Origin of the sequence: Pseudomonas sp. 3MA1, from assembly GCF_029237275.1 — a bacterium.
GTDB classification, from domain to species: domain Bacteria; phylum Pseudomonadota; class Gammaproteobacteria; order Pseudomonadales; family Pseudomonadaceae; genus Aquipseudomonas; species Aquipseudomonas fluorescens_AP.
In genome coordinates this window covers 1-55,170 of the sequence record NZ_JAACFX010000004.1, presented here as the reverse complement: position 1 = coordinate 55,170, position 55,170 = coordinate 1, and the positions used below count along the sequence as shown (strand labels likewise).

Sequence of the window (55,170 nt, the reverse complement as noted above, 5' to 3'; positions counted from 1 at the left end):
CTTCGATCGCAGCGCCTACCCGGCGCCGCAGCGCGATTACGGACGCTACCGCAACTGGGCCTGGCTCAATGGGCGCCTGCCCAACGGCTCGGCCTGGGCCGATTCGGCGCAGATTGCCGAGGCGGTGAGCAACGCTCTGGATCAGCGGGGTTTGCGCCCCGTGCTGGACCAGCGCCCGGCGGACCTGTGGGTCAGTGCCGACCTGCACCTGGAGAAGCGCTTGCGCCAGGTCCAAGACGACTACGGTTATGGCGGCTACGGCGGTTATAACCGTTATGGCCCGGGCTACGGCATGTACGGCAGCGTGCCGGTGGTGCGCACCTACGAGGTCGAAGTGGTGGTGGTTCGGGTCAATCTGTATGACGGCGCCAGCGGCCAGCCGGTCTGGAGCGCCAGCGCCGAAACCAGCAGCCGCGGCAGCCTCAGCGAGCGGGCCGATGCCTTGCGTGAGGCGGTGCAAAAGGCAATGGCGGCCTATCCTCCCAGTTAGGACCGCCGGTGGTTGTTCTTGAATCGGAGAAACAGCATGTTCCATCGAATCGCGTTACTGGTATGCGCCGCCTTGCTCAGTGCCTGCGCCGCCAACCAGGTCAACCATGATTTCGACGCCAGCCGGGACTTTGGCGCCTACCGCAGCTGGAGCTGGAAAGAACCCGCCCTGCAATACCGCCCCGATGATCCACGGATCAAGAGCGACCTGACCGAGCAGCGCATCCGCCAGGCCGTGGCCGAGCAACTGGACCAGCGTGGCCTGCGCCCGGTACAGGGCGCAGCCCCGGCCGATCTCAAGGTCCAGGCGTACCTGATCGTCGAGGACCGTCAGCAACAGGTCACCACCAATTACGGCGGTGGTTGGGGTGGCCCGTGGAATGGCTACTGGGGCGGGCCGATGTACAACGAGACTCGCAACATCACCTACAAGGTGGCGACCATCCAGATCGACCTGCTGGACGGCAAGGACGGCAAGCTGGTGTGGCGCGGCAGCGACGAGCAACTGCTCAGCAACTCGCCGAGCCCGGTGGATCGCAACGCCGCGGTGCGTAATACGGTGATGCGCATCCTGCAGAACTACCCGCCGCACTAAGGCCTTCAGCCCCGCGCGGCACCGGCCGCGACAGTGACGGGCGGCGCGCCCTGGCGCCGCCAGTCAGGCGAGCTGGCACCTTGCCAGCGACGGCCCGGCCTTTGACTACACTGCTGTGCATCGATGGAGTGCGCGCTCGGCTGCGAGCCGGGAAAGGAGTGCCCCGATGTCTCCCCTGAAGCGTTTTACCGCTCCGCGCCGCCAGCGCGGAGCCATTGGTCTGATGGCCGCCGTGACCCTGGGGCTGGCGCTGTTGCTGATGGTCGTGGTGGTGGACAGCGGCCGACTGTACATGGAGCAGCGCAAGTTGCAGCGGGTCGCCGACAACGCCGCGCTGGAAGCCGTGAGCCGGGGCGGCAACTGCCAGGCCGGCCTCAGCGCCGCGGCCTATGCCGGGCAGAGCGCGACCCGCAATGGTTTTACCGTCGACGCCGGCAGCACCCTGACCACCGCGTGCGGCGCGTTGACCACCGGGGCCAACAGCCTGCGTACCTTCAATACCGACCCGACGCAATCGGCGGCGGTGCGGGTCGTGGCGACCCACACGGTGCCCATCAGCGTGGCGGCGGGAATCGGGGCACTGTTCAGCCCGGGGCCGATCAACCTCACCACTCAGTTAACTGCCACGGCGGTGGCCGCCGCGCCCACCCCACCGCGGGCGCAACTGAGCATCCGCAGCACCCTGGCCACCGTCAACAGCGCCAATTCACCGCTGCTCAATACCCTGGTGGGCGACATGCTGGGCGGCAGCCTCAACATCAGCGCCGTGGGCTGGAATGGCTTGCTCAACAGCGACATCAACCTGCTGCGCTACCTCGACCAACTGGCCATCGATCTGGGGGTTGCCGCGGGCAACTACAGCCAGTTGCTCAACACTCAGGCCAGCCTGACCCGGCTGATCCAGACCGCCGCCACCGTGGTCCAGGCCAATGGCGCCACGGCCGATGTGCTGGCGGCCCTGGGCGCCCTGCAAGTGGCGGTGAGCAGCCAGATCCCGCAGCTCACGCTGGGGGACATCCTCAAGCTGCAGAGCGGTGCGGCAAGCACCGCCCTGGATGCCAACCTGCAACTCTTTCAGTTGATGCAGGCGATGATCCAGCTGGCCAACAGCAAGAGCGCGGTGGCGGCGGTGGTGCCGGCCAACCTGTTGGGCCTGGCCAACGTCACCATCAGGGTCAAGGTCATCGAGCCGCCGCAGTTCTCGGCGGTCGGCGATCCGCGGCTGGCCATCCTCGATCCGCTGGGCGCCAACCGCATCTATGTCCGCACGGCCCAGGTGCGCACCCTGGTGTCGGTCAACCTGACCGGGTTGGCCGGGATCAGCGGCCTGGCCAACGCCCTGCTGGGTCTGGTGGGCTCGCTGACGCCGACCCTCAACAGCGTCCTGAGCCTGAACCTGGCGGCCACCATCAACTCCGTCGCTTGCCTGCTGGGCGCCGGCTGCCAGCAAGTCGATCCCGAGGTGCTGCCCACGGCGCGCATCGATATCAACCTGGAACTGGGGGGCGCCAAGGCCTACGTCACCAACTACAGCTGCCCGACGGACAACGCCGGCAGCAAAAGCCTCACGGTGCACAGCGAGTCGTCACTGGCCGATATCAAGATCGGCCAGATCGATCCCAGTACCGCCTTCTCCTCGTCGGCAGAACCGGTGGTCACGCCGGTGCCGATCGTCGACCTGGGCATCTGGACCTGCCACAAGATCCTCGGCATCGGCAGTTGCGGCCCGGCGCGGACGGCATTCGCCGCCGGCGGCATCGGGCTCAAGGTCGACAGTGCGCTGGGGCTCAGCCAGACCGGGCCCAATGTCGGGCGCGACCTGCTGTACGCCAGCAGCGCGCCGCCGTTTCCCACGCCGCCCAACGTCAATCAGGCGCCGAGCTACCAGAACGCGGCGCCGACCAACAACCTGGTCAACAGCCTGTCGGGCACTATTGCCGGGATCAGCCTGGAGGTTTACCAGCCGGTCAATGCCAATCTGCTGGGCTCGGTGGTGGCGGGGGCGGGGGGCCTGATCAATGGGGTGACCAGCCTGATCATGCCGCTGATCAGCAACCTCTTGAGCCCCTTGCTCGATCCGCTGCTGAACAGCCTGCTGGCGACCCTCGGCATCAACCTGATGGATGTGGAGGTCGGCGCCAACCTCACCTGCGGGCAGACCGGCCGGGCCTACCTGGTGATCTGATCCGCCGGGGCAATCGGCAGCTCGATGCAAAAGCGCGCGCCGTCCACTCCGTTGCTGACGCTCAGGCGCCCGCCCATGTTTTCCACTATGCCGTAGCTCACCGACAGCCCGAGCCCGGTGCCGATACCCGCAGGCTTGGTGGTGAAGAAGGGTTCGAAGATCCGCTCCAGCAGGCGTGGGTCGATGCCGCCGCCATTGTCCTCGACCCACAGGCGTACCCGCTGTTCGTCGCGCTGGCCATGCACGGCAATCCAGGGCTTGAAGGCTTGCCGCGGCGGTTGGCTCAGCAGCGCGTCCCGGGCATTGACCATGAGGTTGATCAGCACCTGCTCCAGCTGGTCGACGAAGCCCAGCACCTGCACCTCGAACCCCAGCTCACTGATGCGCAGTTCGATCCCTTTGCCGCGCATGCCTTCGGCCAGCAGGGACAGGGTGCCCTCGATGGCCAGGGCCGGATTGAAGGGTTGCTGCTCCACCTCCGAACGTCGGCCGAACACCCGCATGTGATCCACCACCCGGGCGGCTCGCTGCACCTGGGTGTCGAGACGATGCAGTTTGTCGGTGAGGTAGTCGACCTGGATCTCACCGCTGTTCAGGCGCTTGAGCACATTGACGATGGCCATGCGCATCACGTTCAGCGGTTGATTGATTTCGTGGGCCAGGCCGGTGGCCATTTCCCCCAGGGTGGCCATTTTCGCGCTCTGCATGAGCTGCTGCTGGGCACGTCGGACTTCGGTGTTGTCACGGCCCACGGCCTGGATCTCCAGCAACTGTCCCTGCTCATCGAAGACCCCGCGATCGGACCAGACCCACCAGGCGTGTTCACGCCCCGGCAACTGCAGGCAGATCTCGGCGGTGCTGACTGGAAACTCCGGGCTCAGCCGCTGGATCCGTCGCTCGAAACCTTCGCGCTGTTCGGCGGACAGCCATTGCCCAAGGTGGCTACCCGGCAGCTCCTCGGCGGGGCATTCCAGGTAAGTTGCCAGCGGCCGGTTGCCGAAGGTCAGGGTCAGGTCCGGGCGGTAGCGACAGATCATCGCCGGTGAGTCTTCCACCAGAATCCGGTAGCGCTCCTCGCTCTGGCGCATCTGCTCGGCGGCCAGGGTTGCCTCGGTGACGTCCAGCCACAGGCCGACGGCCTCCACCGGCAGGCCCAGGTCGTCGCGCAGCAGCTTGGCTTCATCCATGACCCAGTGGTAAGCCCCGTGGCGGTCGCGCAGGCGGTAGCGGGCGTGGACGCTGCCTTCGCGCAACAACTGGCGGCAGCGCTGGAAATACAGGTCGTGGTCCTCGGGGTGCACCCAGTCCGCCAGGCCGGCCGTGGTGCAGTCCTCCAGGCTCCAGCCCAGTAGCGGTTGCAGGCTGGCGCTGAAAAAGCTCGGTTGCAGGGCGCCTTCCAGGTAGCGCTGGACATAGATCACCGCCGGCGAGCTGGCAATCAGATTGTCCAGGCGCGCGTGGGCCGCAGCCGCCTGTTGCTGCTGGTTCTTGATATCGCTGATGTCCAGCATGAAGCCCAGGAACCGCTGTTGTTCCCCTCGTCCCAGGGACTGGCCCTGCAAGCGGTACCAGCGTGGCGGCAGGCTCGGGTCCGGCTCGGACAGGCGCGCGCAGACCAGCAGTGGCTTGCCCAGGGTCAGGGCGTGCAGGCGGCTGGCCAGTTCGCTGCGGTCGGCGGGGTGAATCAGTTCCAGCCAGTCCTGGACCGCCAGCCTGCTGCGCGCGTCGGGCAACTGCAGACTGGCGGCCAGCTGGCTGGCCAGTTGGATCTCGGCAGTCTCCGGACACAATTCCCACCAGCCGGCGCCCAACAGACCCTGCAGGGCTTCCAGGCGTTCCAGGTGCAGGTGATCGCGTTGTTCGCGCAGGCGGCCGAGCAAGGGCTCGGCCAGGGCGGCGGTGAGCATCAGCCAGTCGCGCTCCAGCAGGTGCGGTGCCTGCTGCTGCACGGCATAGCTGCCGCACAGCAACCAGGCGGCGACGCCGTGCGCGTCCCGATAGGGCACCAGGAAACCTTCGCGATGACCGAAGATCCCTTGCAGGCGCGGGTGCTCGTTCAGGCCCTGGATATGATTCAGGTGCAGCGGAGCATTGCCGCTCAAGCTGTCCAGGCCGCTGCCCAGAACCTGGCCGTCCTGCCACAGCCGGGGAGCGTCGTGGGCGCTGTAGCCACTGTGCAGCACCCAGGTTTGTTCCTCGTCGTCGAGCAAGGCCAGGCCCACGCAAGGGATGTGGCAGTAGCGGGCCAGGTCGGCGAGCTGGTCGTGCAGCACCTCCGCCAGCCGGCTCAGGGTGCACAGGCGGATCTGCTCGTTGATCAGCGTGGCGAAGATCTGGCATTGCTCGCGGCTCAGGGCCTGCTGGCGCTGTTGGATCAGGTCGCCGATGTCCAGCAGTTGCAGCAGCCACTGGCTGCCACAGCTCTGGACCCAGCCGCGCAGGTGCAGGGTCGTGCCGCCCAGCCCGCGCAGGTCCAGATCCAGCACCTGCGCGCTCCAGTCGGCGGGGTGCCCCTCCAGGGCCAGGGCGCAGCCGGGCAGGGCGTAGTCCAGCAGATGGTGGGGCTCGGGCGAGGGTGGCAACTGCGCCAGCGCATGGCGCAGCGGTCCGCTGCTGGTGAGGATCCGCCCCTTCGGGTCCAGCACCAGTTGCAAGCCGACTGCCTGGGCCGGCAATTGGGCCTGGGCTTCGTCGGCCGGTGCTGGCTGGCGGCCCAGCAGGCGCCCGAACAGCTTGTCGCTGGCGTTCAAAATTGCACGCTCGAAAGGGCGGACAGGGTCGTGGGCAAGTTGGGGATCGGGCCGACCACCGGCAACACCAGGCGGGGGAGCACCTGGGTGAGCTTCGAGGTGGGGTAGTCGATCCGCACGGTGAGCACGCCATTGGCGTACACCGAGCTGTAGTCGGTGGCGGCGAAGTTGAAGAGCGACGGAATCCACAGGGTCTGGGCCTGCACCACGCTGTTGGCCAGGTTCTGCACCGTGGTGGCGTAGTTGGCGCTGTTGGGATCGACCGCCACGGCCCGGCGTACGGCCTCGGCGGTGGCCTGGTTGAAGGACTGCATCATCAACAGCGGCAGGCTGTAGCTGACCAGGCCGTAAAACACCGCGAAGAAGATCACGAACACCGCCGCGAACTCGATCGCTGCAGCGCCCTTTTGCTTGCTGGGGTGCTTGCTGGGGAGGCCCGGTTTCATGAGTGCGTCTACCCTGACAGTCACTATGTCCATTGAGCATAGAATCAATCCGCTAAAAGGAATTTTTTAGCTCATGCATTTCTGGGTTTTGTGGATCTGGCTGGTGCTGTGCGCGGTGCAGGATCTGCGTCAACGGCATATTGCCAACACCTTGACGCTGGGCGCCGCGCTGCTGGCGAGCGGCTATCTGCTGTGGACCGGCAGTACCTGGCTGGGCGCTGCGGCTGCCCAGGGCGCCTGGGCCCTGTTGCTGGCCCTGCTGCTCACGCTACCCGGGTACGCCATGGGGCGGATGGGGGCGGGGGACGTCAAATTGATGGCCGCCCTGGGGCTGGCCTCCGATCCCGAACATCTGCTGGGGGCGTTCATTGGCGCCGGGTTCTGCAGCCTGCTGTGGCTGCTGATCGTCCCCAGGCTCCTTTCTGCGCCGAGACAGGGGCTTGCACCACAAGGCGAGGCGCAAGCCATGGGCCTGTCAAAAAAATACCCGTTCGCTCCCTTTGTCCTGGCTGGAATGGTCTTAACTGTGAGCGTGATCCACTAGTCGCCGAGCCGATTAATGCTATGTACATAGTCGGAAAGTAGGTCTAGGTTTTAAGTCGTGGCTGCCCGGAACCTGCGGGCGGGGCAGGAGTGGTCAATCGGCGATTGGCTCGCACGGAGTTGCACGTGAACAAGCTCACCTCCCAGATGAAAGTGCTCGTGGTTGATGATCAGCCGCTGATTGTCGAAGAACTTTGCGAGTTTCTTGAAAACAGCGGTTACCGTTGTGTCCCTTGCGAGTCCGCCCGCCAGGCGGTGGACTGCTTCAACAGGGACCCGGACATTGCCCTGGTGCTCTGCGATCTGCACATGCCCGATATGGACGGGATCCAACTGGTGCAGGAGCTGCAGCGTCTGGCCGGCAAGCAGCGGGTATTCGAAGCCATCCTGCTCACCGGGCAGTCCGACAAGCAGGACGTGATCAAGGCCATGCGTGCCGGCATTGCCGACTACTATCAGAAACCCATCGACCTGGATGAACTCCTCGAAGGCCTGCAACGTCAGGAAGTCGCCTTGCAGGAACGGCAGAAGAACCTGCACCTGGGGCACCTGAACCAGAAGCTGCAGTTTCTCTCCGAGTCCATCGATGACCTGTACCAGGATCTGGACAAGGTCCGGCGCACGCCAGCGGCCAGTCGCAGCGAGGAGTCCGCGGAGGACGGCAGCGGCGACGCCGACCCGTTCGAGGTGCCGGCGATCTTCAACCAGCTGTCGCCACGGCAGCTGGATGTGGCGCGACTGGTGGGCAAGGGGCAGACCAACTACCAGATCGCCTGTGAACTGGGCATCACCGAAAACACCGTCAAGCTCTACGTGTCCCAGGTCCTGCGCCTGACCCACATGCATAACCGCACGCAACTGGCCCTGGCCTTGTCGCCGAGCAACTCGGGACTGCGCCAGCGAGTCACCGCCCACTGATGCTGTCGGCATCCCGGCGGCGAGCCACTCGCCGCCGGCCGCGACACTCCTGTCCTGTTTTAGTAGGCAAAGGCCCGGGCAATGGCGGTGAAGCCGGGCCCGGCCAGCACGATCAACAGCGCGGGGAACAGAAACAGCATCATCACCACCGACATCTTCGCCGACATTTTCGAGATGTATTCCTGCAGGCGGGTCAGGCGCCGGTCGTCCAGCAATTGCTTGAGGGCCTGCAGGGATTTCATCGCGCCGCCGCCCTGCAGGATCAGTTGCTGGAGAATCACGCAGGTGTCGGTGAACTCGTCCACCGCCAGCAGGGTCGCGGTCTGATGCAGTTCCTGGCCCAGTTCCAGGCCTGAATCCACCCGCGCCAGGATCAGGCGCAATTCATGGGTCAGTTCCGGCAGCAGTTTCCCGGCTTCGTTGCTCAGGACCCGCAGCGCCTGCTCCACCGCCATGCCCGACTCGAACAGGATGCGCAGCAAGGGAATGAAGGTGGAGATCTCCAGGGCGATGTGTTTTTGCCGGCGTTGGGCGGCGTAGGCCAACACCCGCTTGGGCAGCAGGTAGCCGGCGCCGGCGGCGAGCAGGGGCGTCAGCCAGTGGCTCTGGGCTTGGGGAAACGCCACCTCCTCAATGAAGATCACCAGGCACACCGCCAGCACCGGGGTGCCGATCTGGCAGGCCGCGAACAGCGAACGCTGGGTGGAGCGACGCCAGCCCAGGCGGTTGAGCAGGGTCTGGGTTTCGCTGTCCATGTTCACCGCGCGTTGGCCGAAACGACTGTCGCCCAGCAGTCGCAGCCAACTGCCCAGGCGGTTGTCGCGGGTCATGTGGCCGTGCAGCCGCTGGGCAATCTGGCGCTCGCGCCGGCGTTGCGTCAGCAGGCTGTTGCTGAGCAGCAGCAAGGCCCCGAGAAACAACAGCGCAGCAGCCAGCAGAAGCATTTCAGATACTCCTCAACATGCGCCACAGGGCCAGGCAACCGAAGATCTGCAGGCACACCGCGGTGATCAGCATGGCCTGGCCGGAAGGGTCGTGCCACATGCCCAGCATGTAGCCCGGATTGGTGAGCATGAAGTAGCTCACCAGCAGCAGCGGCAGGCTGCCCAGGACCCAGGCGGTCATGCGGGTTTCCCCGGTCATTGCGCGCAACTGCCGGGCCCCTTGCTCGCGCTCGCGGATCAGCTTGATCAGGTTCTCCAGCAACTCGCTGGCGTTGCCGCCGTAACGGTGATTGACCTTCAGGCCCAGGGCGAACATGCGCAGCTCATCCTGTTGGTAGAACTCGGCAAAGTCACTGACCGCGTCCGGCAGGTTGACCCCCAACTGCACGTTGCGCTGGACGCGTCCCATGGCTTGCTTGAGCGGGTCGTTGCTGGCTTCGATGGCGCCCAGCACGGCATCGGCCAGGGTGCGTCCGGATTTCAGGCTGCGCACGCTGTGATCCAGCAGCGCGGGCAGTTGTTCGATCATGCGCTTGAGCCGGCGCTGATACAGCCAGGCAATGGACAGGCGCAACAACAGCGGCGGCACCAACACGCCAGCCAGCAGGCCAAGCCAGTCTCCCAACAGGTAACCCAGCAGTGTCAGTGCCGCCCACGCCGTCAGCCACAGGCCCAGGCGTTCATTGGGCTGGCCCAGGCCGGCGCGGGCGAAGGCCTGTTCCAGGCCGGTCCAGGCATGGCGCGGCGGGTTCAGCTCGGGTTGTCCCTGAGCCAGCCGGTTGAGCACCCGCTCGCGTTCGGTCTTGCGCACGCCGTGGTAGAACAGCCAACCGGAAAGCCCCAGTAGCAGCAGGCAGATCAAGGTAAGCAGCAGGCCGATCATGGGCCACCTCGGCGGTTCAGTTGATGCCCAGTCCGCTCTCGCGGCGCAGTTTGTCGCCCGCCGGGTTCAGCGCCTCGCGCTCAAAACCCAGGCCGTTGCGGCGGTTCAGGCGAAACAGCGTATTGGTGACGTAGATGTCGTCGCGGATGCCCACCACCTCCACCACTTCACTGACGCAGCGGCGGCCGTCGGGCAGGCGGGTCAGTTGGATCACCACATCCAGGGCCGCGCAGATCATCTGCCGCAGGGTGCGCTCGGCCACCTGGCGCCCGGTCAGGCCCACCAGGGTTTCCAGGCGCAGCAGGGCGTCCTGGGCGTTGTTGGCGTGCACCGTGCTCATGGAACCGTCGTGGCCGGTGTTCATGGCGGTCAGAACATCCAGCACTTCGACGCCGCGGATCTCGCCGAGGATGATCCGGTCCGGGCGCATCCGCAGGGCGTTGCGGATCAGGTCGCTGGCCTTGACCTCGCCGTGCCCTTCGGCATTGGGCGGACGGGTTTCCAGGCGCACCACGTGGGGATGCCCCAGTTGCAGCTCGGCCACGTCTTCGATGGTGACCAGGCGCTCATAGGGGTTGATCAACTGGCTGAGAATATTCAGCAGGGTGGTCTTGCCGGTGCCGGTGCCGCCGCTGATGAGAATGTTGCAGCGCTTGCCCACGGCGTCCTGGAGGAACTCGAAGATCGCCAGGTCGATGGTCTGCATGGCGATCAGGTCGCTGCTCTTGAGCATGTCCTTGCGAAACTTGCGAATCGACAGGCAGGGGCCGTCCAGGGCGATGGGCGGAATGATCGCGTTGACCCGGCTGCCGTCGGGCAGGCGCGCATCGACCATCGGCGAGGACTCGTCGAGGCGCCGGCCCAGGGGCGCCAGAATCCGTTGCATGACCCGCTCCACATGGTGCGCGTCGATAAAGCGCAAGTCGCTCTGGTGCAGCACGCCTTCGCGTTCGACGAACACCCGGTGCGGGCCGTTGACCAGAATCTCGGTGACGGCCTGATCGCGCAGCAAGACTTCCAGGGGGCCGAAGCCGGTGAGTTCATCGACGATTTCCTCGGCCAGGCGCTCCATTTCATAGCGGGAAATCGCCAGGTGCATGCGCGCGATGTACTCCGCCACCTTGTCGGTGACGAACTGCGAGAGGTTCTGCCGGGAGCTTTCCAGCAGGTTTTTCCCCGACTCTTCGATGGCATCGATGATGTAGCGATGCAGCACCAGTTTCAGGCCTTCGTGGTCGCTGTTGCCCGGCACCGTGCGGGTCGAGGCGCCGAAGAGTTTTTCTCCGCTCATTTGCCCCCCATGATTCGGTTGAGCCAGCCGCCCTTGGGTCGGGCCAGTCCTTCGGAGCGCTTGGCCAGGCGCTCGCCGAGGGTTTTCAGGCTTTGCGTCAGGGCTTCGCGGGGGGCCATTTCAAACAGGGTGACGCCCTGGTTCTTGGCATTCAGGCGCACCTCCGGGCTGTAGGCCAGCACCGCGATCACTTCCAGGCCGAAGGTTTTGCCCAGGGTTTCGGAGTCCGGCGCGACGGCTTTCAGGTAGCGGTCCACCAGCAGGCGTGCGTGATCGAGTTTCAGGCCCTTTTCGCGCCAGTGGTTGAGCACCGCCAGGTTGCGCCGGCAGTCGAGGACGTTCTGGTCGGTGCACCAGATCAGCTTGTCGCAATGGCTGACAAAGGTGCGCAGCGCCTCGCTGTCCGACTGCCCCACCAGGTTCACCACGATGTGCTGGAAGTGCTGGCGCAGGGCACTGAGCAACATGTACAGCTCGGCGGCGCTGGTGTGCTCCAGAGGCTCGTCGTGGGGGGCGTAGGCGAGAATCCGCAAGCCGGCCTCGGCACTGGTGAAGGCGCTGTCGATCAGGGTCGCATCCAGACGCCGCAGGTGACGCAGGGCGTCGCCGAAGTGGAAGGAACTCTCCAGCCCGAGCAAGGCCAGGCTGTCGCCACGGGGCAGGCCCAGGTCCAGCAGCAGGGTCTGCTGGCCGCTCTTTTGCACCACCAGGGCCATGTGCCCGGCCAGCAGTGCGCCGTCACCGTCGCCCTGGACCCCGTAGAGCACCGTCAGGCCCCCCAGCTGGGTGTTGGGTGTGACCGCCGGCAGGCGCTTGCTCAAGCGCCGGACCAGCCCGGCGACTTCGCTGGAGCGCGAGCCGTAGGCGACGAAATCCCGAGCCCCGGCGCGCATCGCGTTGAGTACCAGCTGATTGTCCATGCCATCGCCGAGGGCGACGATCGCCAGCATCGGCTTGGCTTCCAGGGCGCCTTCGATCAGCGCGGCCTGGGCCACCACGTGCTCGCGGTCGAGGCCGACGAACACCAGGTTGGCGAAGGTCACGTCCACCAGCGCCAGCAGTTCGTCGAGGCTGCCATCGGCGCCCACCACCTGGCCCAAGGGCGCGAGGGCGCCTTGCAGCCACTCCAGATCGGTGCTGTTGCGGGTGATGGCAAGAAAGGTCTGGTTCAGGCTTTGACTCATGGTGATAGCCCGCTGCGCATGTCGTGAACCCTCGCCTGATCAGGGCGTTTGTTGAGTGATCTGGTTGCCACGAATCACCTCCACCGCCGGGCGCGGCGCGCCGTTTTGCTGGGCGACCTGATTGCGTGGGGCATTGCCAAGCGCCAACTGGGTGAACTGAAACAGATTGCTGTTGGCCACATTGAGATGGCTGGCCGCGCTCTTGTCGCCAGCCCAGTACTGGGCCAGGCGCTGTTCCTCCCTGCTGCGAACCGCCAGGCGCAGCACACCGACCTGGGTCGCGAGCATCAGGCGGCTCAGGAGTTGTTCGGGCACGGCCAGGACCACGGTGCGGGCGGCGATCCGACGCTGGTCCTGCTTGAGCTTTTCTTCGTTGCTCAGCGCGGGGCTGGCGGGCTGTCCGTCGTTGGTCAGGCCCAACTGTTCACCGACCGCCAGCACCCGCATGGCGGGGACCGCGATCTGCGCCGATTGCTGCAGATTGGTGGTGTCCTGGCGCAGGAACAGCAGCACGTCGACGTAGTCCCCCGGGCTCAGTTGCCCGGCGGCGCCGATCACTTCATCCACGGCCACCGCCAGCGCGCGCTCGTCAGGGTGAATCATCCGCGCCAGGGCCCCGCCGCTGTCGAAGCTCTGGGCATTGAGCCAGGTCCCGGCACTCAGTTGCCGCCAGGGTATGCGCCCCACCGCCTGATCGATCGCACTGAGGCTGCCAGCCGGTGCGGTGCGCAGTTTTTCCAGCGCCAGATCGGCGGCGCTGAGGGGCACGAAAGGAGGCACATCGCGCACCAGCACCACCACTGGTTGGCGGGTCTGGTCTTCGGCGCTGGCGGTGGTTTTTTCAACAACGCTCGGGGCTGCCGGCGCAGGGGTGGTGGCGGGCGCGGGCGGGCGGCTGAGTACCAGCCCCCAGTAACCGAAAAACACCGCACCTAGCAGCAGAAGTCCAGCCAGACCCATGGTGACGCGGCTGTTCATAAAGGCTCTCCCTATCCTGCTGCATCACCAGTCGGCGCTTGCAAACGAGTCAACTTCGCAACTAGGCAGCTATGAACATGCAACTATTTCGCTATGTGAAGGTAGTAGAGCTAGGACGAAATGCCATTAACTCGCGGAAAAATTGCACACAACAGTAGGCGGCTCTCAGTTGGGGGTGAGCTTTCGGCGTCAAGCATTCAATTAATACTTAGTGATTAATCCGTTCTTACAGTTGCTGGTCGCTGCTTTGTTGACAATGCTCAAGTTGCACCGGGGAACTCTGTTCCGGTGTGCTTGCATCGGCGCCGTCTGGCGCACAGGAGAACTAGGATGATCCTTCAATATTTGTGGCTCAGGGCACGCCTGTTTTTTGACCGTACCGAGGGCGCTTCGGCGATCGAGTACGCGATTGTGGTGGCCATGGTTGCGGTTGTGGTGGTGGCGTTCGTGACCCCTCTGGGCAATCGGGTACTGGCCATCTTCAACAACGTTCTGGTGGCCCTGGGAGGCGCGACGGTCACTCGTCCAGTGCCTTGATCCGACGCATGAGTGCTTCGTCGGCTGTGGTTGCGATCGATACATCGGAGGTGCTTCATGCTGCTGGACTACCTGCTGCTTCGCGCGCGTCTGTTCCTGGCCAGAACTCACGGTGCCTCGGCCATCGAGTATGCGATCGTGGTGGCCATGGTTGCCGTGGTCGTGGTGGTGTTCGTGACGCCGATGGGTGATCGGGTCCTGGCCATCTTCAACAACATCCTGGTTGCCATGGGAGGTGCCACGGTGACTCGTCCCGTGCCTTGAGAGCGGCGATTGCTCTTGCTGTGAAGGCGTCGGACAGTCAGCCCAAGGTCATGTCGATGAATAGTGCTTCCCCCCAACGCCAGCAACTGCTTCTGGTCGACGATGAAGAAGACGCACTGCTGGAACTTGCCGAATGGCTGGAAGGTGAGGGCTTCTGTTGCTTCACCGCAACCTCGGTGAAGCAGGCCCTGGAGCACCTCACCCACCATCCGGACATTGCGCTGGTCATCACCGACCTGCGCATGCCGGAGGAGAGCGGCCTGTCATTGATCAAGCGCCTGCGTGAACACACCTCGCGCCAGCATCTGCCGGTCATCGTCATGTCCGGTCATGCCGATATGGACGACGTCAGCGATCTGCTGCGCCTGCAGGTGCTGGACCTGTTCCGCAAGCCGATCTATCACGAGCGCCTGTTGGAAACCCTCAACAATCTGTTTCCCGAACCCCGGCTGCATATAGTCGGCCCCTGAACGCCAACGGCGGTCCCGGTTCAAGCCCTTCGGCTTGCCGGGGCGCTGGCGGCGCCTGTTGCAACCCCCCCTCAAACCCCTGCGTCCTGAGCCCTTTGACTGATGCGTCGTGCGGGCAGAAAAAGGCCTGCGATAGCAGGCCTTGGTGGTACAGGGCTCAGAGTTGGTAGCTGAAGCTCAGGGTGTAGCGCGGTCGGCGGTTGTAGGTGTCCAGGGCTTCATCGGACATCGGCTTGGCCGCCTCCAGGGCGATGTTGTAGTGCTTGGCATCGCCGAAACGCACCCCCACCGCGGCCGACGACAGATCGCTGCCCTTGACCTGCAACTGGTTGAACCAGGTCTTGGAGCGGTCCAGTACCACGTAGGGCTGCAGCACCCGCACCCAGGGGCCCTCGCGGTTGAAGCTGTAGTTCACCTCGTAGGCGACGCCCCAGCCCTTGTCGCCAGTGGCCTGGTCATCAGGGTAACCGCGGGCAAAGTTCTGGCCGCCGAAGCTGGCTCGTTCACTGTCGGGCAGGTTGTCCGCGCTCCAGTACAAGGCACCGGAAAGCACCCCTTGCCAGTTGTCGAAGAAGCGGTCGCTTTGTACCCCCGCCAGGCGCAGACGGAAGAAGTCCAGGTCATAGAGTTCGTTGTTGGTCTTGGCCCCCATGCTGTCCAGGCCACGGTACAGGCCGGCGCTGAGAATCCGCAGTTGCCGTGGATCGGATTTGCTCCAGTCGCCTTCCAGCGCCAGGGCGCGGATATCGGTTTTTTCTTCCAGGGTCAGCGGGCTGTTGCTGACCCGGTAGCGGGTCTTGTCGTTGACCGCGTACAGGCGCGTACCGACGGTGAGCATCTCATTGGGCGAGGCCAGCAAGGGATGGCTGACGCCGATGGAAAAGCGGTCGTTCTCGCGATGGGGTTCAAGCTCCAGGCCGTTGCTCAATTGCACATTGCTTCGCGGATCACTGCGGTAGCGTGCGCCGTAGAGATTCAGTTGCGTGCCTTCCGAGCCCAGCAACTGGCTGTAGTCCAGGCGGTAGTAGTGCTCCTTGTCCTTGCCCGGCGGGAACAGGCCGCTGAGGCTGAGCTGTTCGCCCCAGGCGGTTTGCGAGTTGCTGACGATGCCCACCAGGGCCTGCAGACCGTTGCGGTTGTCATCGGTGCTGTTGAGGGTGGTGGTGATGGATTTGCGACTGGCCACCGCCACCAGCCGGGTCGCGCCGTCAGTGGTTCCGGGCGGCGGCACCACCGCTTGCAGGGTCACCCCGGGTACCCGGCTCATCAGGGTGGTGTAGCGCTCGAAGGTCTTGCGGGTCAGTGGGCGCTCGGCCTTGAGCTTGCTCACCAGTTTGTCCAGGTAGGCCGACACCGGGCCGATATCGCCCTGCAACTGGTAGTCCTTGATATAGCCTTCGACCAGCACCACCCGCAGCACGCCCTGATCGAAGTTCTGTTGCGGCATGAAGGCGTAGGACAGCAGGTAGCCGTCGTTCTGGTAGCGCCGGGTGATGTTGCGAGTGGCTTCGATCAATTGACTGAAGCTGGTTTCGTGACCGATCAGCGGTTGGTAGATGGCCGCCAGTTCTTCCAGGGGATAGATGCTGCCGCCCTCGATCTGCACCTGGCGCACCGTGACCTTGGTGCCCATCATCAGGGGCTGCTGCCCCTGGGGCGCGGCGGGTTGCTCGGGCATCTGCAACTGCGGAGTGGCCGGACGATAGGCGTCCACCGGCAAGTTGGGCTGGGGCAGGTTATTGATGCTGTCGTTGCTGTTGAGAAAGCGGGGAAGGGTGTCGGCGTAAGCGGAGGTGCAGCATCCAATCAACAACAAACTGGCCAATGTGCGCATAGGACACTCCATGGTCAAACTGCGGTGGCGCTAATAGTCCTCATACCCGGCGTTGTTCAGGGTCTTGGCCTTGAATCGGACGCCGGGATGCCATGCGGTGGATAAAAAAAGCGAGAGATTCTTCTGAATCCCTCGCTCTCAACCAAGCGTAGGCGCTGTAGGTAAGGCCGTCGAATCGGCCAGGTGCAATTTATTTCCGGGTGCCGCCCAGGGCACCGGTCAGGCCGCCCAATACACCACCCAGGCTGCCGTTGACACTGGTTCCGGCCGAAGCGCTGCCGCTGGCACTGGCTCCGACATTCAGGCCACCGAGCAGGCCGCCGCTGGGGGCGGTACCGCCGTTGACCAGGCCACCGACCGAGGCCACGGTTCCGCCCAGGGCGCCAAGTGTGCCGCCCAGGGCAGTGCCTACCTGGTTGCCTGTGCTGTTGCCGGCAAGGGTGCTGCCCACGTTGCTGACCGCGCCTCCCACTTGACCCAGCAGGCTGCCGGCTTGAGTACCCAGTCCGGTGGCTGCGCCGACCTGCTGAGTCAGGCCGGTGACCGAGCTGGTGACCGGGTTCAGCGCCGAGCCCAGGCTCACTCCGACACTGGCCAGCGGGGCGGTGACCACCAGATTGGGTGTGCCGCTGCCGCCCAGGGCACCGCCTACCGAGGCGATCAGGCCGCCAACCGCGCCGCCGGTGACAGCGCCCGCACTGACCGTGCCGTTGCTGTTTCCTGTATTCACACCGTTGCTCAGGTTGGCCACGGCACCGCCGACGGTTTCCAGCAGGCCGTTGTTGCCGACGCTTCCTCCAGTACCGGAACCGCTGCCTGAGGCGCCCAGGTAGCCACCGGCCTTGCCCACGGCGTTGCTGGTATTGCTCAGGGCATTGCCCAGCAGGTCGGTCACGGGGTTGCCATCGCCGGAGTCGCTGACCGCGTTGCCGGAGCTGTCCACCGCCTGGGCCACGCCGTTGAGCAGGCCTTTGACCGGGGCGCCGAGCCCTGTCGCGCTGCCGACTTTGCCCGTCGCCCCTTCCGCCAGGCTGACCACGGGCACCAGCACCTTGTCGCCCACGCCGTCGGTCAGGGTGCCCACCGGGCCGTTGCTGGTGACTGTGCTCAAGGTATTGCCGAGCATGGTCACTCGGGCGCCGACGCCACCGACCACCGGCGCCACCCGAGTCACCACGCCTCCTACCAGTGGAACACTCTGGGTCGTGGCGGCCAGTTTGCCGCTGAGGTCGGTGACCCCGGTGCCGACATCGCCGACGACGTTGCCCACGGTAGCGGTGGTTTTACTCAGGGCCTTGGGATCGCTGCCCAGCTTGCCGAGGCCGCCGGTCAAACCCTGGCCTACGGTATCCACCACGTTGCCCGCGGTGCTGACCGCGCTTTGTGCGACGCCACCGACCAAGGGAACGGCTGCCAGGGAGGTCCCAAGCGTGCTGACATCCGTACCGACGCCACTGACGGTGGTGCCCAGGTCGGAGACGAGGCTGCTGGTCGTCAGGGTCCCGGTAGTGCCGCCGGTGCCACCTGTACCACCTGTGCCGCCGGTTCCGCCTCCAGTACCGCCAGTGCCACCTCCGCTACTGCCGCTGGTGCTGCTGGGAGATGAGCTGCTGCTACCTCCGCTCTTGTGACCGCCACCGCCGCTGCAGCCTGTCAGGCCGAGGGTCAGGATCAAGGCCAGTGCGGTACATGCTTTCCATCCAATCTGAGTGTTCATGATAGTTATCCCTGCACCTGTTACAACGTTCGTTGTCTTCGATAGTTCTCCAGTTCTTGTGCTGGAGATACTTTCGTCCGTTGCGTACATAAGAGGCGCAAGAAGAAACTTGAACAATTATGAACTTGGTATTAATGACTTGTATTTCGCTGTTTTTCTCCTGATAAGTAGTTAGTCTTAAAGTATGGGGTGCAGGGATTTGTTGTTTGAAAAAATGTTTTTAATCAAGGGTTTGTAATTTTCGGTTGAGTGTTTTTGTCGGGCGTTAAACTAAAGTTATATATATACAATTAATGGGTTTTATTTGAGCTGACGGCCAGGGGGCTGCAGTTTTTTTGCTGCTTAGTTGGCTTGGCAGACTTCCAGTTTGAGCCTGGCCTATAATGCGCGGCCGACATTTCCTTGGAGTCTGTGATGCCTGGTCCAGTCTGGTGGTTGCTGTGCCTGCCGTTCTTTGCCGGAGCCTTTCTGGCCCTGCAAGCCGGGATCAACGGTCAGTTGGCCAAGCAGGTCGGCGGGGTGCTGGGGGTGTTCTTCATCACCACCGCCGCATTTGCCGGGCCGCGGATCGGTGCCTTGCTGTTCATGGCACTGGTGCTGGCCGGCCAGTTGAGCATGGCCCTGGCCCTGGATCATTTTGGTTGGGTGGGGTTTCGCGAGGCACCGATCAGCCTCGGCAAGCTCGCCGGACTGCTGCTGATCGTCATTGGCGTGGTGCTGATTCGTCGAGGCTGAGCGCGCCTCAGGCGATCGGTTGCCAGCCGCCCTGCATGTGCAGCAGATCGCCGTTGCCCAGTAGTTGCAGCTCACCGCTGGAGCCCGCCGCGCTGGCCAGCAAGCGCACTTCACCGGGCAGCAGCAACGGTTTGCTGAATTGCACCGTCACCTCGATGTTGGCGGCCGGCAAGGTGTCGCTCAGGGCCGCCAGGGTTCGCGCCTTGTTCCACAGGCCATGGGCGATGGCTCTGGGGAAGCCGAACAGGCGGGCGCTCCAGGCGCTGAGATGAATCGGGTTGTAGTCGCCGCAAACCCGGGCGTAGCGCCGGCCGATATCGCTCTCGGCTCGCCAGCGGCTGACTTCGTTCAGGCCCACCCCGGAAATCGATGGCGGGACGCCGGGCTCGCCCGGCACGTGCGCGCCGCGACAGAGCATGCGGCTCTCGGCTTCCCAGAGGGGCCCCAGCTGATCGTCGACCGTGGTCACAAGATCGAACACCGCGCCCTTGGCGTGAGGTTGCAGGTTGCCCACCCGGACGGCGACTCGCACGCGGCTGACATTGCCCATGGGACGCAGAATGCGGATCCGGTTGGCCAGGTGAATCAGCCCCAAGAGGGGGAAAGGAAACGCCGGGTCGGTGAGCAACTGCATCTGCAACGGGAAGGCCAGCACATGGGGATAAGTGGCGGGCAGCAGACCGTTGTCGAGGTAACCGCACACCTGGCGGTAGGCCTCCAGCCGGCGCGGCTCCAGGCTGATCCAGCAGCGCAGGCCCTGCTCGGGCAACGGCGTGTTCTTGATCCCGCGTCGCAGGGCGGCCTTGAGAAACAGCGGCGCCAGGGAGGCGGGCAGGTTCAGTTCGTGCCAGTGGTTGCTCATCTTCAGGCTCCCAGGACGCTTTGGCCGCAGACCCGCAAGGCTTGTCCGCTGATCGCGCCACTGCCCGGCTGGGCCAGCCAGGCCACCGCCTCGGCGACATCCTGGGGCAGGCCGCCCTGGCCCAGGGAGCTCATGCGCCGCCCGGCCTCGCGCAGGGCGAAGGGCACCCTGGCGGTCATCTGCGTCTCGATGAAGCCCGGGGCCACGGCATTGATGCTGATGTCCCGCGGTTGCAGCGATGGCGCCCAGGACTGGGCCAGGCCGATCAGCCCGGCCTTGCTGGCGGCGTAGTTGGTCTGTCCGCGGTTGCCGGCAATGCCGCTGATGGAGGCCAGCAGGATCACCCGGCCGTGGTCGTGCAGGCGGCCGCTGTCGAGCAAGGCCTGGGTCAGCACCTGCGGGGCGTGGAGATTCACCGCCAGCACCGCATCCCAGAATTCCGCGGTCATGTTGGCCAGGGTCTTGTCCCGGGTGATGCCGGCGTTGTGCACCAGGATGTCGAGGCCGTCCGGCAGTTGTTCGAGCAACTGCGCCGGGGCGTCCGCGGCACAGATATCCAGGGTGATGGCCTGCCCGCCAAGTCGCGCGGCCAGGGCTTCCAGGTCGCTCTTGGCCTGGGGCACATCCAGCAGCAGCACCTGGGCGCCGTCACGGGCCAGGGTTTCGGCGATGGCCGCGCCAATGCCCCGGGCCGCGCCGGTGACCAGGGCCCTGCGCCCGGCCAGCGGGCGGCTCCAGTCCTGGACCTGGACGGCGCAGGGCTGCAAGCGCAGGACCTGTCCGCAAACGAACGCGCTCTTGGGCGACAGAAAGAAGCGCAGCGCCCCCTCCAACTGTTCCTCGGCACCCTGGCCGACATACAGCAATTGCAGGGTGGCGCCGTTGCGCAGCTCCTTGGCCAGGGAGCGGCTGAAACCCTCCAGGGCCCGCTGGGCGCTGGCGGCGAAGGGCGTATCGAGGGTTTCCGGGGCTCGTCCGAGGATCAGCAGGTGGGCGCAGGGCTCGAGGCTTCTCAGCAGCGGCTGGAAGAACTCCCGCAGTTGCTTGAGCTGATCGGTATGGCGCACTTCGCTGGCATCGAACACCACCGCCTTGAGCCGGGGGCCATGGCCGGGAATCCACGGCGTGGCCAGGGCCGGATCGCAGCCGTAGCTGTAGATCGAATCGGTCAGGCGCGGGGCCAGGCGGCTCACCTGCTGCGCCAGGGGACCGCCGCCTACCAGCAAGGCGCCCTCGATGGGGCGCAGGCGTCCGGCCTGCCAGCGTTCCAGGCGGACCGGCGACGGCAGGCCAAGGGCGCCCACCAGGCGATGGCCGATGGATGAATTGGCGAAGTCGATATAACGGTCGGACATGGAACGCACTCCATTGGCTGGGGTTCAAAGTGTGGACCATGAATGGCTCCGAGTCGTTCGATCAGCCAGAAGCCTCCTACGCTAGAGGCGGACCTACTCAGCGCAGTCGCACTTACAGCACAGGGGGCTTTCCATGACACAACGGCATCGCGTGGCGATTATCGGCGGTAACCGCATCCCCTTTGCCCGTTCCAACGGGCCCTATGCCACGGCCAGCAACCAGGCCATGCTCACCGCCGCCCTCGAAGGCCTGATCGAGCGCTACAACCTGCACGGCCTGCGTATCGGCGAAGTGGCGGCCGGGGCCGTGCTCAAGCACTCCCGGGATTTCAACCTGACCCGCGAATGCGTGCTGGGCTCGCGGCTGGCGCCCACCACCCCGGCCTACGACATCCAGCAAGCCTGTGGCACCGGTCTGGAAGCGGCGTTGCTGGTGGCCAACAAGATTGCCCTGGGGCAGATCGACTGCGGCATCGCCGGTGGCGTCGACACCACTTCGGACGCTCCGATCGGGGTCAACGAGGGGTTGCGGCAGATCCTGCTGCAAGCCAATCGGGCCAGGAGCCTCGGCGACAAGCTGAAGAGCCTCCTGCAACTGCGACCCCATCACCTCAAGCCGGAACTGCCGCGCAATGGCGAACCGCGCACCGGCCTGTCCATGGGCGAGCACTGCGAACAGATGGCCAAGACCTGGAGCATCGGCCGTGGCGAGCAGGACCAGCTGGCCCTGGAAAGCCACCAGAAAATGGCCGCGGCCTATGCCGAAGGCTGGCATGACGATCTGCTCACCCCCTTTCTCGGCCTGACCCGGGACAACAACCTGCGCCCGGACCTGAGCCTGGAAAAACTCGCCAGCCTCAAGCCGGCCTTCGACCACAGCGGCCAGGGCACCCTCACCGCCGGCAACTCCACGCCGCTGACCGATGGCGCCTCCCTGGTGCTGCTGGGCAGTGAGCAATGGGCCCAGGAGCGCGGCCTGCCGATCCTGGCCTACCTGCGCGACGGCGAGGCGGCGGCGGTGGACTTCGTCCAGGGCGCCGAAGGGCTGTTGATGGCGCCGGTGTACGCCGTGCCGCGCTTGCTGGCGCGCAACGGCCTGAGCCTGCAGGACTTCGATTACTACGAGATCCACGAAGCCTTTGCCGCTCAGGTGCTGTGCACCCTCAAGGCCTGGGAAGACCCGCAGTACTGCAAGACCCGCCTGGGCCTGGAGGCGCCCCTGGGGCCCATCGATCGCGCCCGGCTCAACCTCAAAGGCAGCTCCCTGGCGGCGGGGCACCCGTTTGCCGCCACTGGCGGGCGCATTGTCGCCAACCTGGCGAAGTTGCTGAGTGTGGCGGGGCGGGGCCGCGGCTTGATTTCCATCTGCGCGGCGGGTGGGCAGGGCGTGACGGCGATCATCGAACGCTGAAGTTCGTGGCATTCGCCGGCAAGCCGGCTCCTACAGAGAAATACCTCCAAACCGTAGGAGCCGGCTTGCCGGCGAAAGGGCCCTCAAGTCTTGAAGCGGCGCACCAGGGCGTCCAGCTCATTGGACAACCCCGCCAGGCTCTGGGAATCCAGGCGCGCCGAGTTGGCCAATTCGGCCACCAACTGCGCATCGCCATGGATCTGGCTGATGTGCCGGTTGATGTCCTCCGCCACCTGATGCTGTTCTTCGGCGGCGGTGGCGATCTGGGTGTTCATGTCGCGGATCACGTCCACCGATTCGCGGATCTGCCCGAAGCTGTTGCGCGCCAGGCCGATGCGGTTCACCGACTGCTGGGACACTTCCAGGCTGGCGTGCATCTGTTGGGTCACGGCGCTGGTGCGCTTGGCCAGGTTGCCCAGCAGCCCGTCGATCTCGGCGGTGGAGTCGGCGGTGCGCTTGGCCAGGGCCCGTACTTCATCGGCCACCACGGCAAAGCCGCGACCCTGCTCGCCGGCCCGGGCGGCTTCGATGGCGGCGTTGAGGGCCAGCAGGTTGGTCTGCTCGGCGATCGAGCGGATGGTGCCGAGGATCGACTGGATATCGGTGCTGTCGCGTTCCAGCTGTTGCATCGATTGCGCCGACTGTTCGATCTCCTGGCTCAGGCGGTCGACGCTGTGCACCGCGTCGTCGATCTGTTGCTGGCCTTCCCGGGCCTGGCGCTGGCCACTGTCCGCCGACTCGGCGGCCTGGCTGCAGGAACGGGCCACTTCGTTGGCCGTGGCGACCATTTCGTGGAACGCGGTGGACACCATGTCCACGGCTTCGCGCTGGCGTCCGGCGGCTTCGGCCATGTCGCTGGAGACCCGGGTCGAGGACTGGGAGGTGGCGAGAATCTTCTGCGCCGCCTGGCCAATGTGCTGGATCAGGCTGCGGATCGCCGACAGGAACTGGTTGAACCAGTTGGCCAGCTGCGCGGTTTCGTCGTTGCCGCGGATGTTCAGGTTCTGGGTCAGGTCGCCTTCGCCCTGGGCAATGCCTTCCAGGCCGCTGGCCACGCCGCGGATCGGGCGCACGATGAGGCTGGCGAAGCTGGCGCCGAACACCGCGAACAGCACGGCCAGGACCCCGGCGATCACGGCGATGATCCAGGTCAGCTGGGTCGCCGAGCCCATGACTTCGCTCTGCTTGATCAGGCCGATGAAGGTCCAGCCCAGTTGCTCGGAAGGCCAGACGTTGGCCATGTAGTGCTCGCCGCCCAGCTCCACTTGCACCAGGCCCTTGCCGGTCTTGGCCAGTTGCTCGTATCCGCCGCCGAGGCTGGCCAGGGCCTTGAAGTTGTGCTCCGGCTGCTTGGGATCGACCAGCACCGTGCCGTTGTTTTCCATCAGCATCAGGTAGCCGGATTCGCCCAGCTTGATCTGCTTGACGATCTCGGTGAGCTGCTTGAGCGAAACGTCGACCGCGACCACGCCGCCCTGTGGGCCCAACTGGTTGGCCAGGGAGCGCACGGTGCTGACCAGCACCGCATCGTCCGGGGCCCAGTAGTAGGCATCGGTGCGCAGGGTCTTGCCCGGGCTGGCCAGCGCGGCTTTGTACCAGGGGCGCACGCGGGGGTCGTAGTTGGCCAGCTTCAGGTCGGCGGGCCAGGAGACGTAGCCGCCGTTGCTCACGCCATAGGACACATAGGCATAGGCCGGGTGGCTGGCGGCCATGGCGGCGAACAGGTCGAAGATGCGTTTGTCCTGCTCGCCTTCCGGAACCTTGGCGGCATCGGCGCTCATCCAGGTCTTGAGGTTGTCACCGGCCTGGGTCAGCAACGGTTGCGCCGCCAGGTAATCGATGTTCTGGCTGATGCCTTCGAAGAACAGCTGCATGGCGTTGGCCACTTGGCGGATCTCGCGGCCGCTGCCGTCGACGAAAGTGTGTTGCGCTTCGCTGCGCAGGTTGATCACCACCAGCGTGGCTACCAGCACCACGGGCAGGCAGGCAATGACGGCGAAGGCCCAGGTCAGTTTCTGTTTGATATTCATCCGCGCTCCAGTTTCTTGTATGACCACGATGTGCAGGCGACTCGCGGACTATTGGCAGCTTGTGAGGTGGCGCTGATTGTCGTCCCTGTGGCTGATGTCGAACCGCGGGCAATCGAACCTTGGCCGGCGGCTGACGTCTTTATTGGATTGTCGGACAAACTCCCTGTCTCTCTGAGGGCTTCGGCTGGCGCCGAGCAATATTGAGTCGACGACGGAAAAAAACTTGTCGTGGCGCACCGGCGGCGAGGGTGGGCCAAGACGCGGGTTCAATGCCGCTGCCGGACGCTGGCCGCTGCAGTCTTGGCTATGATCGTTGGCGGCGTCGCTGGATTGATCTGGCACATTGAGTGCATTGCTGTCGCTCGGTGCTCGGCGGCCCTTTCCCGTGGTGGGAGGATTGCCGTATAACGAGTGACTTTCGCGTGTTTGGTAACAAGGGACCCACAATAAAAGCTGATGAAGACTCCAAAACGCATTGAACCCCTGATCGAAGACGGTCTGGTAGACGAGGTGCTGCGCCCACTCATGAGTGGTAAAGAGGCAGCTGTGTATGTGGTGCGCTGCGGCAACGAGCTACGTTGCGCCAAGGTCTACAAGGAGGCGAATAAACGCAGTTTCCGTCAGGCGGCGGAGTATCAGGAAGGGCGCAAGGTGCGCAACAGCCGTCAGGCTCGGGCCATGGCCAAGGGCTCGAAGTTCGGGCGCAAGGAGACCGAAGACGCTTGGCAGAACGCCGAAGTGGCGGCGCTGTTCCGCCTGGCCAACGCCGGGGTGCGGGTGCCCAAGCCGTTCGACTTTCTCGAAGGCGTGCTGCTGATGGAGCTGGTGGCCGACGAGTACGGCGATGCGGCGCCGCGGCTCAACGATGTGGTGCTGGAACCGGACCAGGCCCGTGAATATCACGCCTTCCTGATTTCCCAGATCGTGCTGATGTTGTGTACCGGGCTGGTGCACGGTGACCTGTCCGAGTTCAACGTGCTGCTGACGCCGGATGGTCCGGTGATCATCGACCTGCCCCAGGCGGTGGACGCGGCGGGCAACAACCACGCGTTCAGCATGCTGGAGCGGGACGTGGGCAACATGGCGTCCTACTTCGGGCGTTTCGCCCCGGAACTCAAGCGCACCCGTTATGCCAAGGAAATGTGGGCCTTGTACGAGGCCGGCACCTTGCACCCGGGCAGTGTGCTGACCGGCGAGTTCGACGACCCCGAGGAGCTGGCGGATGTCGGCAGTGTGATCCGCGAGATCGAAGCGGCACGTCTCGACGAAGAGCGCCGCCAGGCCGTGCGGGCGGCGGATGATGCGCCGCCCGGCCAATCCGCAGAACCACCGCCTCCGCCCTGGATGCAGTGATGGAATAAAAAATCCGGCCATGGCCGGATTTTTTATTCCTGCAAACTACCTGGCACCTTGTAGCCGCTGCCGCAGGCTGCGCACGGCCCGAAGGGACGCGAGGATCTTGAGGGCGCCGAGGCTTTGCAAGGGATCGCCAAGCAAGGCCCTGCGGGCCTTTTCGCAGCCTCGCCAGGGCTCGGCAGCGGCTACAGAGATCGCTTCTTGCAAATACTCAGGACCCGCAACAACTGCCCGAAGCCAGCTCCTTGAGGATCGGACAGTCCGGACGCTGGTCGCCGTGACAGTGCTCCACCAGGTCCTGCAGGGTGTCGCGCAACCCCGCCAGCTCGCGGATCTTGCGGTTCAGCTCATCGATATGCTGGCGCGCCAGGGCCTTTACATCGGCGCTGGCCCGCTGCCGGTCCTGCCACAGGGTCAGCAGCTTGCCCACTTCCTCCAGGGAAAAGCCCAGGTCGCGAGAGCGCTTGATGAAGGCCAGGCTGTGCAGGTCTTCCTCGCCATACAGGCGATAGCCGCTGTCACTGCGGTGGGCCGGCTTGAGCAGGCCGATGGACTCGTAGTAACGGATCATCTTGGCGCTCAGGCCGCTCTTGCGCGCCGCTTGGCCGATGTTCATTCGGCGTTCTCCAGGTCTTTGGGTTTCCAGGTTTTCAACAGTAGCGCATTGCTCACCACGCTGACGCTGGACAGGGCCATGGCCGCCCCGGCCAGCACCGGGTTGAGCAGGCCGAAGGCGGCCAGCGGGATGCCGATCAGGTTGTAGACGAAGGCCCAGAACAGGTTCTGGCGGATCTTTGCGTAGGTCTTGCGGCTGATCTCCAGGGCCGCCGGGATCAAGCGCGGATCGCCGCGCATCAGGGTGATGCCCGCCGCGTGCATGGCCACGTCGGTGCCGCCGCCCATGGCAATGCCGATGTCGGCCGCGGCCAGGGCCGGGGCGTCGTTGATGCCGTCGCCGACCATGGCCACCACGCCGGTCTTTTTCAGCGCCGTCACCGTGGCGGCCTTGTCCGCCGGCAGCACTTCGGCGTGCACATCGTCGATGCCCAGGGCATCGGCGACGACCTTGGCGCTGCCACGGTTGTCGCCGGTCAGCAGGTGGCTGCTGATCTGCCGCGCGCGCAGTTGCTGTACCGCCTGCAAGGCGCCGGGCTTGAGGGTGTCGCCAAAGGCGAACAGGCCCAGCACCCGGGCTTGCGGGCGCTGTTCGATCAGCCAGGACAGGGTCCGGCCCTGATGCTCCCAGTCCTTGGCCACCTGGGCCAGGCCGCCCGGGTTCAGGCCGCATTCTTCCAGCAGGCGGCGGTTACCCAGGGCCAGTTGGCGGCCGTCCAGGGTGCCGGCGATGCCGCGCCCGGTCAGGGACTGGCTGGCGCTGACATCGGCCACCGGCAGTTGGCGTTCCTGGCACAGGTCCAGCACCGCCTTGGCCAGGGGATGTTCACTGCCGCGCTGCAGGGCGCCGGCCAGTTGCAGCAGGCTGTTGTCGTCGCCTTCCACCGCCTGCATATGGGCGATGCGTGGGGTGCCGGAAGTCAGGGTGCCGGTCTTGTCGAAGACCACCGCGCTGACCTCGTGGGCCCGCTCCAGGGCTTCGGCATCCTTGATCAGGATGCCGTGGCGGGCGGCCACGCCGGTGCCGGCCATGATCGCCGTGGGCGTGGCCAGGCCCAGGGCGCAAGGGCAGGCGATCACCAGCACCGCCACCGCATTGATCACCGCGGTTTCCAGGGGCGCGCCGTACAGCCACCAGCCCACCAGGGTGATCAGCGCCAGCACCAGCACGGTGGGCACGAACACCTGGCTGACCTTGTCCACCAGCTTCTGGATCGGCGCCTTGCCGGCCTGGGCGTCTTCAACCAGGCGAATGATCCGCGCCAGCACGGTTTCCGCGCCGAGGGCCAGGGTGCGCACCAGCAGGCGGCCTTCGCCGTTGATGGCGCCACCGGTGACCTTGTCCCCGGGCTGTTTGGGCACCGGCAGGCTTTCACCGCTGATCAGCGCTTCGTCGGCGTGGCTCTGGCCTTCGATGACTTCGCCGTCCACCGGGAAGCGCTCGCCGGGCTTGACCAGTACCAGGTCGCCCAGGCGCAGGGCGCTGATGGCCACTTCCTGCTCGCGCCCATCGATGACCTGGATCGCCCGCTCCGGACGCAGGGCCTCCAGGGCGCGGATGGCGCTGGCGGTCTGGCGCTTGGCGCGGCTCTCCAGGTACTTGCCCAGCAGCACCAGGGCGATCACCACCGCCGAGGCTTCGAAGTACAGGTGCGGCATGCTGCCCGCGGCGGCCGTGGCCCATTCATACAGGCTCAGGCCATAACCGGCGCTGGTGCCCAGGGCCACCAGCAGGTCCATGTTGCCGCTGCCGGCGCGCACGGCTTTCCAGGCGGCGACATAAAAGCGCGCGCCGAAGATGAACTGCACCGGGGTGGCCAGGGCGAACTGGGCCCAGGCCGGGAGCATCCAGTGCAGGCCGAAGGGTTGCACCAGCATCGGCAGCACCAGGGGCAGGGCCAGGAGGATCGCCAGCGCCAGGCTCCAGCGTTCGCGGCGCAGCGGCTGTTGTTGCTCGTCGCCCTGCTTCTGCTCGGCCTGCCACAGACTGGCGCAGTAGCCGGCCTGGGTCACGGCGTTGATCAGCAGCGCCGGGTCGACCTGGCCCAGCAGCTCGACGTGGGCGCGCTCGGTGGCCAGGTTGACGCTGGCGCTGCGCACCCCGGCAACCTTGTTCAAGGCGCGCTCGACGCGACCGGCGCAGGTCGCGCAGGTCATGCCGCCGATGGTCAATTCGACGGTGTGCACCGGCACGCTGTAACCGGCATTTTCCACCGCTTGCAGCAGCGCCGGCAGGCTGTCCCCGGGGGCCTCGACCCGGGCCTGTTCCGTGGCCAGGTTGACGCTCACCGCGCGGATACCGGCGACCTTGCCCAGGGCTCGCTCGACACGGCCGGCGCAGCTGGCGCAGGTCATGCCGGCAATCGGCAGGTCGAAGGTGGTTGATTCAGGCATGGCTGATACTCCCTGTAAATGTGCCCCACAGGATCAACCTTGCCATGCAGGCAAGGTCAAGCGGGCATTGCCAGGGTGCTTCATTTTGTCCCAGGGGGCGGTTGCAGCACGCCTTGCGCGGTCCGGCGCAAGGCATGGCGGGAGGCGGGGTGTCAGTATTCCAGGGCGGCGGGCTTGAGGTACATGCCCGAGGCATTGCTGGCGATGCGGAACTTCAGTACATCGCCGGCCCGCAGACTGATGTCCTGGGAACCCGGGGCCAGCATGCCGGGGTTGCAGCCCGGCGCCTGGCCCGGCAGCAGTTTCAGGCGCACCGACACCTTGCCCGGCGGCAGGTTGAAGGAGGCGCTCTGCTCCTGGAACAGCCGGCCGGCGAGCTGGTCCTGAAGGTACAGACCGATCTCGCAGGAGGTGGCGACTTCCAGCCGCTCCCGGGAAATGATCAGGACGCCGTAGTCTTCTCCGGCGGCCAGGGCCGGCGGCGCTGCCGCGAACAGACCAAGGAGGCCGACGAGGCTGAAAGTGGACCAGCGCATGGCTGAATCTCCTGCTGTGATGTCGTAAGACGTGCAGCTTGGCGGAGCGCGGCGCCGATTTCCAGCCCGGCAGATCAATCCGCAACTTGACCTTGCCACTGTGGCAAGGACAAGACTGCGTGCACCTCAACACAGGAGAAGCGTGATGCAAGTATTCAACGTTCAAGGCATGTCCTGCGGTCACTGCGTGCGGGCCATCACTCAGGCCTTGCAAAGCAAGGATCCGGCGGCCACGGTGCGGGTCGATCTGGCGGCCAAGGAAGTGGGGGTCGAGAGTCGCCTGTCCAACGAAGAGGTGATCAGCCTGATCAGTGAGGAAGGCTATGCGGTCCAGGTTGCCTGAGCCTTTTTAATAGTTAGCGACCTATCGGAATGTTCAAGGCGTCCAAGCGCGGCTAGACTGTGCGCCCGCTGACTTACGCTCGCCTGGATGCCATGAACCTGCGCACAATCCTGATTCTCGGTGCCTTGAGTGCCTTCGGCCCTCTGGCCATCGACTTCTATCTGCCGGCCTTCCCCTCGATGGCCCTGGCTTTCGGCACCGATGAAAAACACGTCCAACTGACCCTGGCGGCCTATTTCCTCGGCCTGTCCATCGGTCAGCTGGCCTATGGCCCGGTGGCCGACCGCTTTGGCCGGCGCCTGCCGTTGCTGGTCGGGGTTGGCCTGTTCACCCTGGCGTCGCTGGCCTGCGCCTATGCGCCGAACCTGGAATGGCTGATCGGCGCGCGCTTCGTCCAGGCCCTGGGCGGTTGCGCCGGGATGGTGATTTCCCGCGCGGTGGTCAGCGACAAATGTGACGCGGTGGGCTCGGCCAAGGTGTTCTCCCAACTGATGCTGGTGATGGGCCTGGCGCCGATTCTGGCGCCAATGCTCGGCGGCTTGCTGGTCAATCTGTACGGCTGGCAGTCGATCTTCATCATGCTCACGGTGTTCAGCGCCCTGTCGGGATTGGCGGTGGCCCTGGGCCTGCCGGAAAGCATGCCGGCCACGCGCCCGCGCCTGCCCTTGTCCGGAGCACTGCGCCAGTACGGCCTGCTGCTGGCGGACCGGGTCTTTCTCGGTCATGCCCTGACCGGCGGCATCGCCATTGCCGGGATGTTTTCCTACATCGCCGGTTCACCCTTTGTCTTTATCAAGCTCTACGGCGTGCCGGCGGAGCACTTTGGCTGGTTCTTCGGGATCAATGCCGGGGGCTTCATCCTGGTGGCGCAGGTCAATGCGCGGCTGCTGGCCAAGCGCGGCCCGGCCTTCCTGCTGGCCCGCACGGTATGGATCTACCTGGCCGCGGGCCTGACCCTGCTGGGCATCAGTGCCTTGCACACCAGCGCGCTCTGGCCGCTGCTACTGCCGTTGTTCGTGTGCATCGCCAGCCTGGGCTGCATCATTCCCAACGCCGCGGCCTGCGCCATGAACGGCCAGGGCGCGCGGGCCGGCAGCGCCTCGGCGATGCTCGGTTGCCTGCAGTTCAGCGTGGCGGCGGGCGCTGCCTATCTGGTGGGTGTGTTGCACGATGGCAGCGCCATGCCGATGGCCATGGTCATCTGCCTGTGCGGTGTTCTGGCGGTGAGCATGGCGGTCATGACCCGGCGTTTGCAGAATGCCCGGGCCTTGAAAGCCGCCGAGCTCTGAGTCAGCCGACGGCGCGCTGACTTTGGGGAATCTGGTGAGGGGCTTGCAAGCGGGCTTGCAGGGTCTGGGTAAACGCCCGGGCCTCGGCTTCACTGCGGAACGTCACCGCGTGCTGGTCGAGACGGACCTGCCATTGGGAGCCTTGAGGGTGTGCCAATTCTTTTATCAGGATCTTCATTGCTGACCTCCTAGCGCTAAAAGAGTGCGGTGCAAGGGTTGGCAGTGTAGACCCGAATACGGTCACAAATATGACCGAAATCAACTCTCGGACTGACGGCGGCCATCGGGCTTTTGTGCGCGATGGCCGCCGTGCGTTCAGCCCTTAGAAACCTTCCAGAACGATCTTGCCCTTGGCCGTGCCGCTTTCCAGCAAGGCATGGGCGCGGCGCAGGTTGGCCGCGTTGATCTGGCCGAAATGCTCGCCCAGCGTGGTCTTCAAGGTGCCAGCATCGATCAGCTCGGCGACCTTGTTGAGCAGTACGTGCTGCTCTTGCATGTCGGCGGTTTCGAACAGCGAGCGGGTGTACATGAACTCCCAGTGCAGCGACAGGCTCTTGCGCTTGAGCTTGGTCACGTCGAGGCTTTTCGGGTCGTCGATCAAGGCCAGCTTGCCCTGGGGCGCCAGGGCTTCCACCAACTCATCGAGGTGGGCGTCGGTCTGGGTCAGGCTGGCGACGTGGGTCACCTGATTGATGCCGATGCGCTTGAGCTCGGCGCTCAGGGGCTGGCTGTGATCCACCACCGCGTGGGCGCCCAGCTCGCGGACCCAGGCCTGGGTCTGTTCGCGCGAGGCACTGCCGATCACCTTGAGGCCGGTGAGTTGCCGGGCCAGTTGGGTGAGGATCGAACCGACCCCGCCGGCGGCGCCGACGATCAGCAGGCTCTGGCCCTTGTCAGCGGCTTCCTGGCTGATCTGCAGGCGTTCGAACAGCAGCTCCCAGGCGGTGATCGCGGTCAGTGGCAGGGCTGCGGCGGCGGCGAAATCCAGGCTCTTGGGCATATGGCCGACGATCCGTTCATCCACCGTGTGCAGTTCGCTGTTGCCCCCGGCCCGGGCGATGGAGCCGGCGTAGAACACCCGGTCGCCGACCTTGAACAGGCTGACCTCGCTGCCCACGGCCTTGACCACCCCGGCCACGTCCCAGCCCAGCACCTTGGCCGCGCCGCCTTCGGGCTGGACGTTCTGGCGGACCTTGGTGTCCACCGGGTTGACCGAGATGGCCTTGACCTGAACCAGCAGGTCGCGGGGGCCGGCGATCGGCTCCGGCAGTTCGATGTCTTGCAGGGACTTGGGGTCGTCGATGGGGAGGGATGCGTAGTAGGCGATGGCTTTCATGCTGAATTCCTGTTGAGTGCAGAGAGAGGGTCAGACGATCAGTTGCAGGCGCTTGAGTTCGAAGTGTTCGATCGCCTCGCGGGTCTGGGCGATGAAGTGCTGGAAATGCGCGGTGTTGTTGTGAAACTCCAGGGCGGCTTCATCGTCCCAGCGCTCCAGCACGTAGAAGGTGCCCGGCTGCGCGGCGTCCTCATGCAGCTGGTAGTACTGGCAGCCGGCTTCGGCGCGGCTGGGCAGGACCAGGGCGCTGAGTTCGCGCTTGAGAACGTCTTGCTGCTGGGGCTTGGCGATCAGCGTCGCAATCGCGGTAAAGGCTTGGGACATGGGGTTTACCTCAGGGGAGTCAGGCGACGGGGCAAATAATTGGCTATTTATCCTGAAGATAAAACCGGCTAAAAGAGCAGTCTCCTTCAATATTTTTTTGATAATCCGGAAATACACCCATGCTGCGATTCGATGACCTGCAGTTGTTCGTGCGTGCCGCCGATCTGGGCAGCCTGTCGGCGGCGGCCCGGGTCATGGACCTGTCGCCTGCGGTGGCCAGCGCCGCCCTCAAGCGCATTGAAGAACACCTGGGCGCGCGCCTGCTGGCCCGCTCGACCCGCAGCCTGCGCCTGACCGCCGAGGGCGAGGGCTTTCTGGAATACGCCCGCGCCGCCTTGAGCAATCTGGATGAAGGACGGCGCCTGTTGGCCAGCGGCCAGGATCAGGTCAGCGGGGTGTTGCAACTGTCGGCGCCTTCGGACTTTGGCCGCAACCTGCTGTTGCCCTGGCTCGACGAGTTTCAGCGCGCCTACCCCAAGCTCAGCGTGCGCCTGCTGCTGGGGGACCGCATCGCCGACCTGTTCCGCCAGCCGGTGGACATCGCCCTGCGTTACGGCGAGCCGGAAGATTCGAGCCTGGTGGCGCTGCCGATCGCCCCGGACAACTGCCGGGTGCTGTGCGCCGCTCCCAGCTACCTGGCCCGGCACGGCGAGCCGCGCCAGCTGGAACAACTGGCCCAGCACAACTGCCTGTTGTACATGCTCGACAGCCGGGCCCACGACCTCTGGAGCTTTTTTGACGGCAAGCGCGAGGTGAGCCTGACCGTCAGTGGCGACCGCTTGAGCGACGATGCCGATGTGGTGCGGCGCTGGGCCGTGGCCGGCGAGGGGATTGCCTACAAGTCCTGGCTGGACGTGGCCGGCGATGTGCTCGCCGGTCGCCTGCAGATCCTGCTGCCGGAGCTGCGCTGCGAAGGCGCGTCGCTGAACCTGCTGTGCACCCATCGCGCGCACCTGAGCAAACCGGTGAAACTGCTGCGCGATTTGCTGCAGGAGCGTTGTGCCCAGATCAGCGCCCGCCGCCCCTAGGCGCGGGCCTGCCTGCTGACCCCGGCGCCGCGCCTGCGGCGTCGCTGCCTGACGCGAACAGGTCGCCCTCAGCCATCCGTCCCGGCCTCGATCCCGCACACTCGGGCGGTCCAGCATTCAACCGGGGGAACGGGCATGGCCATACAGGGATACAGCGCCGCTGAGCGCCTGGAACGATTACCCATCAGCGGTTATCACCGCGTGATCTTCATCATCATCGCCCTGGCGTTTTTCTTCGACTCCATGGACCTGGCGATGATGACCTTCCTCCTCGGCTCGATCAAAACCGAGTTCGGCCTGAGTTCGGCCCAGGCAGGTCTTTTGGCCAGCTCCAGCTTCTTCGGCATGGTGCTCGGTGCTTCGCTGTCGGGCATGCTCGCCGACCGTTTCGGGCGCAAGCCGGTGTTCCAGTGGAGCATCGTGCTCTGGGGCGTGGCCAGCTACCTGTGTTCCACCGCCCAGAGCGTGGACAGCCTGACCCTGTTCCGGGTGTTGCTGGGGATCGGCATGGGCATGGAGTTTCCCATCGCCCAATCGATGCTTTCGGAGATGATTCCGGCGCAGCGCCGTGGGCGCTACATCGCCCTGATGGACGGCTTCTGGCCCCTGGGTTTCGTGGCGGCCGGGGTGCTGTCGTACTTTCTGTTGCCACTGATCGGCTGGCGCGACATCTTCCTGGTGCTGGCGATTCCGGCGGTGTTCGTGCTGGTGATCCGCTTCTTCATTCCCGAGTCGCCGCGCTGGCTGGAACAGGCCGGGCGGCATGCCGATGCCGACCGCGTGCTGGGTGAAATCGAGAACAAGGTGCGGGCTTCCCTGGGCGGTGCTGCGTTGCCGGAGCCGGTGCGCCTGCCACGCATCGACAGTGCGCCGGGGCATTTTTTCTCCGCGCTGAAACAGATCTGGTCGCCCCTGTACCGCCAGCGCACGATGATGATCTGGAGCCTGTGGTTCTTCGCCCTGCTGGGTTTCTACGGGCTGACTTCGTGGCTCAGCGCCTTGCTGCAAACATCCGGTTTTGCGGTGACCCAGTCGGTGTACTACACGGTGCTGATTTCCCTGGGTGGGATTCCCGGGTTCCTCATGGCCGCCTGGCTGGTGGAGCGCTGGGGACGCAAGCCGATGTGCATCGTGACCCTGCTTGGGGGCGGGATCATGGCGTTTTTCTACGGGCAGAGCGCGGTGTTTGGCGGCAACGTCGGGCTGCTGATCGGCACTGGCCTGCTGATGCAGTTCTTCCTGTTCGGCATGTGGGCGGTGCTCTACACCTATACACCCGAGCTGTACCCGACGTCGGCCCGAGCCACGGGTTCAGGCTTTGCTTCGGCCGTGGGCCGGATCGGTTCGCTGCTGGGGCCTTTGGTGACCGGGCTGGTGTTTCCCATCACCGGGCAGGGCGGGGTGTTTGCCTTGGGGGCGGCGTGCTTTGTGATGGCGGCGGGGGTGGTCTGGCTGTTCGGGATGGAGACCCGGGGCAAGACGCTGGAGGCCTTGAGCGAGGCGGGAGCTTGAGCTTCGCCGGCAAGCCGGCTCCTACACGCATCTGTAGGAGCCGGCTTGCCGGCGAAGGCCGTTACGGCTTGACCAGTCGCGCATCCAGGCTGTTCTGCGCCAGGCGCCGGGCCTGGTCCTGGGTCATGCCCAGGTCGGTGTACAGGGCGTGGAAGTTCTCGGTGACGTAGCCGCCGAAGTAGGCCGGGTCATCGGAGTTGACCGTGACCTTCACCCCGCGCTCAAGCATTTGCAGGATGTTGTGCTGGGACATGTGGTCGAACACGCAGAGCTTGGTGTTGGACAAGGGGCACACGGTCAGCGGGATCTGCTCGTCGATGATGCGCTGCATCAGCCGCTCGTCTTCGAAGGCGCGCACGCCGTGGTCGATGCGCTGGATCTTCAACAGGTCCAGGGCTTCCCAGATGTACTCCGGCGGGCCTTCTTCGCCGGCGTGGGCAACGGTGAGGAAGCCTTCGCTGCGGGCGCGGTCGAACACCCGCTGGAACTTGCTCGGCGGGTGGCCCATTTCCGAGCTGTCCAGGCCCACGGCGACGAAGGCATCGCGAAACGGCAGCGCCTGGTCGAGGGTCTTCTGCGCTTCTTCTTCGCTCAAGTGGCGCAAGAAGCTGAGGATCAGGCCGCTGGTGATGCCCAGTTGCTGTTCGCCGTCTTTCAGCGCGGCGGCGATGCCGTTGAGCACCACTTCGAACGGGATGCCACGGTCGGTGTGGGTCTGTGGATCGAAGAACGGCTCGGTGTGGATCACGTTCTGCTCTTTGCAGCGCAGCAGGTAGGCCCAGGTCAGGTCGTAGAAGTCCTGAGAGGTGCGCAGCACGTCCGCGCCCTGGTAATACAGGTCGAGAAATTCCTGCAGGTTGTTGAAGGCGTAGGCCTTGCGCAGGGTTTCGACATCGCTCCAGGGCAGGGCGATCTTGTTGCGTTCGGCCAGGGCGAACAGCAGTTCCGGTTCCAGGGAACCTTCCAGGTGCAGGTGCAACTCGGCCTTGGGCAAGGCGTTCAGCCAGTCATACATGGTGTTGTCTCATCAGGTGCAGGCGGGCGCTGCGAAGTGTGATGCGCTGCCGGGGCCGTGCCCTTCTCTGGGGAACTGGCGGCGGTTGTGGCGATCGCCAGGTTTTCACCGGGCCCGAAAAAGCCGCCATTCTACATCTGGCGGCGCCATTGTTCGGCAAAACCTGACCGAATGGGCGATCAGGCCTGTTCCAGCTCGCGGCGATAGGCGTAGGTATCGGCGAAGCGCGAGAGCAGGAATTGGGCGCAGGTGGTCACCGGGTACTTGGCTGGGTGCTCCGCGTCCTGGCAGCCGGGCAGGCATTCGATGCGGGTGTCCGGGTGCGGTTCGGCGAAAAACGGCATCGAGTAGCGGTCCACCCCCAGCGGGCTGATGACCCGGTGCGGAGTCGACATGTAACGGTCGTTGCTCCAGCGCGCCATCATGTCGCCGAGGTTGACCACGAAGCTGCCTTCAATGGGCGGCGCGTCGATCCATTGCCCCTGGACGTTGCGCACTTGCAAGCCACCGGCGGCGTCCTGGTAGAGCAGGGTGATGCAGCCATAGTCGGTATGGGCGCCGGCGCCTTGCTGTTCCGCGCTGCTGGCGGTGTGGCGTGGCGGGTAGTGGATCAGCCGCAGCACGCTGACCGGGTCGTGGAAGCGGCGGTCGAAGAAGTCGCGCTCGATGCCCAGGGCCAGGGTCATGGCCCGCAGCAGGGTCTGGGCCAGGGCCTGCATGTCCTGGTAGTGCTGCTCCATCAGGGCCTGCCAGCCGGGCAGGTCGGGGTGGCGGTTGGGGCCGCGCAGGGGCTTGTCCGCCAGCACCTCGGGATGCTCGGCGGGCAGGTGCAGGCCCATGTCGAAGGTTTCCTTGAGGTCGCTGGGCTTGCTCGGGTCCAGCTGCTCAGTGGCGATGGCGCCGTAGCCGCGATGGTGGCGGCTCTGGGTGATGTCGATCTTGAGTTTCTCGGCGCTGGGCAGGGCGAAGAAGTGCTTGGCCATGGCCAGCAATTGTTCGATGCGTTGCGCGCTGATCGGGTGGCCCTTGATGTAGAAGAAGCCCCACTCGCGACAGGCGCGGTCGATCTGCTGGGCGACGCTGTCCCAGCCTGGCTGCTCATCCTGATACAGCGGGCTGATGTCGATGATCGGCAGTTGGTTCATGAAAAGGCTCCCATCCGGTTGGCGGTCCGTCGTCGCTGGCGGATGCTCCGGCAGCGACGACCAGCTTATTTCGGGAGGTCCGCCCGCAGGCCTTCGACGTAGTAGTTCATCGAGGCCAGTTCGGCGTTGCTGGCGCTGACCCCCGCGGCGATTTTTTCGACCCCGGCCTGGTCCTTGATCGGGCCGGTGAACGGGTGGAACTCGCCGCTCTTGATGCTGGCGATGATCTGCTCGGCTTCGGTTTTCACCGGGGCCGGCAGCAGGTCGCTGAGGGGCAGCTCAACCGTACCCTCTTTCAGACCGCCCCAGTAGTCCTGGGATTTCCAGCTGTGGTCCAGCACCCCTTGGGTGGCCTGGATGTAGTGCGGGGCCCAGTTGTTGACGATGGAAGTCAGCACCGCCTTGGGGCCGAAGTGGGCCATGTCCGAGGCGTAGCCCACCGCATAGACGCCACGGCGTTCCGCGGCCTGGATCGGCGCCGGGCTGTCGGTGTGCTGGAAGATCACGTCGGCGCCCTGGTCGATCAGGGCATTGGCGGCGTCGGCTTCCTTGCCCGGATCAAACCAGGAGTTGACCCACACCACCTTGATCTCGGTGCCCGGGTTGTATTTGTTCAAGGCCAGCTGGATGGCGTTGATGTCGCGGATCACTTCCGGGATCGGGAACGAGGCGACGTAGCCGATCTTCTTGCTCTTGGTCATCTTCGCCGCGAGGAAGCCACCCACATAGCGCCCCTCGTAAGTGCGCGCCAGGTAGGTGCCGAGGTTCTTGTCCTGCTTGTAGCCGGTGGCGTGTTCGAAGGTCACCTTGGGGAACTGCCTGGCAACTTTCAGGGTGGGGTTCATGTAGCCGAAGGAGGTGGTGAAGATCAGGTCGTAGTTGTCCTTGGCCATGTTGCGAATCACCCGCTCGGCGTCGGCGCCCTCGGCCACGTTCTCGACGTAGTTGGTCTTGATCTGCTCGCCGAACTTGTCCGCCAGGGCCTTGCGTCCCTGTTCATGCTGATAGGTCCAGCCGTGATCACCAATGGGGCCGATGTAGACGAAGCCGACCTTCAGCGGATCGGCGGCACTGGCGGCGAGGCTGGCGCTCAGGCCGACGGCGGCGGCCAGGGCGCAGAGCAGCTTGTGCAACGGGCGTGTATGCATGAATTGAAGCTCCATCTTGTTGTCGGGGTTGGCTGGGTCGGCAAGCGCTGGAGGGCAATGCAAATAGCTGACCAAGAGGACAACAAAGATGCCGGTTGCGCCGGCGAGGCGGTTTCTACGGGGGCTTTGGGGCGCGTTGTTCGCGGGCAAGCCAGCGTCGACAGGCACGGGTGTAGGAGCCGGCTGGCCGGCGAAGGGCTGTTCAAGATCCATCCCGGTGCGCAGCGCCTGAGGCTGGTGCACTAACATGTAACGAAACGTTAGTGACTCGAAACAGTCTTTCACTCATCTCCTGTACTGGTTTTTATTCCCGTCAAAGGACTGCAATGCTCACTTCCCTCAAGCAAGAACAGTTTCTGCTGCTTGCGCTCTTGGCTGCCGTGGCCGCCTATCCCCTGGAACACCTGTTGCTCAATAGCGGCCAAGGCATCGCCCTGGGCGCCGGGTTGGTGCTGATCGGCTTTATCGTCATCGCCTCGATGCGCGTTGCCCATCACGCCGAACTGCTGGCGGAAAAGGTCGGCGACCCCTACGGCACCATGATCCTGACCCTGGCCGCGGTGCTGGTGGAGGTGGTGATCCTGGCCATCATGATGAGCAACGAAGCCTCGCCGACCCTGGTGCGCGACACCATCTATTCGGCGGTGATGCTGGACATCAACGGCATCCTCGGCCTGGCCGCGCTGATGGGCGGCATCAAGCATGGCGAGCAGCCCTATAACGACGACTCGGCGCGCACCTACAGCGTGATGATCCTCACCGCCATGGGCGTGTCGATGGTGGTGCCGGAGTTCATCCCCGAAGCCGATTGGAAGGTCTACTCGGCCTTCACCATCGGCGCCATGGTGGTGCTCTACACCCTGTTCCTGCGCATGCAGGTCGGGCCCCACAGCTACTTCTTCAGCTACAGCTACCCGGAAAAGCGCCGTAGCAAAGAGCCCCAGGAACAGCCCCACGCCGTCAACCTGGCCTGGAGCATCGGCATCCTGGTGTTCGGCGTGGTGGTGATCGGCGCCCTGGCCGAGGTGATGTCCAAGACCCTGGATCTGGGCCTGGAAGGCACGGGGGCGCCGCCGGTGATCACGGCGATCCTGGTGGCGGCCATCTCCGCCGCGCCGGAGATTCTCACCGCCCTGCGCGCGGCCCTGGCCAACCGCATGCAGTCGGTGGTCAACGTGGCCCTGGGCGCCTCCCTGTCGACGGTGATCCTCACGGTGCCGGTGATGGAAGCCATGGCCTTGTACACCGGCCAGCCGTTCCAGATGGCCATGACCCCGGTGCAGACGGTGATGGTGTTCATCACCTTGATCATCAGCGCGATCAATCTCAATGACGGTGAAACCAACGCCATCGAGGGCATGACTCACTTTGTGCTGTTTGCCACCTTCATCATGCTGTCGCTGCTCGGTCTTTAAAGCGGCCGGGCTGACTGGATGGCGCAACGAAAGCTGACACCAGGGGCATTCCAGGCCGCGAGTGCGCCCCAACGCCAACGGCGCACGGTGCTGGCCGAAGGAGAAAAGGTCGGGTCGTTGGCAAACTTGTTGTTGGCACCCCGTCGCGCCCGATAAATGCCTGTTTCAGGCCCTTGCGGGTTCTCCACGGGAGATTCGCGGTAGTAGTGTTTGTCGTACCAGTCGTTGACCCATTCGCTGGCATTGCCGGTGAGGTTGTAGAGGCCCAGCGGATTAGGCACAAACCTGTCCACGGCGAAGGTTTCGTTGTCGTCAGGCGCCGGAAAGTTGCGGCCGTAGTCCAGATTGCCGTTGTCGGTGGCGAACATCACCGGCTGGCCACGGTTGCGCGCCGCATATTCCCATTGGGCCTCGGTCGGAAGATCCACGGCATAGCCGCTGAGGTCTGCCAGCCAGCCACAATAATCCTTGGCCTCTTGCCATTTTCGAGACGCCGGGGCGGGCAGGTTTTCCTGGTAGAGGTGTTTCATGTCTTCGCGTTTGCGCAGTGCCGCGTCGAATTGCGGCCTGCCTTGGGCCAGGAAGAACAGATCGAAATCGCCCAAGGTGGTTTGCAGCGAGGACAGGTAGTAGCTGCTCAATTTGACCGGGTGAACGAAGTCGTCATCGATGTCGAGGCTGATCCGCTCCATGTTGGCCGGGTCCACGCCACAGGGCCATTGGCACAAGGCCTGTGGGTCGAAGCCACGGGGCCAGCCGAAATCGCCCATCTGGAATTCGCCCCCTTCGATCAACACCATGTTGTCCATCGAGCGCACGACGGTGTTGAGTACCGCGTCGCGGATTTGCGGGGACAGGTCCGGGTATCTGCGGCTGATGGTCGAAGCAATGTCGGCAACTTTTTCAGGTGAGAGCACTTTGCTGGCGGGGCCTACAACCTCCTGTTTCCCACAGCCCGAAATCAGTAGCGCGACGCAGAGCGCCAGTCCGTGCTTTTGTTTCACGTAATGTCCTTTTAACGGCTCGTTGGAGGGGGTGGGAAACTAACATGTTTCCTTGAGCCGATTGCGCTCAACGCGCAGGCGAGGGATGTGCTCCCTCGCCGTTGGAGTCAACGATCAGGTGCCGGCAATCAGTTGCCGGGCCGCCTGGCTGTGATCGGCGATCAGGTTTTTCAGGTCCAGCCCTTCGACCTGGCCATCAATCACCCGCCACTTGCCGCCGATCATGACCCGGTCCGCCCGATCCGCGCCGCACAACAGCAGCGCTGAAACCGGATCATGGCTGCCCGAGAAGCGCAGCTCATCGAGCTTGAACAACGCCAGATCCGCCTGCTTGCCCAGCGCCAGCTCACCGATGTCGGTGCGCCCCAACAGGCTCGCCGAACCCCGGGTGGCCCAGCCCAGGACCCGCTCCGGGGTGATCTTCTCGGCGCCGTAACGCAGGCGCTGGATGTACAGCGCCTGGCGCGCTTCGAGGATCATGTTCGACGCATCGTTGGACGCCGAACCGTCCACCCCCAAGCCCAGGGGCGCGCCCGCATCGGTCAGCTCGATGCTGGGGCAGATGCCGGACGCCAGGCGCATGTTCGAACTCGGGCAATGGCAGATGCCGGTGCCGGCCGCACCCAGGCGGGCGATTTCATCCGGGTTGAAGTGGATGCCGTGGGCCAGCCAGGTGCGTGGGCCGAGCCAGCCGACGCTGTCCAGGTAATCCACGGTGCGCAGGCCGAAACGCTGCAGGCAGAAGTCTTCTTCGTCGAGGGTCTCGGCGAGGTGCGTGTGCAGGCGCACATCGAGCCCGTTGGCCAGTTCGGCGCTGGCCGACATGATTTCCGGAGTCACCGAAAACGGCGAGCACGGTGCCAGGGCGATCTGGATCTGCGCGCCGTCGCCGCGCTCGTGGTACTGGTGAATCAGGCGCTGACTGTCGTCGAGAATCACCTGGCCTTCCTGCACGGTCTGTTGCGGTGGCAGGCCGCCGTCCTTTTCGCCAAGGCTCATGGAGCCGCGGGTGAGCATGGCGCGCATGCCCAGTTCACGTACGCTTTCGACCTGCACGTCGATGGCGTTTTCCAGGCCGTCGGGGAACAGGTAGTGATGGTCGGCGGCGGTGGTGCAACCCGACAGCAGCAATTCGGCCAGGGCCACTTTGGTGGCCAGGGCGAGTTTTTCCGGGGTCAGCCGCGCCCACACCGGGTACAGGGTCTTGAGCCAGGGGAACAGTGGCTGGTTGACCACCGGCGCCCAGGCGCGGGTCAGGGTTTGATAGAAGTGATGGTGGGTGTTGATCAGGCCCGGCAGCAGTACGTGCTCGCGGGCGTCGAAGACCAGTTGGCAAGGGCTTGCGGGCTGTTGGCCGAGGCCCAGGACTTCAACGATCAGACCTTCTTGCACGACCAGGCCGCCACGGGCGTCGAGGGCATTGCCGGTGAAGATGGCCAGGGGATTTTTTAACCAGGTACGGGTCGCAGGCATGGTGGCCGGCTCCTCTGAAAGTGGGTTCAGGTTAGCCAGCTCAGTGTTGCCCTGTCTGCTGATCCAGGGTCGCCGCCAGGGGCGAGGTGCGCAGTCTAGCGAAAGATTTGCCGGGGGACAAAACTTGCGGTTTGCCCCCCGTTGCAGAGCCTTGGCCGCGCGCTGCAAGCGCTGCCCGGGGCACTGGTTGCAGAGGTTGCGGGCTTACCAGGGGATGGTTTCGCCCTTGTAGTTGACGAAGTGATGCCCGCCCTTGCCGGTGTAGGCATTGACCTGGGCGATCAGCCCGCGGGTGCTGGTTTGCACGTCGATGTCGGCGCCTTCGCCGCCCATGTCGGTCTTCACCCAGCCCGGGTGCAGCGAGAGCACGGTCAGCTTCTGTTGCAGCTGGCTCACGAAGCTGTTGGTCATGGAGTTCAGCGCCGCCTTGCTGGCCTTGTACAGCGCCAGCTCTGGAGCGTCCGGCATGGTCACGCTGCCCAGCACCGAACTCATGAACGCCAGCACGCCGCTGTCCTTGCGGATCTGCCCGACAAAACGCTGGGCCAGGTTGATCGGCGCCACGGCGTTGGTGAAGAACAGCTGGCCGACTTCGGCCAGGGTCGCGTGGCCCGGCAGCTGGTTGTCCGGGCCCTTGACCCCGGCATTGACGAACAGCAGGTCGAACACCTGATCCTTGAGCTTGTGGCTGAGGGCGATCACCGCTTGCTGATCGTCCATGTCCAGCTGTTCGATCTGCACCTTGCCCAGGGCTTGCAGGGCTTCGGCCTTGTGCGGGTTGCGCACGGTGGCGGTGACCTGCCAGCCGTCTTCGAGCAGGCGCTGGACCAGGCCGAGGCCCAGGCCCCGGGAAGCGCCAATGATCAGAGCGGTTTTTGCCGTGGACATGAGGAGGTTCCTTGAGAAATGAGGATCACGGATTCGATGGACAGGCTTGTCCCAGCCGCAGTTGCAGCTCGCGGCGCAACTGGCCCGGTTCTCCGATGCGCATGCATGGGGCTCGAAAGGGCTTGACCCTGGAGCATACTCCAGGCTTTAGCCTGCGCGCTCCTTGAATCGATGGAGCGACATCTATGTGGACGACTGAGCAGTATCGGACCTTGGTCCGGGCCAGCGGCTGGTATGACTTGCTGGTAACCCTGGCCTTTGTCACCCCCTGGAGTTTCCTGGCTCTGCACGGGTTGCTGCAGGACACGGCCCAGGCCTTGCACCTGGCGGGCAGCCTGCCGCCTTTCGAGCCGACACACCTGTTGATGGCCAACCTGATGGGCTCGATTGTCTGCGTGTGGGCGGTGCTGCGGATTCGCGATCCGCAGCCGGCGTTTGGCCGTTATGATGCGGTGGCACGCATTCTTTTCGCCAGCTGGCAGTTTTATGCCCTGGTGCACGGCGCCACCGCGTTGATCGGGGTGATCCTGTTGTTCGAGCTGGCCTGGTGCGTGGCGCAGTTGCTGCCGCTCAAAGACGGCGTCGGCAAGTTGGCTCCGGCCGGGCGTGCGCCGCTCATTTAATGCCCCGCCTGCCATGGCTGGCCCAGGGACACCGGTGCGTACAGGCGCGTGCGCAAGGCGTCCCGGGACAGCAGCACCAGCACCAGGATGGTCGCGGCATAGGGCAGCATGGCCAGCAGGTTGGCCGGAATCGCCAGTCCCAGGCCCTGGGCCACCAGGTGCAGGATGCTGGCCAGGCCGAACAGGTAGGCGCCGAGCAACAGGCGCCACACGCGCCAGCTGGCGAACACCACCAGGGCCAGGGCGATCCAGCCACGCCCGGCGCTCATGTTCTCGGCCCACATCGGCGTATAGGCCAGTGACAGGTAGGCCCCGGCCAGCCCGGCCATGGCGCCGCCGAACAGCACCGCGAGCGTGCGCACCCGCAGCACCGGCAGGCCCATGGCACTGGCGGCGTCGGGGTTTTCGCCGACGGCCTGGATGATCAGGCCGACCCGGCTCTTGAGGATGACCCAGGCCACCAGGGCGAACAGGACGAAGGACAGGTACACCAGCGGATCCTGGGCGAACAGCATGCGGCCGATCAGCGGGATCTCGCTGAGCAACGGCAGTGCCAGAGGCTCGAATCCGACCAGGGGCTTGCCGACCCAGGCCGCGCCGACAAAGCTCGACAGGCCGACGCCGAAAATGCTCAGGGCCAGTCCGGTGGCCACCTGATTGGCGTTGAACACCAGGGCCACCAGGGCGAACAGCGCCGACAGCAGCATGCCCGCCGCCATCGCCAGCAGCACCCCGAGCCACAGTTGCCCGCTGTTGAGGGCGACGATAAACCCCACCACCGCGCCGAACAGCATCATGCCCTCCTGGCCGAGGTTGAGAACCCCGCTTTTTTCACAGATCAGTTCCCCCAGGGCCACCAGCAGCAGGGGCGTGCCGCAGCGGACCATGGCGTAGAGGATGTTGCTCAGCAGATCGATGTCCATTACATGGCTCCGGCGGTTGCGCTGAGGGGCGTGTCGCGGCGTGCCCAGCGCAGGTTCAGGCGCGGCCGGTAGAGGATCAGTACGTCGCAGGCCAGGAGGAAGAACAGCATCATGCCCTGGAACAGCTGGGTGATGGCCTGGGGCAGGTTGAGGGTCATCTGCGCGCTTTCGCCACCGATGTACAGCAGCGCCATGAGCAGGCTGGAGAACAGGATGCCGACCGGGTTCAGGCGCCCGAGGAAGGCCACGGTGATCGCCGCATAGCCATAGCCGGGGGAGACTTGCGGCACCAGCTGGCCGATGGGGCCGCTGACTTCGCAGACCCCGGCCAACCCGGCCAGGGCGCCGCTGATCAACAGCACCAGCCAGATCAGGCGCTTGTGGCGAAAACCGACGAAACCGGCGGCGCGCGCATCCAGGCCCAGCACCTTGATCTGGAAACCGACAAAGCTTTTCTGCAGCAGCACCCAGACCGCCACCAGGGCCAGCAGGGCGAAATACACCCCGGCGTGGACCCGGCCGTCTTCCATCAGCAGCGGCAGGCGGCTGGCGTCGCCGAACATCGCCGACTCGGGAAAGTTGAACCCGGCAGGGTCCTTCAACGGGCCGTGCACGCCATACAGCAAAAGGTTCAGGGCGATGTAGTTGAGCATGATGCTGGTGAGGATTTCATTGGCGTTGAAGCGCGTGCGCAACCAGGCGGTGAGCCCGGCCCAGGCGGCCCCGGCCAGGGTGCCGGTGAGCAGGATCAGCACCAGCGCCCAACGGCTGTGCAGCTCGATCAGGTTGACCGCCAGGGCACTGCCGGCCAGGGCCCCGAGCAGCAGTTGGCCTTCGGCGCCGATGTTCCAGATGCGGGCCCGGTAGGCCACGGCCAGGCCCAGGGCGCAGAGCAGGATCGGCAGTGCCTTGACCAGCCATTCGGAGAGCCCATACAGGTCGCTGATCGGGGCGATCAGCAAGGTGTGCAAGGTCAGTATCGGGTCCTGTCCCAGGGCCATGAACAGCAGGGCGCCACAGCCCAGGGTCAGCAGCGCGGCCAGCAGGGGCGAGCAGACAAGCATCAGGCGCGATTGCCGTCCGCGGGGTTCGAGTGAAAGCAGCATGGACGACTCCGTTACAGCGCCAAGGCGGGGGCGCAAGGGGATGGGGTGAAATCGCCGGCCATCCAGCCGCCGATTTCCACCAGTGAGGTGTCCGCGCAGTCCTTCAACACCGACAGACGACCGCCGCACAGGGCGCCGATCCGATCGCTGATCTGCAGCAGTTCATCCAGGTCTTCGGAGATCACCAGGATCGCCGCACCGGCGTCGCGCAGGGCGATCAGTGCCTGGTGAATGCTGGCCGCCGCGCCTACATCCACACCCCAGGTCGGGTGCGCGGCGATCAGCAGGCGTGGTTGCTGGAGGATTTCGCGGCCGAGGATGAATTTCTGCAGGTTGCCGCCGGACAGGCTGCGGGCCGGGCTTTGCGCGTCGCCGGTCTTGACCCCGAAGCGCTGGATGATCTGCTCGGCCAGGGCCCGGACCCTGGATCGTCGAATCAGGCCGTGGCGCACCAGTCCCTGCCCAAAGGCGCTGAGCAGGGCGTTGTCTTCCAGGCTCAGCTCCGGCACGGCACCGTGTCCCAGGCGTTCGGCGGGAACAAAGGCCAGGCCCTTCCGGCGCCGCGCATCCGGATACAGATGGCCCACGGCCTGGCCGGCAAAACTGATGCGTCGAGCCTCGCCGGGTGCCAGGCGCTGCTCGCCGCTGAGCAGGGCCAGCAGCTCGTCCTGGCCGTTGCCGGCGACCCCGGCGATGCCGACGATCTCGCCGCTGCGCAAGGTCAGGTCGATGGCCTGGAGGGAGCAGCCGAACGGGTCGGGGCTGTGCCAGCTGAGGTGGTCGATGCGCAGAAAATCATGGCCGCCGCGAGCTTTGCGGTGGTCGGTGATCATCGCCGCTGCGTCGCCCACCATCAGATGCGCCAGTTGCGGGTCCGAGCATTGCGCGGGAATGCAGTGCCCGGCCACCCGGCCTGCGCGCAGCACGGTGGCGCTGTGGCACAGGGCGCGCACCTCGGCGAGCTTGTGGCTGATGAACAGGATGCTGCAGCCTTCGGCGGCCAGCCGGCGCAGGGTCATGAACAGATCCTCGGCCTCCCGGGGCGTCAGGACCGAGGTCGGTTCGTCGAGGATCAGCAGACGGATGTCCTGCATCAGGCAGCGCACGATCTCCACCCGCTGGCGCTCGCCGATGGACAGGCTGTGCACCAGACGCTGGGGTTCCAGGGGCATGCCGTAGCGTTGGGAAACCTCGCGGATCCTGCCTTCCAGCTGGCTCGGCGTGCCTTCGCCGCGGCCCATGGCCAGGGCGATGTTCTGCGCCACGCTGAGGGTTTCGAACAAGGAGAAATGCTGGAACACCATGCCGATCCCCAGGCGGCGGGCCTGGGCCGGACTCGCGATGGACTGACGGCGCCCTTGCCAGAGCAGTTCCCCGGAATCGGCCTGGATCACCCCGTAGATGATCTTCATCAAGGTGCTTTTGCCGGCGCCGTTCTCCCCCAGCAAGGCATGGATTTCCCCGGGGGCGATGCTCAGGTCGATGGCGTCGTTGGCCAGGCAACCGGGGTAGCCTTTGCTGATCTGGCGCAGTTGCAGGCGCGGTGTGGGTCCAAGGGGCGCGGCGGAATTGGGCATGGCTGGCTCGACGGCTGGGCGGTGTGCCTGTGGATAAAGCAATTTCCTGGCCAGGGGGTCAGAAAAACCTGGAGGACGCCCAGGCGTGCACCTTGGGCGATAAGCCCAGCCCCTGGGCGAGCACCAGTTCGGGGCAAAGTGCTTGAAATGGCTCCTTTTTTGTCCGCTGGCGGGTGAGCGAAAAATGATCAGTTGCCTGCAGGCCCTGTGGCGTCAGGGGCTGGAGCAGCCTTGCACGGGTTATCCACAGCTTGCTCCACAGTAATTGTGTGCAAGCCGCCGGCTTGGGCATAAGCCGGGGACGGTTGTTTCCGAACCGCGATAAAGCGTTCTAAGCGGCTGTTTTAGCGTACAAAAAGCCTGGCTCCGGGACCTTTGGGCAAAAAATGAACAACGCCCGCAAAGCCACGTTGCAGAAGGGTTACAGCGCTATGTGCTCAGGTTATCCACAGTCGGGTGCACAGCAGATGTGGGCAACTGCATCCGGGGCGCCCAGGTTATGCACAAGGCGCTCGGGCCGGCGTGGTGCTTTCAGCGCTGCAAGAGGATGCGTCCGCGGCTGAGGTCGGCCAGTTGCTGTTGCAGGGTGTCGATCAGCGCTTCGCCCAGGGCCAGTTGCAGTTCCACGCCGTTGGCGGTGAACGCTTCATCCACCAGTAATCCGCCCAGTTCGGCGATGCGCAGTTTGACCAGGGCCAGCTCGCTGAAACTGCAGGCGCAGCGCAGTGGCACCCGGTTGACCAGGGCAATGCGCTCGGCGCCTTGCAGGCATTTGTTGGCGCCGCCGCCATAGGCTCGGGCCAGGCCGCCGGTGCCCAACTGGATGCCGCCGTACCAGCGGATCACCAGCACCGCCACCTGATCGCAGTCCTGGGCTTCGATGGCCGCGAGGATCGGTCGCCCGGCGGTGCCGCCGGGCTCGCCGTCGTCGTTGCTGCGGTACTGGTCGCCCAGTTTCCATGCCCAGCAGTTATGCGAGGCGTTGAGGTCACGGTGCTGCTGGATGAAGGCTTGGGCCTCGGCCGCGCTGCCGATGGGCGCGGCGAAGGTAATGAAGCGGCTTTTGCGAATCTCCTCGCGGTATTCGCACGGGCCGGCCAGGGTAAAGGGCATGGGCGTCAGTCTTTCTGGGCGGGCGTCAGGCCACAGCCTTTGAGAATGATGCGGATCAGGTTGTTGCCGGCCGCTTCGAAGTCCTGCTTGGTCAGGCGGCTGCGACCGGTGACGCGGCAGATCTGGGTGGCGAAGTCGGCGTAGTGCTGGGTGCTGCCCCAGAGCAGGAAGATCAGGTGCACCGGATCGACCGGGTCCATCTTGCCGGCGTCGATCCAGGCCTGGAACACCGCGGCGCGGCCCTGGAACCAGGCGCGGTAGTCCTGGCTGAAGTATTCGCTGAGGCATTCGCCGCCGCTGATGATCTCCATGGCGAAGATCCGCGAGGCCTGGGGCTGGCGACGGGAAAACTCCATCTTGGCGCGAATGTAGCGGGTCAGGGCCTCGGCCGGGTCGTCCTCGGCGGTGAGGGTGTTGAAGGTGCTGTCCCAGAGTTCGAGGATGTTGCTCAGCACCGCGATATACAGCCCCAGCTTGTTGGTGAAGTAGTAGTGCAGGTTGGCCTTGGGCAGCCCGGCGTTCTGCGCGATGGTGTTCATGCTGGTGCCTTTGAAGCCGTGACGGGCGAACTCGTCCTCGGCGGCCTGGATGATGGCCTCTTCATTCTTCTGCCGAATGCGGCTGGCGGGTTTGCCTGGGTGAGGAGTGCTGTGGGCGGGGACTTCAAAGGTCATGGGGGTTTCCGAGCCAGTCTGTGGGTGCAACCTGTGCGTTGATAGCGCACCCACGTGGATCAGACAAGCCTTGGCGCGACAAAAGCTTCAGTGGGCCTCCAGGCCGGGTTTTTCCGGCGCCGGATTTATGTCGTTCGGCAGGCTTTTGCCCTCCGGCAGCAGCAGGCACATGAGCAGGGCGGTGAGGCCGCCGCTGGTGATCGCCGAGTCGAACAGGGTCTGCACCACCTGGGGCAACTGGTGCAGCAGGTTAGGTTGTGCGGCGATGCCCAGGCCGACGCCGAAGGAGGTGGCGATGATCAGCATGCTGCGCCGGTCCAGGGGCGCCTGGGCGAGAATGCGCACCCCGGCGGCGGCGACACTGCCGAACATCACCAGGGTCGCGCCACCGAGCACCGGTTTGGGGATCTGTTGCAGCAATGCGCCGATCAGGGGGAACAGGCCCAGGCAAAACAGGATCAGGCCGATGTACAGGCCGACGAAGCGGCTGGCCACGCCGGTCAGCTGAATCACCTCGTTGTTCTGGGCGAAGGTGGTGTTGGGAAAGGCGCTGAAGCTGGCGGCGATCAGGCAACTGACGCCGTCCCCCAGGACCCCGCCCTTGAGCCGGCTTATATAGGAAGGGCCGCTGATAGGCTGGCGCGCCAGCATGCAGTTGGCGGTAAGGTCGCCGACGGTTTCCAGGGTGCTGATCAGGTAGATCAGGGCCACGGGGACAAAGGCGCTCCAGTCGAAACTGAAACCGTACTTGAAGGGTTGCGGCAGGCTGATCAACGGCAGGTCGGGCAGGGGCTGGGGCACCAGCTTGCCGCTGAGCCAGGCCACCAGGCTGCCCAGGGCCAGGCCGATGATGATGGCGCTGAGGCGGATCCACGGGGTGTCACTGCGGTTGAGCACAATGATGCTCAGCAGCACCAGCAGGCCCAGGCCGAGATTGCCCGGGGCGCCGAAGTCCGGCGCATTGAAGCCGCCTCCCAGATCGGTGATGCCGACCTTGATCAGGCTGATGCCGATCAGGGTGATGACGATGCCGGTGACCAGCGGGGTGATGACTCTGCGCAGTTGCCCGATAAAGCGGCTGAGGACGATCTGCACCAGGGCGCCGAAGAAGCACACACCGAAGATCATCGCCAGGATGTCTTCCGGGCTGCCGCCCCTTTGCTTGACCAGGAACCCCGCCGCCAACACCGCCCCCAGGAAGGCGAAACTGGTGCCTTGCAGGCAGATCATCCCGGCGCCGATGCCCCAGGGGCGACGCGCCTGGATAAAGGTGCCGACCCCGGACACCATCAGCGCCATGCTGATCAGGTAGGGCAGGTGGTTCGACAGGCCCAGGGCCGAGCCGATGATCAGTGGCGGGGTAATGATGCCGACAAAACTGGCCAGCACATGCTGCAGGGCGGCCAGCAGCGCGGCCAGGGGACGCGGGCGGTCGTTGAGGCCGTAGATCAGTTCAGTGGGGCGCGAAGGGGCGGACGACATGGCAGGGAACTCGGGCTGAGGGTTCTGGATACCCTGGCCTGTGCAAAAAGCTGTCCAAGTGATCAGTTTATTCTCGCGAATATTGCTCCGGGCCTTTTAACTCGGGGCTTTGCCAGGGCCTGACGGCTGTTCAGCGGGTCGCCGCCAGGCTCTCCAGAAAGCTCTCCAGCACCAAGTGGGGGCGCCGCCCCTTGCGCGTGACCGAAGACAGGCTCAGGTCATAGAAGCGCGACTTGGGCTTGAGGGCGCGCAAGCGGCCCTGTTGCACCCAGAGCGCGGCGTAGTGGTCGGGCAGGTAGCCGATGTAGCGTCCGGTGAGGATCAGGAAGGCCATGCCTTCGCGGTCGGAGGCGCTGGCGGTGCAGTTCAGCGCCTGATACTGGGCCTGGATCTCCGCTGGCAGGCGGAAGGTCGGGGCGATGGCGTCCTGGTCGTTGAGACGCTGATCGTCCAGTTGCTTGTCGTCGACATAGAACAGCGGGTGGCCCACCGCGCAGTACAGCAACGAGCGCTCGTCATACAGCGGTTGATACTCCAGTCCGGACAGGGCGCTGGCCTGGGGCACGACGCCGACGTGCAGGCGGCCGTCGAGTACCCCTTGCTCGACTTCGCTGGGGGCGATCATGCGGATCTGGATCTGCACATCCGGCCCGCGCTCCTTCAATTGCGCCAGGGCGTGGGTGATGCGCATGTGGGGCAGGGTCACCAGGTTGTCGGTGAGACCGATGATCAATTCGCCCCGCAGATGGTGGTGCAGGCCGTTGACCTCGGTGCGAAAGCTTTCCAGGGCGCTGAGCAGTTGCAGGGTCGACTGATAGACCTCGCGGCCTTCTTCGGTCAGGGAAAAACCGGCGCGTCCGCGTTGGCACAAGCGCAGGCCGACGCGCTGCTCCAGGTCGCTCATCTGTTGGCTGATGGCCGAGCGGCCGATGCCGAGTACGGTTTCCGCGGCCGAGAAGCCGCCGCATTCCACCACGCTGCGAAAGATCCGTAGCAGGCGGATATCAAAGTCGCTGACTTGTGCCAGCGGGTCGGCTCGACGGCTGCTCATAGTTTAGTGGGGGCCAGACTGAAGGTTATTAAAGTTGGATTTCACCGACTTTATAGCCGTGGCAACTTAGTCGCAACAACGCTTTTGTTCCTACGCCGCTTCATTGCCTTGCGAGGTTTTGCTCATGAACATGCCGGAAACCGCTCCTCAGTCCCTGGCCAGTCAGCTCAAGCTTGACGCTCACTGGATGCCCTACACCGCCAACCGCAACTTCCAACGCGACCCGCGCCTGATCGTCGGCGCCGAAGGCAGCTGGCTGGTGGATGACAAGGGCCGCAAGGTCTATGACTCGCTGTCTGGTCTGTGGACCTGCGGCGCTGGTCACTCGCGCAAGGAGATTCAGGAAGCGGTATCCAAGCAGCTGGGCACCCTGGATTACTCGCCAGGCTTCCAGTTCGGCCATCCGCTGTCGTTCAAGTTGGCGGAGAAGATCACTGACCTGACTCCGGGCAACCTGAACCACGTGTTTTTCACCGATTCCGGCTCCGAGTGCGCTGATACCGCGGTGAAGATGGTGCGTGCCTACTGGCGCCTGAAAGGCCAGGCGACCAAGACCAAGATGATCGGCCGTGCCCGTGGCTACCACGGGGTGAACATCGCTGGCACCAGCCTGGGCGGGGTCAACGGCAACCGTAAGCTGTTCGGTCAGGCGATGATGGATGTCGACCATCTGCCGCACACCCTGTTGGCCAGTAACGCGTTTTCCCGGGGCATGCCGGAGCAGGGCGGTATCGCCCTGGCCGACGAACTGCTGAAACTGATCGAATTGCACGACGCGTCCAACATTGCCGCGGTCTTCGTCGAGCCGATGGCCGGTTCCGCGGGCGTGCTGGTGCCTCCACAGGGCTACCTCAAGCGTCTGCGGGAAATCTGCGACCAGCACAATATCCTGCTGGTGTTCGACGAAGTGATCACCGGCTTTGGCCGTACCGGTTCGATGTTCGGTGCCGACAGCTTCGGCGTGACTCCGGACCTGATGTGCGTAGCCAAGCAGGTCACCAACGGCGCCATTCCGATGGGCGCGGTGATTGCCAGCTCCGAGATCTATCAGACCTTCATGAATCAGGCGACTCCCGAGTACGCGGTGGAATTCCCTCACGGCTACACCTACTCGGCGCACCCGGTGGCTTGTGCGGCGGGCCTGGCGGCACTGGATCTGCTGCAGAAGGAAAACCTGGTGCAGAGCGTGGCTGAAGTGGCTCCGCACTTCGAGAATGCGCTGCACGGCATCAAGGGCGCGAAGAACGTGATCGATATCCGTAACTACGGTCTGGCCGGCGCGATCCAGATTGCCCCGCGTGACGGCGACGCCATTGTGCGTCCGTTCGAGGCCGGAATGGCTTTGTGGAAAGCCGGTTTCTATGTGCGCTTCGGCGGCGACACCCTGCAGTTCGGCCCAACCTTCAACAGCAAGCCGCAAGACCTTGATCGTCTGTTCGATGCGGTCGGCGAAGTGCTGAACAAGCTCGACTGATTCGACCCTTCTTATATAGAAGCAGGCATGAAGCGTTTCGTGCCTGCGCCTTCCCCTTTTTCAGGAGTCCCCGCATGAGTTTGATTCAACACCTGATCCACGGCGAACTGGTCAGCGACAACGGCCGTAGCAGCGACGTGTTCAATCCGTCCACTGGCAAGGCGATTCATAAAGTGCCGTTGGCCAGCCGTGAAACCATCCAGCAAGCCATCGACTCTGCCAAGTCCGCCTTCCCGGCCTGGCGCAATACGCCACCGGCCAAGCGCGCCCAGGTGATGTTCCGCTTCAAGCAACTGTTGGAGCAGAACGAGGCACGCATTGCCCAACTGATCAGTGAAGAGCACGGCAAGACGCTGGAGGACGCGGCTGGTGAATTGAAGCGCGGTATCGAGAACGTCGAATATGCCTGTGCCGCGCCGGAAGTCCTCAAAGGCGAGTACAGCCGTAACGTGGGGCCGAACATCGATGCCTGGTCGGACTTTCAACCGCTGGGCGTGGTGGCGGGTATCACCCCGTTCAACTTCCCGGCCATGGTTCCGCTGTGGATGTACCCGCTGGCGATCGTTTGCGGTAACTGCTTTATCCTCAAGCCGTCCGAGCGCGATCCAAGTTCCACCCTGTTGATCGCCGAGCTGCTGCATGAAGCCGGTCTGCCCAAGGGCGTGTTGAACGTGGTGCACGGTGACAAGGCTGCAGTGGATGCGCTGATCGAGGCGCCGGAAGTCAAGGCGCTGAGTTTTGTCGGGTCGACGCCGATTGCCGAGTACATCTATGCCGAAGGCACCAAGCGCGGCAAACGCGTCCAGGCACTGGGCGGGGCGAAGAACCACGCGGTACTGATGCCCGATGCCGATCTGGATAACGCCGTCAGTGCTCTGATGGGCGCCGCCTACGGTTCCTGTGGCGAGCGTTGCATGGCGATCTCGGTGGCCGTGTGTGTGGGTGACCAGGTCGCTGACGCCCTGGTTGCCAAGCTGGTGCCACAGATCAAGGCGCTGAAGATTGGTGCCGGCACTTCCTGCGGCCTGGACATGGGGCCGCTGGTTACCGCGCAGGCGCGTGACAAGGTCAGTGGCTATGTCGAAGACGGTGTTGCTGCGGGCGCGCAACTGGTGGTGGACGGTCGTGGCCTGAGCGTGGCCGGTCACGAAGAGGGCTTCTTCCTCGGTGGCTGTCTGTTCGACCGTGTCACTCCAGAGATGCGCATCTATAAGGAAGAGATCTTTGGGCCGGTGCTGTGCATCGTCCGGGTCAACAGCCTGGAAGAGGCCATGCAACTGATCAACGATCATGAGTACGGCAACGGCACCTGCATCTTTACCCGTGACGGTGAAGCGGCGCGTCTGTTCTGCGACGAGATCGAAGTGGGCATGGTGGGCGTCAACGTGCCGCTGCCGGTGCCGGTGGCCTATCACAGCTTCGGCGGCTGGAAGCGTTCGCTGTTTGGTGACCTGCATGCTTATGGTCCTGATGGCGTGCGTTTTTACACGCGTCGCAAGGCCATTACTCAGCGCTGGCCGCAGCGCGCCAGTCATGAAGCGTCGCAGTTCGCTTTCCCTAGCTTGTAAGTAGTGAGGCAACAAAGGCCGGCCCTGATGGGCCGGCCTTTGCTTTTATGGGCTTTCTGACCGACATGACAGATTTATGAAAATAGGTGTTGACGGCGAATTATATGTCTCTATAATTCGCCCCACTTCCGGCGCAGTCGAAACGGAAAACTCCTTGAGATTCAACGAGTTACTAAGTTTTCGGCAGCGGTTACGCTTCAGTTCATCGAAGCCAGAAGCAGTTGATAAGGCAGTGTGTGGTCGCCTTGTTAACGATTCGATCGTCTCGGTCGAAAGCGGTTGAAAAGAGGTGTTGACAGCAGCGTGTAACGCTGTAGAATTCGCCTCCCGCTAACGA

At 64.7% G+C, this 55,170-nt stretch carries 50 protein-coding genes (1 of these 50 only partly in view); 19 read left to right on the top strand and 31 right to left on the bottom strand.

The genetic code is table 11. The features are described from left to right. From GWQ44_RS12825 to GWQ44_RS12815, 3 genes are all read left to right on the top strand, one after another. Positions 1-490, top strand: the 3' portion of a protein-coding gene (locus GWQ44_RS12825; protein WP_103739507.1) for a DUF4136 domain-containing protein. 119 nt of this gene lie to the left of the window's left edge; 490 of the gene's 609 nt are visible here — the last part of the coding sequence; its start codon lies beyond the left edge, outside the window; its stop codon occupies positions 488-490. Positions 491-526: 36 nt separating this feature from the next. Continuing rightward, positions 527-1,084 carry a DUF4136 domain-containing protein gene (locus GWQ44_RS12820; RefSeq protein WP_016964322.1) on the top strand — a complete coding sequence of 186 codons (558 nt, stop codon included), beginning with the start codon at positions 527-529 and terminating at the stop codon, positions 1,082-1,084. A gap of 166 nt (positions 1,085-1,250) precedes the next feature. After that, positions 1,251-3,269, top strand: a complete 2,019-nt coding sequence (locus tag GWQ44_RS12815) for a pilus assembly protein TadG-related protein (RefSeq protein WP_275927496.1) — start codon at positions 1,251-1,253, stop codon at positions 3,267-3,269. On the opposite strand, the gene GWQ44_RS12810 is transcribed toward GWQ44_RS12815, so the two are convergent. Both GWQ44_RS12810 and GWQ44_RS12805 read right to left on the bottom strand, forming a co-directional pair. Then, positions 3,254-6,019 carry a PAS domain-containing sensor histidine kinase gene (locus GWQ44_RS12810; RefSeq protein WP_275927495.1) on the bottom strand — a complete coding sequence of 922 codons (2,766 nt, stop codon included), beginning with the start codon at positions 6,017-6,019 and terminating at the stop codon, positions 3,254-3,256. The genes GWQ44_RS12815 and GWQ44_RS12810 overlap by 16 nt on opposite strands. Beyond that, positions 6,016-6,465, bottom strand: a complete 450-nt coding sequence (locus tag GWQ44_RS12805) for a TadE/TadG family type IV pilus assembly protein (protein ID WP_275927494.1) — start codon at positions 6,463-6,465, stop codon at positions 6,016-6,018. The genes GWQ44_RS12810 and GWQ44_RS12805 overlap by 4 nt, the downstream gene beginning before the upstream one ends. A 73-nt stretch (positions 6,466-6,538) precedes the next feature. On the opposite strand from GWQ44_RS12805, the gene GWQ44_RS12800 reads away from it, so the two are divergent. Both GWQ44_RS12800 and GWQ44_RS12795 read left to right on the top strand, forming a co-directional pair. After that, entirely contained in the window at positions 6,539-7,009 is a 471-nt protein-coding gene (locus GWQ44_RS12800) for a prepilin peptidase (protein WP_275927493.1), read from the top strand. 125 nt (positions 7,010-7,134) lie between these two features. Next, positions 7,135-7,926, top strand: a complete 792-nt coding sequence (locus tag GWQ44_RS12795; protein ID WP_016964316.1) for a response regulator transcription factor — start codon at positions 7,135-7,137, stop codon at positions 7,924-7,926. 59 nt (positions 7,927-7,985) lie between these two features. Here the strand turns inward: GWQ44_RS12795 and GWQ44_RS12790 are convergent, their stop codons facing one another. Genes GWQ44_RS12790 through cpaB form a run of 5 tightly spaced genes read right to left on the bottom strand, consistent with a single transcriptional unit; the run spans position 7,986 to position 13,206 of the window. Beyond that, entirely contained in the window at positions 7,986-8,870 is an 885-nt protein-coding gene (locus GWQ44_RS12790) for a type II secretion system F family protein (protein WP_016964315.1), read from the bottom strand. 1 nt (position 8,871) lies between these two features. Continuing rightward, positions 8,872-9,753 (bottom strand): type II secretion system F family protein, encoded by an 882-nt coding sequence (locus GWQ44_RS12785; RefSeq protein WP_016964314.1) that lies wholly within the window; start codon positions 9,751-9,753, stop codon positions 8,872-8,874. Between the two features lie 16 nt (positions 9,754-9,769). Beyond that, entirely contained in the window at positions 9,770-11,044 is a 1,275-nt protein-coding gene (locus GWQ44_RS12780; protein WP_047301489.1) for a CpaF family protein, read from the bottom strand. Continuing rightward, positions 11,041-12,228 (bottom strand): pilus assembly protein, encoded by a 1,188-nt coding sequence (locus GWQ44_RS12775; protein WP_047301491.1) that lies wholly within the window; start codon positions 12,226-12,228, stop codon positions 11,041-11,043. The genes GWQ44_RS12780 and GWQ44_RS12775 overlap by 4 nt, the downstream gene beginning before the upstream one ends. Positions 12,229-12,267: 39 nt before the next feature. Beyond that, a complete protein-coding gene (gene cpaB, locus GWQ44_RS12770) occupies positions 12,268-13,206 on the bottom strand; it encodes a Flp pilus assembly protein CpaB (protein ID WP_275927492.1) in 939 nt (312 codons plus the stop codon). 330 nt (positions 13,207-13,536) lie between these two features. Here cpaB and GWQ44_RS12765 point away from each other — a divergent pair, with 330 nt between their 5' ends. The 3 genes from GWQ44_RS12765 to GWQ44_RS12755 are packed head-to-tail and all read left to right on the top strand — an operon-like array spanning position 13,537 to position 14,477. Beyond that, positions 13,537-13,743 carry a Flp family type IVb pilin gene (locus GWQ44_RS12765; RefSeq protein WP_047301495.1) on the top strand — a complete coding sequence of 69 codons (207 nt, stop codon included), beginning with the start codon at positions 13,537-13,539 and terminating at the stop codon, positions 13,741-13,743. Positions 13,744-13,800: 57 nt separating this feature from the next. Next, positions 13,801-14,007, top strand: a complete 207-nt coding sequence (locus GWQ44_RS12760; RefSeq protein WP_047301497.1) for a Flp family type IVb pilin — start codon at positions 13,801-13,803, stop codon at positions 14,005-14,007. 56 nt (positions 14,008-14,063) lie between these two features. After that, the gene (locus GWQ44_RS12755; protein WP_042941133.1) at positions 14,064-14,477 is read left to right on the top strand and encodes a response regulator; all 414 of its coding nucleotides are present in this window, start codon (positions 14,064-14,066) and stop codon (positions 14,475-14,477) included. A 157-nt stretch (positions 14,478-14,634) separates the two neighbouring features. On the opposite strand, the gene GWQ44_RS12750 is transcribed toward GWQ44_RS12755, so the two are convergent. Together GWQ44_RS12750 and GWQ44_RS12745 are read right to left on the bottom strand one after the other, a co-directional pair. Next, the gene (locus GWQ44_RS12750) at positions 14,635-16,311 is read right to left on the bottom strand and encodes a POTRA domain-containing protein (RefSeq protein WP_103742161.1); all 1,677 of its coding nucleotides are present in this window, start codon (positions 16,309-16,311) and stop codon (positions 14,635-14,637) included. Between the two features lie 190 nt (positions 16,312-16,501). Next, positions 16,502-18,028 (bottom strand): collagen-like triple helix repeat-containing protein, encoded by a 1,527-nt coding sequence (locus GWQ44_RS12745; RefSeq protein WP_103742162.1) that lies wholly within the window; start codon positions 18,026-18,028, stop codon positions 16,502-16,504. A 414-nt stretch (positions 18,029-18,442) separates the two neighbouring features. On the opposite strand from GWQ44_RS12745, the gene GWQ44_RS12740 reads away from it, so the two are divergent. Beyond that, the gene (locus tag GWQ44_RS12740; RefSeq protein ID WP_275927491.1) at positions 18,443-18,763 is read left to right on the top strand and encodes a DMT family transporter; all 321 of its coding nucleotides are present in this window, start codon (positions 18,443-18,445) and stop codon (positions 18,761-18,763) included. 7 nt (positions 18,764-18,770) lie between these two features. Here GWQ44_RS12740 and GWQ44_RS12735 read toward each other — a convergent pair whose 3' ends face one another. Continuing rightward, positions 18,771-19,625 carry a MaoC/PaaZ C-terminal domain-containing protein gene (locus GWQ44_RS12735; protein WP_275927490.1) on the bottom strand — a complete coding sequence of 285 codons (855 nt, stop codon included), beginning with the start codon at positions 19,623-19,625 and terminating at the stop codon, positions 18,771-18,773. A 2-nt stretch (positions 19,626-19,627) separates the two neighbouring features. After that, a complete protein-coding gene (locus tag GWQ44_RS12730) occupies positions 19,628-20,980 on the bottom strand; it encodes a 3-oxoacyl-ACP reductase (protein ID WP_275927489.1) in 1,353 nt (450 codons plus the stop codon). Between the two features lie 133 nt (positions 20,981-21,113). On the opposite strand from GWQ44_RS12730, the gene GWQ44_RS12725 reads away from it, so the two are divergent. Further along, positions 21,114-22,391, top strand: coding sequence for an acetyl-CoA C-acetyltransferase (locus tag GWQ44_RS12725; RefSeq protein WP_275927488.1), 1,278 nt, complete (start codon positions 21,114-21,116; stop codon positions 22,389-22,391). An 83-nt stretch (positions 22,392-22,474) separates the two neighbouring features. Here GWQ44_RS12725 and GWQ44_RS12720 read toward each other — a convergent pair whose 3' ends face one another. Beyond that, positions 22,475-24,421 carry a methyl-accepting chemotaxis protein gene (locus tag GWQ44_RS12720; RefSeq protein ID WP_113194319.1) on the bottom strand — a complete coding sequence of 649 codons (1,947 nt, stop codon included), beginning with the start codon at positions 24,419-24,421 and terminating at the stop codon, positions 22,475-22,477. Positions 24,422-24,877: 456 nt separating this feature from the next. On the opposite strand from GWQ44_RS12720, the gene GWQ44_RS12715 reads away from it, so the two are divergent. Then, a complete protein-coding gene (locus GWQ44_RS12715; RefSeq protein WP_103741430.1) occupies positions 24,878-25,774 on the top strand; it encodes a PA4780 family RIO1-like protein kinase in 897 nt (298 codons plus the stop codon). 214 nt (positions 25,775-25,988) lie between these two features. Here the strand turns inward: GWQ44_RS12715 and cueR are convergent, their stop codons facing one another. The 3 genes from cueR to GWQ44_RS12700 all read right to left on the bottom strand — a co-directional run bounded on the left by cueR (position 25,989) and on the right by GWQ44_RS12700 (position 29,322). Further along, positions 25,989-26,393, bottom strand: coding sequence for a Cu(I)-responsive transcriptional regulator (gene cueR, locus GWQ44_RS12710; RefSeq protein WP_016965893.1), 405 nt, complete (start codon positions 26,391-26,393; stop codon positions 25,989-25,991). Beyond that, on the bottom strand, positions 26,390-28,786 hold the full coding sequence (locus GWQ44_RS12705; RefSeq protein WP_275927487.1) for a heavy metal translocating P-type ATPase: 2,397 nt from the start codon (positions 28,784-28,786) through the stop codon (positions 26,390-26,392). Before GWQ44_RS12705 ends, cueR begins: the two co-directional genes overlap by 4 nt. 152 nt (positions 28,787-28,938) lie before the next feature. After that, positions 28,939-29,322 (bottom strand): hypothetical protein, encoded by a 384-nt coding sequence (locus GWQ44_RS12700; RefSeq protein WP_016966707.1) that lies wholly within the window; start codon positions 29,320-29,322, stop codon positions 28,939-28,941. 145 nt (positions 29,323-29,467) lie between these two features. Here GWQ44_RS12700 and GWQ44_RS12695 point away from each other — a divergent pair, with 145 nt between their 5' ends. Continuing rightward, on the top strand, positions 29,468-29,665 hold the full coding sequence (locus tag GWQ44_RS12695; protein WP_016966706.1) for a cation transporter: 198 nt from the start codon (positions 29,468-29,470) through the stop codon (positions 29,663-29,665). Between the two features lie 92 nt (positions 29,666-29,757). Continuing rightward, the gene (locus GWQ44_RS12690; protein ID WP_020372547.1) at positions 29,758-30,954 is read left to right on the top strand and encodes a multidrug effflux MFS transporter; all 1,197 of its coding nucleotides are present in this window, start codon (positions 29,758-29,760) and stop codon (positions 30,952-30,954) included. 1 nt (position 30,955) lies between these two features. Here GWQ44_RS12690 and GWQ44_RS12685 read toward each other — a convergent pair whose 3' ends face one another. The 3 genes from GWQ44_RS12685 to GWQ44_RS12675 form a co-directional block, all read right to left on the bottom strand. Continuing rightward, positions 30,956-31,132, bottom strand: a complete 177-nt coding sequence (locus tag GWQ44_RS12685; RefSeq protein ID WP_177435160.1) for a hypothetical protein — start codon at positions 31,130-31,132, stop codon at positions 30,956-30,958. 144 nt (positions 31,133-31,276) lie between these two features. After that, positions 31,277-32,290 carry a zinc-binding alcohol dehydrogenase family protein gene (locus GWQ44_RS12680; protein ID WP_016966703.1) on the bottom strand — a complete coding sequence of 338 codons (1,014 nt, stop codon included), beginning with the start codon at positions 32,288-32,290 and terminating at the stop codon, positions 31,277-31,279. 30 nt (positions 32,291-32,320) lie between these two features. Next, positions 32,321-32,614: a putative quinol monooxygenase gene (locus GWQ44_RS12675; RefSeq protein ID WP_016966702.1), complete on the bottom strand. Its 294-nt coding sequence runs from the start codon at positions 32,612-32,614 to the stop codon at positions 32,321-32,323. A gap of 119 nt (positions 32,615-32,733) precedes the next feature. Between GWQ44_RS12675 and GWQ44_RS12670 the strand changes: the two genes are divergently transcribed. Further along, a complete protein-coding gene (locus GWQ44_RS12670; RefSeq protein ID WP_275927486.1) occupies positions 32,734-33,642 on the top strand; it encodes a LysR family transcriptional regulator in 909 nt (302 codons plus the stop codon). Positions 33,643-33,777: 135 nt separating this feature from the next. Beyond that, the gene (locus GWQ44_RS12665) at positions 33,778-35,154 is read left to right on the top strand and encodes an MFS transporter (RefSeq protein ID WP_275927485.1); all 1,377 of its coding nucleotides are present in this window, start codon (positions 33,778-33,780) and stop codon (positions 35,152-35,154) included. 61 nt (positions 35,155-35,215) lie between these two features. Here the strand turns inward: GWQ44_RS12665 and GWQ44_RS12660 are convergent, their stop codons facing one another. From GWQ44_RS12660 to GWQ44_RS12650, 3 genes are all read right to left on the bottom strand, one after another. Continuing rightward, positions 35,216-36,169: an adenosine deaminase gene (locus tag GWQ44_RS12660; protein ID WP_016966700.1), complete on the bottom strand. Its 954-nt coding sequence runs from the start codon at positions 36,167-36,169 to the stop codon at positions 35,216-35,218. A 179-nt stretch (positions 36,170-36,348) separates the two neighbouring features. Continuing rightward, the gene (locus tag GWQ44_RS12655) at positions 36,349-37,314 is read right to left on the bottom strand and encodes a 2-oxoglutarate and iron-dependent oxygenase domain-containing protein (RefSeq protein WP_275927484.1); all 966 of its coding nucleotides are present in this window, start codon (positions 37,312-37,314) and stop codon (positions 36,349-36,351) included. Positions 37,315-37,379: 65 nt separating this feature from the next. Continuing rightward, positions 37,380-38,462, bottom strand: a complete 1,083-nt coding sequence (locus GWQ44_RS12650) for a BMP family ABC transporter substrate-binding protein (protein WP_199011675.1) — start codon at positions 38,460-38,462, stop codon at positions 37,380-37,382. Between the two features lie 326 nt (positions 38,463-38,788). Between GWQ44_RS12650 and GWQ44_RS12645 the strand changes: the two genes are divergently transcribed. Next, a complete protein-coding gene (locus GWQ44_RS12645) occupies positions 38,789-39,877 on the top strand; it encodes a calcium:proton antiporter (RefSeq protein ID WP_275927483.1) in 1,089 nt (362 codons plus the stop codon). Here the strand turns inward: GWQ44_RS12645 and GWQ44_RS12640 are convergent. From GWQ44_RS12640 to GWQ44_RS12630, 3 genes are all read right to left on the bottom strand, one after another. Next, entirely contained in the window at positions 39,874-40,881 is a 1,008-nt protein-coding gene (locus GWQ44_RS12640; RefSeq protein ID WP_275927482.1) for an SUMF1/EgtB/PvdO family nonheme iron enzyme, read from the bottom strand. The genes GWQ44_RS12645 and GWQ44_RS12640 overlap by 4 nt on opposite strands. Positions 40,882-40,995: 114 nt before the next feature. Beyond that, positions 40,996-42,354 carry an 8-oxoguanine deaminase gene (locus tag GWQ44_RS12635; RefSeq protein ID WP_275927481.1) on the bottom strand — a complete coding sequence of 453 codons (1,359 nt, stop codon included), beginning with the start codon at positions 42,352-42,354 and terminating at the stop codon, positions 40,996-40,998. Positions 42,355-42,558: 204 nt separating this feature from the next. After that, on the bottom strand, positions 42,559-43,242 hold the full coding sequence (locus GWQ44_RS12630; RefSeq protein ID WP_016966694.1) for an SDR family oxidoreductase: 684 nt from the start codon (positions 43,240-43,242) through the stop codon (positions 42,559-42,561). 185 nt (positions 43,243-43,427) lie between these two features. On the opposite strand from GWQ44_RS12630, the gene GWQ44_RS12625 reads away from it, so the two are divergent. After that, positions 43,428-43,865, top strand: coding sequence for a hypothetical protein (locus GWQ44_RS12625; RefSeq protein WP_275927480.1), 438 nt, complete (start codon positions 43,428-43,430; stop codon positions 43,863-43,865). Here the strand turns inward: GWQ44_RS12625 and GWQ44_RS12620 are convergent. The 7 genes from GWQ44_RS12620 to GWQ44_RS12590 form a co-directional block, all read right to left on the bottom strand. After that, positions 43,862-44,788, bottom strand: coding sequence for an ABC transporter permease (locus GWQ44_RS12620; protein WP_275927479.1), 927 nt, complete (start codon positions 44,786-44,788; stop codon positions 43,862-43,864). The two genes, GWQ44_RS12625 and GWQ44_RS12620, sit on opposite strands and share 4 nt — an antisense overlap. Then, complete coding sequence (locus tag GWQ44_RS12615) at positions 44,788-45,894, bottom strand: ABC transporter permease (protein WP_275927478.1); 1,107 nt, start codon at positions 45,892-45,894, stop codon at positions 44,788-44,790. The genes GWQ44_RS12620 and GWQ44_RS12615 overlap by 1 nt, the downstream gene beginning before the upstream one ends. A gap of 11 nt (positions 45,895-45,905) precedes the next feature. Next, complete coding sequence (locus GWQ44_RS12610) at positions 45,906-47,471, bottom strand: ABC transporter ATP-binding protein (RefSeq protein ID WP_275927477.1); 1,566 nt, start codon at positions 47,469-47,471, stop codon at positions 45,906-45,908. Between the two features lie 531 nt (positions 47,472-48,002). After that, positions 48,003-48,584, bottom strand: a complete 582-nt coding sequence (locus GWQ44_RS12605) for a YigZ family protein (RefSeq protein ID WP_275927476.1) — start codon at positions 48,582-48,584, stop codon at positions 48,003-48,005. A 5-nt stretch (positions 48,585-48,589) separates the two neighbouring features. After that, positions 48,590-49,258 carry a TetR/AcrR family transcriptional regulator gene (locus GWQ44_RS12600; protein ID WP_016966688.1) on the bottom strand — a complete coding sequence of 223 codons (669 nt, stop codon included), beginning with the start codon at positions 49,256-49,258 and terminating at the stop codon, positions 48,590-48,592. Positions 49,259-49,345: 87 nt separating this feature from the next. Next, positions 49,346-50,740 (bottom strand): nucleobase:cation symporter-2 family protein, encoded by a 1,395-nt coding sequence (locus GWQ44_RS12595; RefSeq protein ID WP_275927475.1) that lies wholly within the window; start codon positions 50,738-50,740, stop codon positions 49,346-49,348. A gap of 130 nt (positions 50,741-50,870) precedes the next feature. Further along, on the bottom strand, positions 50,871-51,791 hold the full coding sequence (locus GWQ44_RS12590) for a LysR family transcriptional regulator (protein ID WP_016968696.1): 921 nt from the start codon (positions 51,789-51,791) through the stop codon (positions 50,871-50,873). A 124-nt stretch (positions 51,792-51,915) separates the two neighbouring features. Between GWQ44_RS12590 and GWQ44_RS12585 the strand changes: the two genes are divergently transcribed. Continuing rightward, positions 51,916-53,265 carry an aspartate aminotransferase family protein gene (locus GWQ44_RS12585; RefSeq protein WP_016968695.1) on the top strand — a complete coding sequence of 450 codons (1,350 nt, stop codon included), beginning with the start codon at positions 51,916-51,918 and terminating at the stop codon, positions 53,263-53,265. A 74-nt stretch (positions 53,266-53,339) separates the two neighbouring features. Continuing rightward, complete coding sequence (locus GWQ44_RS12580) at positions 53,340-54,833, top strand: CoA-acylating methylmalonate-semialdehyde dehydrogenase (RefSeq protein WP_016968694.1); 1,494 nt, start codon at positions 53,340-53,342, stop codon at positions 54,831-54,833. Positions 54,834-55,170 lie beyond the last annotated feature (337 nt).

Coding starts and splice junctions, on each gene's coding strand:
- GWQ44_RS12820 (WP_016964322.1), top strand. CDS start 527: ATGTTCCATCGAATCGCGTTACTGGTATGCGCCGCCTTGCTCAGTGCC.
- GWQ44_RS12815 (WP_275927496.1), top strand. CDS start 1,251: ATGTCTCCCCTGAAGCGTTTTACCGCTCCGCGCCGCCAGCGCGGAGCC.
- GWQ44_RS12805 (WP_275927494.1), bottom strand. CDS start 6,465: ATGAAACCGGGCCTCCCCAGCAAGCACCCCAGCAAGCAAAAGGGCGCT.
- GWQ44_RS12800 (WP_275927493.1), top strand. CDS start 6,539: ATGCATTTCTGGGTTTTGTGGATCTGGCTGGTGCTGTGCGCGGTGCAG.
- GWQ44_RS12790 (WP_016964315.1), bottom strand. CDS start 8,870: ATGCTTCTGCTGGCTGCTGCGCTGTTGTTTCTCGGGGCCTTGCTGCTG.
- GWQ44_RS12785 (WP_016964314.1), bottom strand. CDS start 9,753: ATGATCGGCCTGCTGCTTACCTTGATCTGCCTGCTGCTACTGGGGCTT.
- GWQ44_RS12780 (WP_047301489.1), bottom strand. CDS start 11,044: ATGAGCGGAGAAAAACTCTTCGGCGCCTCGACCCGCACGGTGCCGGGC.
- GWQ44_RS12775 (WP_047301491.1), bottom strand. CDS start 12,228: ATGAGTCAAAGCCTGAACCAGACCTTTCTTGCCATCACCCGCAACAGC.
- cpaB (WP_275927492.1), bottom strand. CDS start 13,206: ATGAACAGCCGCGTCACCATGGGTCTGGCTGGACTTCTGCTGCTAGGT.
- GWQ44_RS12765 (WP_047301495.1), top strand. CDS start 13,537: ATGATCCTTCAATATTTGTGGCTCAGGGCACGCCTGTTTTTTGACCGT.
- GWQ44_RS12760 (WP_047301497.1), top strand. CDS start 13,801: ATGCTGCTGGACTACCTGCTGCTTCGCGCGCGTCTGTTCCTGGCCAGA.
- GWQ44_RS12755 (WP_042941133.1), top strand. CDS start 14,064: ATGAATAGTGCTTCCCCCCAACGCCAGCAACTGCTTCTGGTCGACGAT.
- GWQ44_RS12750 (WP_103742161.1), bottom strand. CDS start 16,311: ATGCGCACATTGGCCAGTTTGTTGTTGATTGGATGCTGCACCTCCGCT.
- GWQ44_RS12745 (WP_103742162.1), bottom strand. CDS start 18,028: ATGAACACTCAGATTGGATGGAAAGCATGTACCGCACTGGCCTTGATC.
- GWQ44_RS12740 (WP_275927491.1), top strand. CDS start 18,443: ATGCCTGGTCCAGTCTGGTGGTTGCTGTGCCTGCCGTTCTTTGCCGGA.
- GWQ44_RS12735 (WP_275927490.1), bottom strand. CDS start 19,625: ATGAGCAACCACTGGCACGAACTGAACCTGCCCGCCTCCCTGGCGCCG.
- GWQ44_RS12730 (WP_275927489.1), bottom strand. CDS start 20,980: ATGTCCGACCGTTATATCGACTTCGCCAATTCATCCATCGGCCATCGC.
- GWQ44_RS12725 (WP_275927488.1), top strand. CDS start 21,114: ATGACACAACGGCATCGCGTGGCGATTATCGGCGGTAACCGCATCCCC.
- GWQ44_RS12720 (WP_113194319.1), bottom strand. CDS start 24,421: ATGAATATCAAACAGAAACTGACCTGGGCCTTCGCCGTCATTGCCTGC.
- GWQ44_RS12715 (WP_103741430.1), top strand. CDS start 24,878: ATGAAGACTCCAAAACGCATTGAACCCCTGATCGAAGACGGTCTGGTA.
- cueR (WP_016965893.1), bottom strand. CDS start 26,393: ATGAACATCGGCCAAGCGGCGCGCAAGAGCGGCCTGAGCGCCAAGATG.
- GWQ44_RS12705 (WP_275927487.1), bottom strand. CDS start 28,786: ATGCCTGAATCAACCACCTTCGACCTGCCGATTGCCGGCATGACCTGC.
- GWQ44_RS12700 (WP_016966707.1), bottom strand. CDS start 29,322: ATGCGCTGGTCCACTTTCAGCCTCGTCGGCCTCCTTGGTCTGTTCGCG.
- GWQ44_RS12695 (WP_016966706.1), top strand. CDS start 29,468: ATGCAAGTATTCAACGTTCAAGGCATGTCCTGCGGTCACTGCGTGCGG.
- GWQ44_RS12690 (WP_020372547.1), top strand. CDS start 29,758: ATGAACCTGCGCACAATCCTGATTCTCGGTGCCTTGAGTGCCTTCGGC.
- GWQ44_RS12685 (WP_177435160.1), bottom strand. CDS start 31,132: ATGAAGATCCTGATAAAAGAATTGGCACACCCTCAAGGCTCCCAATGG.
- GWQ44_RS12680 (WP_016966703.1), bottom strand. CDS start 32,290: ATGAAAGCCATCGCCTACTACGCATCCCTCCCCATCGACGACCCCAAG.
- GWQ44_RS12675 (WP_016966702.1), bottom strand. CDS start 32,614: ATGTCCCAAGCCTTTACCGCGATTGCGACGCTGATCGCCAAGCCCCAG.
- GWQ44_RS12670 (WP_275927486.1), top strand. CDS start 32,734: ATGCTGCGATTCGATGACCTGCAGTTGTTCGTGCGTGCCGCCGATCTG.
- GWQ44_RS12665 (WP_275927485.1), top strand. CDS start 33,778: ATGGCCATACAGGGATACAGCGCCGCTGAGCGCCTGGAACGATTACCC.
- GWQ44_RS12660 (WP_016966700.1), bottom strand. CDS start 36,169: ATGTATGACTGGCTGAACGCCTTGCCCAAGGCCGAGTTGCACCTGCAC.
- GWQ44_RS12655 (WP_275927484.1), bottom strand. CDS start 37,314: ATGAACCAACTGCCGATCATCGACATCAGCCCGCTGTATCAGGATGAG.
- GWQ44_RS12650 (WP_199011675.1), bottom strand. CDS start 38,462: ATGCATACACGCCCGTTGCACAAGCTGCTCTGCGCCCTGGCCGCCGCC.
- GWQ44_RS12645 (WP_275927483.1), top strand. CDS start 38,789: ATGCTCACTTCCCTCAAGCAAGAACAGTTTCTGCTGCTTGCGCTCTTG.
- GWQ44_RS12635 (WP_275927481.1), bottom strand. CDS start 42,354: ATGCCTGCGACCCGTACCTGGTTAAAAAATCCCCTGGCCATCTTCACC.
- GWQ44_RS12630 (WP_016966694.1), bottom strand. CDS start 43,242: ATGTCCACGGCAAAAACCGCTCTGATCATTGGCGCTTCCCGGGGCCTG.
- GWQ44_RS12625 (WP_275927480.1), top strand. CDS start 43,428: ATGTGGACGACTGAGCAGTATCGGACCTTGGTCCGGGCCAGCGGCTGG.
- GWQ44_RS12620 (WP_275927479.1), bottom strand. CDS start 44,788: ATGGACATCGATCTGCTGAGCAACATCCTCTACGCCATGGTCCGCTGC.
- GWQ44_RS12615 (WP_275927478.1), bottom strand. CDS start 45,894: ATGCTGCTTTCACTCGAACCCCGCGGACGGCAATCGCGCCTGATGCTT.
- GWQ44_RS12610 (WP_275927477.1), bottom strand. CDS start 47,471: ATGCCCAATTCCGCCGCGCCCCTTGGACCCACACCGCGCCTGCAACTG.
- GWQ44_RS12605 (WP_275927476.1), bottom strand. CDS start 48,584: ATGCCCTTTACCCTGGCCGGCCCGTGCGAATACCGCGAGGAGATTCGC.
- GWQ44_RS12600 (WP_016966688.1), bottom strand. CDS start 49,258: ATGACCTTTGAAGTCCCCGCCCACAGCACTCCTCACCCAGGCAAACCC.
- GWQ44_RS12595 (WP_275927475.1), bottom strand. CDS start 50,740: ATGTCGTCCGCCCCTTCGCGCCCCACTGAACTGATCTACGGCCTCAAC.
- GWQ44_RS12590 (WP_016968696.1), bottom strand. CDS start 51,791: ATGAGCAGCCGTCGAGCCGACCCGCTGGCACAAGTCAGCGACTTTGAT.
- GWQ44_RS12585 (WP_016968695.1), top strand. CDS start 51,916: ATGAACATGCCGGAAACCGCTCCTCAGTCCCTGGCCAGTCAGCTCAAG.
- GWQ44_RS12580 (WP_016968694.1), top strand. CDS start 53,340: ATGAGTTTGATTCAACACCTGATCCACGGCGAACTGGTCAGCGACAAC.